Annotated in this window: 43 protein-coding genes and 1 pseudogene (2 of these 44 cut by a window edge); 24 read left to right on the top strand and 20 right to left on the bottom strand. The window is 71.2% G+C overall.

Going from position 1 to position 57,671, the window contains the following annotated elements; genetic code table 11:
- The 6 genes in view from J3486_RS06665 to J3486_RS06640 are tightly spaced (at most 36 nt apart) and all read right to left on the bottom strand, a layout consistent with a single transcriptional unit that may run on beyond the window.
- Positions 1 to 1,410, bottom strand: partial view of a beta-galactosidase gene (locus tag J3486_RS06665; RefSeq protein ID WP_207819105.1) — the 5' portion only. 603 nt of this gene lie to the left of the window's left edge; the window shows 1,410 of its 2,013 coding nt (coding positions 1-1,410); the start codon lies at positions 1,408 to 1,410; the stop codon falls past the left edge of the window.
- Entirely contained in the window at positions 1,407 to 2,087 is a 681-nt protein-coding gene (locus tag J3486_RS06660) for a hypothetical protein (RefSeq protein WP_207819104.1), read from the bottom strand. The genes J3486_RS06665 and J3486_RS06660 overlap by 4 nt, the downstream gene beginning before the upstream one ends.
- Positions 2,084 to 3,556 (bottom strand): glycosyl hydrolase, encoded by a 1,473-nt coding sequence (locus J3486_RS06655; RefSeq protein ID WP_207819103.1) that lies wholly within the window; start codon positions 3,554 to 3,556, stop codon positions 2,084 to 2,086. Before J3486_RS06655 ends, J3486_RS06660 begins: the two co-directional genes overlap by 4 nt.
- The gene (locus J3486_RS06650; RefSeq protein WP_207819102.1) at positions 3,553 to 5,211 is read right to left on the bottom strand and encodes an extracellular solute-binding protein; all 1,659 of its coding nucleotides are present in this window, start codon (positions 5,209 to 5,211) and stop codon (positions 3,553 to 3,555) included. Before J3486_RS06650 ends, J3486_RS06655 begins: the two co-directional genes overlap by 4 nt.
- Before the next feature lie 36 nt (positions 5,212 to 5,247).
- On the bottom strand, positions 5,248 to 6,129 hold the full coding sequence (locus J3486_RS06645) for a carbohydrate ABC transporter permease (RefSeq protein ID WP_207819101.1): 882 nt from the start codon (positions 6,127 to 6,129) through the stop codon (positions 5,248 to 5,250).
- Positions 6,123 to 7,118 carry a sugar ABC transporter permease gene (locus tag J3486_RS06640; RefSeq protein ID WP_229377666.1) on the bottom strand — a complete coding sequence of 332 codons (996 nt, stop codon included), beginning with the start codon at positions 7,116 to 7,118 and terminating at the stop codon, positions 6,123 to 6,125. The genes J3486_RS06645 and J3486_RS06640 overlap by 7 nt, the downstream gene beginning before the upstream one ends.
- Positions 7,119 to 7,305: 187 nt before the next feature.
- Between J3486_RS06640 and J3486_RS06635 the strand changes: the two genes are divergently transcribed.
- The 8 genes from J3486_RS06635 (at position 7,306) to J3486_RS06600 (ending at position 17,260) form a co-directional block, all read left to right on the top strand.
- The gene (locus J3486_RS06635) at positions 7,306 to 8,331 is read left to right on the top strand and encodes an acetylxylan esterase (RefSeq protein ID WP_207819100.1); all 1,026 of its coding nucleotides are present in this window, start codon (positions 7,306 to 7,308) and stop codon (positions 8,329 to 8,331) included.
- A gap of 80 nt (positions 8,332 to 8,411) precedes the next feature.
- Entirely contained in the window at positions 8,412 to 9,470 is a 1,059-nt protein-coding gene (locus J3486_RS06630; RefSeq protein WP_307804713.1) for a LacI family DNA-binding transcriptional regulator, read from the top strand.
- Positions 9,471 to 9,596: 126 nt separating this feature from the next.
- The gene (locus tag J3486_RS06625) at positions 9,597 to 10,895 is read left to right on the top strand and encodes an extracellular solute-binding protein (protein ID WP_207819098.1); all 1,299 of its coding nucleotides are present in this window, start codon (positions 9,597 to 9,599) and stop codon (positions 10,893 to 10,895) included.
- Between the two features lie 6 nt (positions 10,896 to 10,901).
- Positions 10,902 to 11,891: a carbohydrate ABC transporter permease gene (locus J3486_RS06620; RefSeq protein WP_207819097.1), complete on the top strand. Its 990-nt coding sequence runs from the start codon at positions 10,902 to 10,904 to the stop codon at positions 11,889 to 11,891.
- The gene (locus J3486_RS06615; RefSeq protein ID WP_207819096.1) at positions 11,888 to 12,733 is read left to right on the top strand and encodes a carbohydrate ABC transporter permease; all 846 of its coding nucleotides are present in this window, start codon (positions 11,888 to 11,890) and stop codon (positions 12,731 to 12,733) included. Before J3486_RS06620 ends, J3486_RS06615 begins: the two co-directional genes overlap by 4 nt.
- Before the next feature lie 52 nt (positions 12,734 to 12,785).
- Positions 12,786 to 15,008 carry a glycoside hydrolase family 3 N-terminal domain-containing protein gene (locus J3486_RS06610; RefSeq protein WP_207819095.1) on the top strand — a complete coding sequence of 741 codons (2,223 nt, stop codon included), beginning with the start codon at positions 12,786 to 12,788 and terminating at the stop codon, positions 15,006 to 15,008.
- Positions 15,009 to 15,117: 109 nt separating this feature from the next.
- Positions 15,118 to 16,209, top strand: a complete 1,092-nt coding sequence (locus J3486_RS06605) for an endo-1,4-beta-xylanase (RefSeq protein ID WP_207819094.1) — start codon at positions 15,118 to 15,120, stop codon at positions 16,207 to 16,209.
- A 4-nt stretch (positions 16,210 to 16,213) separates the two neighbouring features.
- The gene (locus tag J3486_RS06600) at positions 16,214 to 17,260 is read left to right on the top strand and encodes a non-reducing end alpha-L-arabinofuranosidase family hydrolase (RefSeq protein ID WP_307804712.1); all 1,047 of its coding nucleotides are present in this window, start codon (positions 16,214 to 16,216) and stop codon (positions 17,258 to 17,260) included.
- Positions 17,261 to 17,301: 41 nt separating this feature from the next.
- On the opposite strand, the gene J3486_RS06595 is transcribed toward J3486_RS06600, so the two are convergent.
- Entirely contained in the window at positions 17,302 to 18,090 is a 789-nt protein-coding gene (locus J3486_RS06595; protein WP_207819092.1) for a helix-turn-helix transcriptional regulator, read from the bottom strand.
- A gap of 374 nt (positions 18,091 to 18,464) precedes the next feature.
- Here J3486_RS06595 and J3486_RS06590 point away from each other — a divergent pair, with 374 nt between their 5' ends.
- Positions 18,465 to 19,001, top strand: coding sequence for a hypothetical protein (locus tag J3486_RS06590; RefSeq protein ID WP_207819091.1), 537 nt, complete (start codon positions 18,465 to 18,467; stop codon positions 18,999 to 19,001).
- A 37-nt stretch (positions 19,002 to 19,038) separates the two neighbouring features.
- On the opposite strand, the gene J3486_RS06585 is transcribed toward J3486_RS06590, so the two are convergent.
- Complete coding sequence (locus J3486_RS06585; protein ID WP_207819090.1) at positions 19,039 to 21,204, bottom strand: DEAD/DEAH box helicase; 2,166 nt, start codon at positions 21,202 to 21,204, stop codon at positions 19,039 to 19,041.
- Between the two features lie 381 nt (positions 21,205 to 21,585).
- Between J3486_RS06585 and J3486_RS06580 the strand changes: the two genes are divergently transcribed.
- Entirely contained in the window at positions 21,586 to 24,447 is a 2,862-nt protein-coding gene (locus J3486_RS06580) for a beta-L-arabinofuranosidase domain-containing protein (protein WP_207819089.1), read from the top strand.
- 77 nt (positions 24,448 to 24,524) lie between these two features.
- Positions 24,525 to 24,965: an SRPBCC family protein gene (locus J3486_RS06575; protein WP_207819088.1), complete on the top strand. Its 441-nt coding sequence runs from the start codon at positions 24,525 to 24,527 to the stop codon at positions 24,963 to 24,965.
- 37 nt (positions 24,966 to 25,002) lie between these two features.
- Here the strand turns inward: J3486_RS06575 and J3486_RS06570 are convergent, their stop codons facing one another.
- The 4 genes from J3486_RS06570 to J3486_RS06555 form a co-directional block, all read right to left on the bottom strand.
- Positions 25,003 to 25,923 carry a carbohydrate ABC transporter permease gene (locus J3486_RS06570; protein WP_207819087.1) on the bottom strand — a complete coding sequence of 307 codons (921 nt, stop codon included), beginning with the start codon at positions 25,921 to 25,923 and terminating at the stop codon, positions 25,003 to 25,005.
- Positions 25,923 to 26,810, bottom strand: coding sequence for a carbohydrate ABC transporter permease (locus J3486_RS06565; RefSeq protein WP_207819086.1), 888 nt, complete (start codon positions 26,808 to 26,810; stop codon positions 25,923 to 25,925). Before J3486_RS06565 ends, J3486_RS06570 begins: the two co-directional genes overlap by 1 nt.
- Positions 26,811 to 26,821: 11 nt before the next feature.
- Positions 26,822 to 28,177: an ABC transporter substrate-binding protein gene (locus J3486_RS06560; protein ID WP_207819085.1), complete on the bottom strand. Its 1,356-nt coding sequence runs from the start codon at positions 28,175 to 28,177 to the stop codon at positions 26,822 to 26,824.
- Positions 28,178 to 28,520: 343 nt separating this feature from the next.
- Positions 28,521 to 29,615, bottom strand: coding sequence for a LacI family DNA-binding transcriptional regulator (locus J3486_RS06555; protein WP_207819084.1), 1,095 nt, complete (start codon positions 29,613 to 29,615; stop codon positions 28,521 to 28,523).
- Between the two features lie 1,097 nt (positions 29,616 to 30,712).
- On the opposite strand from J3486_RS06555, the pseudogene J3486_RS06550 reads away from it, so the two are divergent.
- From J3486_RS06550 to J3486_RS06535, 4 genes and pseudogenes are all read left to right on the top strand, one after another.
- A pseudogene (locus tag J3486_RS06550) lies at positions 30,713 to 30,829 on the top strand (carbohydrate ABC transporter permease); the annotation flags it as partial.
- A 26-nt stretch (positions 30,830 to 30,855) separates the two neighbouring features.
- Positions 30,856 to 32,406, top strand: coding sequence for a glycosyl hydrolase family 28 protein (locus J3486_RS06545; RefSeq protein ID WP_207819083.1), 1,551 nt, complete (start codon positions 30,856 to 30,858; stop codon positions 32,404 to 32,406).
- Positions 32,403 to 35,726 (top strand): alginate lyase family protein, encoded by a 3,324-nt coding sequence (locus J3486_RS06540; RefSeq protein WP_207819082.1) that lies wholly within the window; start codon positions 32,403 to 32,405, stop codon positions 35,724 to 35,726. The genes J3486_RS06545 and J3486_RS06540 overlap by 4 nt, the downstream gene beginning before the upstream one ends.
- Positions 35,727 to 35,754: 28 nt before the next feature.
- Complete coding sequence (locus J3486_RS06535) at positions 35,755 to 37,005, top strand: alginate lyase family protein (RefSeq protein WP_207819081.1); 1,251 nt, start codon at positions 35,755 to 35,757, stop codon at positions 37,003 to 37,005.
- Between the two features lie 12 nt (positions 37,006 to 37,017).
- Here the strand turns inward: J3486_RS06535 and J3486_RS06530 are convergent, their stop codons facing one another.
- Positions 37,018 to 38,076, bottom strand: a complete 1,059-nt coding sequence (locus tag J3486_RS06530) for a LacI family DNA-binding transcriptional regulator (RefSeq protein WP_207819080.1) — start codon at positions 38,074 to 38,076, stop codon at positions 37,018 to 37,020.
- A gap of 146 nt (positions 38,077 to 38,222) precedes the next feature.
- A complete protein-coding gene (locus tag J3486_RS06525) occupies positions 38,223 to 40,031 on the bottom strand; it encodes an ABC transporter ATP-binding protein (protein ID WP_207819079.1) in 1,809 nt (602 codons plus the stop codon).
- 298 nt (positions 40,032 to 40,329) lie between these two features.
- On the opposite strand from J3486_RS06525, the gene J3486_RS06520 reads away from it, so the two are divergent.
- On the top strand, positions 40,330 to 41,316 hold the full coding sequence (locus tag J3486_RS06520) for a hydroxyacid dehydrogenase (RefSeq protein ID WP_207819695.1): 987 nt from the start codon (positions 40,330 to 40,332) through the stop codon (positions 41,314 to 41,316).
- A 130-nt stretch (positions 41,317 to 41,446) separates the two neighbouring features.
- Here J3486_RS06520 and J3486_RS06515 read toward each other — a convergent pair whose 3' ends face one another.
- Positions 41,447 to 41,857, bottom strand: a complete 411-nt coding sequence (locus J3486_RS06515) for a DUF6221 family protein (protein ID WP_207819078.1) — start codon at positions 41,855 to 41,857, stop codon at positions 41,447 to 41,449.
- Between the two features lie 303 nt (positions 41,858 to 42,160).
- Here J3486_RS06515 and J3486_RS06510 point away from each other — a divergent pair, with 303 nt between their 5' ends.
- Entirely contained in the window at positions 42,161 to 42,652 is a 492-nt protein-coding gene (locus J3486_RS06510) for a GNAT family N-acetyltransferase (protein WP_207819077.1), read from the top strand.
- Positions 42,653 to 42,898: 246 nt separating this feature from the next.
- Here the strand turns inward: J3486_RS06510 and J3486_RS06505 are convergent, their stop codons facing one another.
- The 3 genes from J3486_RS06505 to prcB form a co-directional block, all read right to left on the bottom strand.
- Complete coding sequence (locus J3486_RS06505) at positions 42,899 to 43,075, bottom strand: hypothetical protein (protein WP_207819076.1); 177 nt, start codon at positions 43,073 to 43,075, stop codon at positions 42,899 to 42,901.
- 521 nt (positions 43,076 to 43,596) lie between these two features.
- The gene (locus J3486_RS06500) at positions 43,597 to 44,031 is read right to left on the bottom strand and encodes a VOC family protein (protein WP_207819075.1); all 435 of its coding nucleotides are present in this window, start codon (positions 44,029 to 44,031) and stop codon (positions 43,597 to 43,599) included.
- 113 nt (positions 44,032 to 44,144) lie between these two features.
- Complete coding sequence (prcB, locus tag J3486_RS06495; protein ID WP_207819074.1) at positions 44,145 to 44,972, bottom strand: proteasome subunit beta; 828 nt, start codon at positions 44,970 to 44,972, stop codon at positions 44,145 to 44,147.
- A 141-nt stretch (positions 44,973 to 45,113) separates the two neighbouring features.
- On the opposite strand from prcB, the gene J3486_RS06490 reads away from it, so the two are divergent.
- Positions 45,114 to 45,845, top strand: a complete 732-nt coding sequence (locus tag J3486_RS06490; RefSeq protein WP_207819073.1) for a Mut7-C RNAse domain-containing protein — start codon at positions 45,114 to 45,116, stop codon at positions 45,843 to 45,845.
- 36 nt (positions 45,846 to 45,881) lie between these two features.
- Here J3486_RS06490 and J3486_RS06485 read toward each other — a convergent pair whose 3' ends face one another.
- Positions 45,882 to 46,649, bottom strand: a complete 768-nt coding sequence (locus J3486_RS06485; RefSeq protein ID WP_307804710.1) for a hypothetical protein — start codon at positions 46,647 to 46,649, stop codon at positions 45,882 to 45,884.
- Between the two features lie 373 nt (positions 46,650 to 47,022).
- On the opposite strand from J3486_RS06485, the gene J3486_RS06480 reads away from it, so the two are divergent.
- The 6 genes from J3486_RS06480 to J3486_RS06455 all read left to right on the top strand — a co-directional run bounded on the left by J3486_RS06480 (position 47,023) and on the right by J3486_RS06455 (position 56,442).
- The gene (locus J3486_RS06480) at positions 47,023 to 48,585 is read left to right on the top strand and encodes a polysaccharide lyase family 1 protein (protein ID WP_207819072.1); all 1,563 of its coding nucleotides are present in this window, start codon (positions 47,023 to 47,025) and stop codon (positions 48,583 to 48,585) included.
- A gap of 230 nt (positions 48,586 to 48,815) precedes the next feature.
- Positions 48,816 to 49,367 (top strand): hypothetical protein, encoded by a 552-nt coding sequence (locus tag J3486_RS06475; protein WP_307804709.1) that lies wholly within the window; start codon positions 48,816 to 48,818, stop codon positions 49,365 to 49,367.
- A 95-nt stretch (positions 49,368 to 49,462) separates the two neighbouring features.
- Positions 49,463 to 49,861 (top strand): CU044_2847 family protein, encoded by a 399-nt coding sequence (locus J3486_RS06470; RefSeq protein WP_207819071.1) that lies wholly within the window; start codon positions 49,463 to 49,465, stop codon positions 49,859 to 49,861.
- Positions 49,862 to 49,864: 3 nt separating this feature from the next.
- Complete coding sequence (locus J3486_RS06465; protein ID WP_207819070.1) at positions 49,865 to 52,015, top strand: trypsin-like peptidase domain-containing protein; 2,151 nt, start codon at positions 49,865 to 49,867, stop codon at positions 52,013 to 52,015.
- A gap of 88 nt (positions 52,016 to 52,103) precedes the next feature.
- Positions 52,104 to 53,063, top strand: coding sequence for a MoxR family ATPase (locus tag J3486_RS06460; protein ID WP_207819069.1), 960 nt, complete (start codon positions 52,104 to 52,106; stop codon positions 53,061 to 53,063).
- A gap of 10 nt (positions 53,064 to 53,073) precedes the next feature.
- A complete protein-coding gene (locus J3486_RS06455; RefSeq protein ID WP_207819068.1) occupies positions 53,074 to 56,442 on the top strand; it encodes an SAV_2336 N-terminal domain-related protein in 3,369 nt (1,122 codons plus the stop codon).
- Positions 56,443 to 56,449: 7 nt separating this feature from the next.
- Here the strand turns inward: J3486_RS06455 and J3486_RS06450 are convergent, their stop codons facing one another.
- Positions 56,450 to 57,671, bottom strand: the 3' portion of a protein-coding gene (locus tag J3486_RS06450) for an MFS transporter (RefSeq protein ID WP_207819067.1). Its footprint extends 245 nt past the window's final position; 1,222 of the gene's 1,467 nt are visible here — the last part of the coding sequence; its start codon lies beyond the right edge, outside the window; its stop codon occupies positions 56,450 to 56,452.

Raw genomic sequence — 57,671 nt, 5'->3', positions numbered from 1 at the left:
TTCCAGGCGCTCGGCCAGATCACCCTTCACCAGGTGCAGCACGGGCGCGAGGACCACGTCGTACGCGGACAGGTCCGCCGTCACCGGGACGACGTCCACGTCGGCGCCCGCCACCCGAGCCGCCCGGTAGTAGCGGTGCAGCACGTCCGGGTACTTCACGAGCCGGGACGGGCCGTCGGAGATCTCCAGGGCCCACCAGCTGTCCCAGTCGACGAGCAGGGCCACGCGCGCGGGCGTGCGTGCGCCGAGCGTCAGCGGGCCCAGCTCCGCCAACTCCCTTCCGATGTCCGCCACTTCGCGGAACACGCGCGTGTCGTCGCGGCCCGCGTGCCCGATGACGGCCCCGATGTACTTCTCGCACGCGCCGCGTGACGCCCGCATCTGGAAGTAGAGCGCCGCGTCCGCGCCGTGCGCGATCGCCTGCCAGGTCGCGATCCGCAGCTCGCCCGGCCTGCGCAGCGGATTGATGTCACGGCACGCCGTCGTCGACGGCGTCTGCTCCATCAGCCAGAACGGCGCGCCGTCCTTCAGGCCGCGCATCAGATCGTGCGCCAGCGCGGGGACCGTGGGCGGCGCGTCCAGCGGCGGATAGCTGTCCCAGGACGCGAAGTCGAGGTGCGGTGCCCACCGGTGGTAGTCCAACGGCCGGTACAGACCCATGAAGTTGGTGGTCACGGGCGTGTCCGGAGCGTGGGCGCGGACCGCCTCCTTCTCGGCGACGAAGCAGCCGAGCAGCGCGTCCGTCATGAACCGCCGGTAGTCGAGCGTGATGCCCTGGAAGGCGGTGTGGTCGGGGCCGCGCCAGTGCTCGGTCAGCGCGCTCGGCGGCTCGATCTGCGACCAGTCCGTGTAGCGGTGCGACCAGAACGTCGTCCACCACGCGTGGTTGAGCGCGTCGAGCGTGCCGTGCCGCGCGCGCAGCCAGCCGCGGAACGCCTCGGCGCACAGCTCGCAGTAACAGGCGCCGCCGTACTCGTTGTTGATGTGCCAGGCGAGCAGCGCCGGGCTGTCCGCGTACCGCTCGGCGATGCGTGAGGCCAGGGCCACCGAAAGACGGCGGTACACGGGAGAGCTCGGGCAGAAGTTGTGGCGCTGCCCGTAGCGGTGCCGGCGGCCCTCGAAGTCGGTGCGGTTCACCTCCGGGTACTTCAGGGCGAGCCAGGGCGGGACGGCCGCCGTACCGGTGGCGAGGACCACGCGCCGGCCCTCCGCCGCGGCGCGCTCCACGATGCGGTCCAGGACCGTGAAGTCGTAGATGTCTTCAGCGGGTTGGAGCACCGACCAGGCGAACACGCCGACCGTCAGGGTGTCGATCCCGGCGGTCGTGAACAGCCGATGGTCCTCGTCCCAGATCTCCTCCGGCCACTGTTCGGGGTTGTAGTCGCCGCCGTAGGGGATCTTGCGGCTCATGCCGTGTACTCCTCATGGGTGCGGGTGATCATGGGGCGGCTGGAGTGCAGCAGTGAGAAGAGCAGGAGCGAGGTCAGCAGCAGCGGCAGCGCCTCGGTGAGCCAGAGGGTCCCCGCGACCACGAGCACCAGCGCGCTCGCCGCCGCGGGGGAGGCCCCGCCGCGGCGCAGCAGGAAGTGCCCGGCCAGGCGCACCGTGTCCCGCGTGCGGAACGTGAACAGGGCGCCGATCACCAGGGCGTTGGCACCCCACAGCAGGGCCCCCACCCCCACCACGGCGAGCAGCGCCGCCCACCAGCCGGGCAGCCCGGTCAGGGAGAAGTGCGTCAGCGTGTAGGCGATCACGGTGAGCCAGGCGAGCAACGGCGTCCACAGCGCAAGCGCGGTCCGGGTGTTGAGCCGCAGACCGCGCAGATACGTGCGCGCCGGGTGCAGCTCGGTCAGATCGCCGCTGCGGTGGTGCAGGGCGTACAGCGCGGCCGCACAGCCGGGGCCGGCCGGTACCAGGCAGACCGCGGCGAGCGGCAGGTTCGACGGGGCCCCGCCCAGGAACAGCAGCCCGGCGAGGCCCGGCGCGACCGTCGCGAGGAACATGCCCTCGACGACGAGCAGCGTGTGGACCAGCGCGGCCGCACGGGAGAGCGGGCCCTGCCCGAATCCCGTCGCGGCCGCGCTCACGCGCCCCCTCCGAGCAGCCGCGACGCGTCCCACCACGGCGGCGTCTCGTCCTCGACCGGGCACACCTCGACCAGGGTGACCTCGTGCCGCTCCAGGGTGAGATCGAGCGACACCGCAGCGTCCCGCACGGGGACCTGGACATGGGAGCGGGCCGGCTCCGCCGCCTCGTGCAGCAGATCGAGCTGCGCCGGGCGTGGTGAGCGCGGCGCACCCATCCGCCGCCACGCCGTGTACGCGTTGCCCCGCTCCTCGTCCACGCTGGATCGGTGCACATAGGCCGTGGCCCCGCGCATCGGGACAAAGACCCGCACGGTGTGCCCCTCGGGCCCCGGCGTCGCACCGCTCGGGTCGACCGGCGCCCACGCGAGCACCGTGACCCGCCCGTCCGGGTGCCGCGTGACGAGATGGTCCTCGCCCCGGGCCAGGACCTCCTCGCCCGTGCGCGCCATGAACGCGTACAGATGGAAGGTGGGCTTCTTCACCTGGCGGTGCGTCAGCAGCCCGAAGCCGCCGTGGAACAGCGCCGTCGGCACCCCCACCTCCTCGAACATGTCGCTGAACGTCCAGTACGAGAAGGAGTCCACGTGCTCCCCGCCGTGCGCGATCACCGGCGCGAGATACGCGGCGTTGAAGGCCGTGTCGTGGATCGCGTTGTCGGGACGGTACGACGAGTTGAACTCCGTGATGTGGACCGGGAGTTCACCGAGCGGCGTGCCCTTCAGCGCCTCGCGCGGCTGCGCGAACTGGTCGAGGAGCCGGCCTGCGGGCTCCAGCGTCTGGTACCGGCCGAACGGCACCGGCTGGACCGGGCCCGACGTGTAGGCGTGCCGCGACACGAAGTCCACCGGCACGTCCCGCGCCGTGCAGAAGTCCGCGAACCGGGCCATCCAGTCGTCCGAACCCGGCGAGATCGCCGGGCCCCCGACCTGCAGCGACGCGTCGACCTCCTTCACCGTGCGCGCGGTCACCTCGTACAGATGGTGGTACGCGGCCTCGTCGGCGTTCTCCCAGAAGACGTCGAGGTTCGGCTCGTTCCACACCTCGATCGGCCAGGTGCGGACCTCCTCGATCCCGTACCGGTCGATCAGATGCGTCAGCGTCGCCCGCACCAGGTCCGCCCACTCCCGGTGCGAGGACGGCGGCGTCACGTTCCCCGCCCACCAGAAGACGGTCTGCTCGCCCGAGGCCAACTCGCGCGGCATGAAGCCGAGTTCGAGGAACGGCTTGATGCCGATCTCCAGATACGCGTCCACGATCTGGTCGACGTACGTGAACGAGTGGTGCACCCGGCGCTCGCCCTCCCACTCGTAGGGCCGGTACACCCCCATCCCGTCGCTGAACAGGCCGTGCCCGCGGATGTGCCGGAAGCCGATCTCTCGCTGCACCAGGGCGAGGGACTCCTGGTAGTCGCGGCGCAGCGCCAATTCGATCCGGCCGGTTCCGACGCAGGCGCGCCAGGGGGCCGTCATCCGTTCTGCTCCTTGAAGCGATCGGCCGCCTTGTTGTGCAGGTCGACCAGCTGCTGCATGTTCTTGCCCTTCAACTCGCCCATGAACGCGTCCCATTCGGACATCGGCCGCTTGCCGAGCACGAACTTCAGCGTGTTCTGGATGGTGAGGTCCTTGAGCGGGGTGTCCCACAGCGTCGCCTGCTCCTGCTCGGCGGACTTCAGCGGGTGCGCCGGGTCGATCGGCATCTGCTGCCGCTTCGCCATCTCGTCCTGGAACTTCTTCTCGTCCGGGCTGAACGACGACGACACCAGCTCCCAGCTGCCGCCGTACGTGAACACGCCGTCGAAGAAGCCGAAGTCCTTCTGCAGGTCCTTGGGCGCGTCCGGGTCCGAGCCCATCAGGCTGATCCCGTCCTTCAGCTTGTACGTGCCGCCGGACTTCGTGTAGGTGACGCCCTCGACGCCCCACTTGCAGAACTCTTTGCCCGCGTCCGAGTAGAACAGCCAGTCCACGAACTGCAGCGTCGCGGTGAAGGTGTCCGCCTTGAGCGCCTTGCTGGAGACCATCACGCCGTTCTCCAGCCGGCCTCCGCCGAGCACCACCGGCCCCGCCGGTCCGAGCGGCACCGGAATCATCTCGATCTTCGAGCCCTTGACCTGCTTGGTCAGGTTGTAGCGGTAGTTCTGCACCAGCTCCTGCGGATTGGCGCTGATCACGAACGACTTCTCGGCGAGCAGCTTCTGCACCGCCTGGTCGTCCTGCTGGGTGAAGGATTCCGGGTCGAGCAACTTCTCCGCGACGAGCTTTCTCAGGAACTCCACCATCTCGCGGTAGCGGTCCTGCGTCGGCGTGAAGACGAACTTCTCCGCCTTGGCGTCATAGCTGATGTTGTCGTACGACCAGCCGGCCTTCACTCCGTACGCCTGCCCGAGGTACTGGAACAACGCCCCGGCCGGGAAAGGGGTGTTGGTGCTCCAGCGGTCCGTCATCGGGTACTTGCCGGGGTACTCCTCCTTGAGCGCCTTCAGGACGTCGTACACCTCGTCCCACGTGGTGGGCAGCGACAGCTTCAGCTTGTCGAGGATGTCCGTGCGCAGGGCGAGGGAGTAGCCGGACTTCACCTTCTCGTGCAGGCCCGGCAGCAGGTAGTACTTGCCGTCGGACTGCCGGATCGAGTCGAGTTCCGGCTCCAGCTTCCACTTCTTCACCTGGGCCTGGTAGTTCGGCATCAGGTGGACGTACTCGCTGACCGGGACGATCGCTCCCGAGGAGACGAAGGCGACCTCGGAGGGGTGGTAGGTCTTGGGGACCAGGAAAGGGGCGTCGCCCGAGCCGATGAGGACGCCGCGCTTCTTCTCGTAGTCGGCGAGCGGCACGTCGACGATGTCCAGGGTGACGCCGGTGCGCTTGGTGATCTCCTCCCACAGCAGCCAGCTCTTCTTGGTCGGGTAGACCGGGTTGTTGTTGTGCAGCGTCGAGAGGGTCAGGGCCTTGGTGGCCTTGAACTGCTCGCCGACCTTGTAGTCCTTCATCGCCCCGTTCTGCTTCTTGGACAGGTCCTTGCTGTCCGTGCTGCCGTCCTCGCCACTGCCGCAGGCGGTGAGTGTGGCGAGACCGATGAATCCGGCGGCGGCGAGTATCTGGCGCCGCGAGAGATGCCCGGCGTTGTTCACTGGAACTCCTCAGGAGAAAAAGAGATAGGGGGAAAGTCAGCCCTTGACCGCGCCGAGCATCACGCCCTTGACGAAATAGCGCTGGACGAACGGGTACACGCACAGGATCGGCAGCGCCGTGAGCAGGATCGCGACCGCCTGGATATTGGCGCCGACCTGACTGAGCTGGTCCGTGTTGGCGCCCGCGTTCGCGCCGCCGGTCGAGCCCAGGATGAGATTGCGCAGATAGACGGTGACCGGCATCTTCTCCGCGTCGTCGAGATAGAGGAACGCGCTGAACCACGAGTTCCAGAACGACACCGAGTAGAAGAGCACCATCGTCGCCACGACCGCCTTCGACAGCGGCAGCACGACCTTGAGCAGAATGCCGTACGTGCTCAGGCCGTCGATCTGCGCGGCCTCCTCCAGATCGGAGGGCATGCTCTCGAAGAAGGCCTTCATCACCAGCAGGTTGAAGACGCTGATCGCGTTGGGCAGCGCGATCGCCCAGATGCTGTTCTTCAGGCCGAGGCTCGTGATCAGGACGTAGTTCGGGATCAGACCGCCGGTGAAGAACATGGTGAACACGGCGACGCCGATGAGACCGGTGCGGCCCCGCAGGTGCTTCTTCGACAGGACGTAGGCGTAGCAGGTCGTGAGGACCATCGCGACGGCCGTCGACACCACCGTGTAGAGCACGGTGTTGCCGTAGTTCCGCCAGAACATGTCGTCCTTGAACACGATCTTGTACGTGGTGAGGTTGAAGCCCTCGGGCCAGAGCGTCACCTGCCCGGCACGGATCTGGCGCTCCCCGCTGAACGACCTCGCGATGATGTTGACGAAGGGGTAGAGGGTGACGGCCACGACGAGCGTGAGCACGATCCCGTTGACACCCTGGAAGGCGCGGTATCCGCGGGAGGGGCGGTTGACGGTCACCACAGGCTCGTCCCCACTGTGCGGCGCGAGAGGAAGTTGGAGGACGTGATCAGGACGAGGCCGATGATCGCCTCGAACAGGCCGATGGCGGCCGCGTAGCTGAAGCTGCTGGACTCGACACCGGTGCGGTACACGTACGTGGAGATCACGTCGGAGGTCTGGTACGTCAGCGGGTTGTAGAGCAGCAGGACCTTCTCGAAGCCGACCGCCATGAAGGTGCCGACGTTCAGGATCAGCAACGTGATCATGGTCGGGCGGATGCCGGGCAGCGTCACGTGCCAGGTCTGCTGCCAGCGGTTCGCGCCGTCGATCCGGGCCGCCTCGTACAGGTCCTCGTCGATCGTGGTGAGCGCGGCGAGATAGAGGATCGTGCCCCAGCCGGCCGTCTGCCAGATCTCCGAGCCGACGTACATCGTGCGGAACCACTCGGGTTCCTGGATGAACCGGATCGGGTCGTGGCCGAACCAGCCGATGACGTGGTTGACCGGGCCGTCCGTGGCGAGCATCTGCATCGTGATGCCCGCGACGATCACGATCGACAGGAAGTGCGGCAGGTACGAGATCGACTGTACGAAACGTTTCAACGCGCTGCGCCGCACCTCGTTGAGGAGCAGTGCGAGGACGATCGGGATCGGGAAGCAGAAGACGAGCGTGAGCCCGCCCAGCCAGAGCGTGTTCCGGAAGACCTGCCAGAAGGTCGGGTCGCTCAGGAACATCTGGACGTAGCGCAGCCCCACCCACTCCTCGCCGAAGACCGAACCGCCCGGCTCGAAGCGGCGGAACGCGATCACGTTGCCGAGCATCGGGAGGTAGCGGAAGACGAGGAAGAAGGCGATGGGCAGCACTGCGAGGGAGTACAGCTGCCAGTCGCGGCGCAGTGCCTGGCGCCAGGTCCGGCGGGATTTCGGGGTGCCGCGCTGCTTCGGCGGCGGTGACTCGGCTGGGGCGGTGGTGGCGTCGGGCGCCTCGCCCGTCACGGTCGGAGACGTCATGCAGGGCCTTCCGTCACATGGGCATCGCGTGGGTATCGCGGGGGGCATCGCACGGGCAGGGAAAGGCGTGACCGAGAACTTTCGAGAATCTTCCGGTAACGTCGCCGCAACCTAAAGCCGCTCCCGACCCCTGTCAATGGGTGCCGCGCACACGGGAGTTGGCCCCCCAGACCCCTGTGAGGTGTCCGTGCCCGCCTTTGATCTCCCCCTCGACCAGCTGAAACGCCACCGACCGCCGCTCGCGGAACCGGCCGACTTCGACGCGTTCTGGCAGACCACCCTGAAGGCCGCCGCGCATCCGCGACCGGTCGTGAGCGCCGAACGGGCCGACAGCGGCCTGCGGCTCGTCGAGACGTGGGACGTGACGTTCCGCGGCTTCGCCGGCGACCCGGTCCGCGCCTGGTACACCCGGCCCGCGGGCACGGACGGTGAACTGCTGCCCGGCGTCGTCGAGTTCGCCGGGTACGGCCGTGGCCGCGGCCTGCCGCACGAGCGGCTCACCTGGGCCAACGCCGGATACGCGCATCTGCTCATGGACAACCGCGGCCAGGGCGACCAGTACGGCAGCGGCGGCGCCACCCCCGACCCGCACGCGAGCGCCCCCGGGGGGCCCGGCGCCATCGTGCGCGGCATCCTCGACCCGCACGACCACCACTACCGGCGGCTGATCACCGACGCCGTGTGCGCGGTCGCCGCACTGCGCGCCCTGCCCGGCGTCGCCCCGGACCGGGTGGCAGCCGTCGGCAACAGCCAGGGCGGGGGAGTGGCCCTCGCCGTCGCCGGACTCGTCCCGGACCTGGCCGCCGTGCTGGTCAGCGCCCCGCTGCTGTGCGGCATCCGGCGCGCCCTCGACCTCACCGACGACGGCCCCTACGGCGAGGTCGCCGCCTATCTCGCCGTGCACCGGGGCGCCGAGACGGCCGCGTACCGCACGCTCTCGTACGTCGAGGGGATCTCCTTCGCCCGGCGCGCGCACGCCCCGGCCCACTTCGGCGTCGGGCTGCGCGACACGGTGTGCCCGCCGAGCGGGGCGTACGCCGCGTTCAACCGCTACGGCGAGCTGGCGGACCCCGGACCCGATCGCGAGATCCACGCATACCCCTTCAATCACCATGAAGGGGGCGACGCCGTGCACGTGCGCCGCCAACTCGACTGGTTGCACGGTACGTTCGACCGGCCGGACGTGCGGCCGGGTCGCCGGTCGGATGGTTGACGGCATGTTCTACGGTTTCCGGAAGGTGTCCGGAGATCTTTCGGGCGCACGTGAAGCGCATGGTGACGGAGGTGGGGAACGTGGCCCGGGATGGCGGCAAGGCCAAGACAGCCACGCAGAGCCCGGACGGGCCGGCCAAGGTGACGATCACCGAGATCGCGCGGGAGGCCGGGGTGTCCGTCCCCACCGTCTCGCGGGTCGTCAACGGACGCTCGGACGTCTCGCCCGCGACCCGGGCGCGGGTGGAGGATCTGCTGCACCGGCACGGTTACCGACGCCGCCAGACCTCGCCGGGGGACCGGGCGGCCCTGCTCGACCTGGTCTTCAACGATCTCGACAGCCCCTGGGCGGTCGAGATCATCCGGGGCGTGGAGGAGATCGCCCACGAACAGGGCGTGGGTACGGTCGTCTCCGCGATCCACGACCGGGCCGGTGACGCACATCAATGGATGACGAATCTGCGGGCCCGCGCCTCGGACGGCGTGATCCTGGTGACCTCCGTTCTCGAACAGGGGCTCCATGACGAACTGCGACGCCTCGGTGTGCCGCTGGTGGTCATCGACCCGGCGGGTGGCCCCGCCCTGATGGCGCCCACCGTGGGTGCCACCAACTGGGCGGGCGGGATGGCCGCGACCGAGCACCTGCTGGGCCTCGGCCACCGGCGGATCGGGTTCATCGAGGGCCCGCCCCGACTGCTGTGCTCGCGGGCCAGGCTCGACGGCTACCGGGCCGCGCTCGACGCCGCGGGGGTCGCGGTGGACGACACCCTGATCGTGCCCGGGGACTTCTATCACGAGTCCGGGTTCACGGGCGCCAACCACCTGCTCGATCTGGACGAAGCGCCGACCGCGATCTTCGCCTCCAGCGACCAGATGGCGCTCGGCGCGATCGAGGCGCTGCGCCGGCGCGGGCTCCGGGTGCCCGAGGACATGAGCGTCGTCGGCTTCGACGACCTTCCGGAGGTCCGCTGGTCGTCCCCGCCGCTCACCACGGTCAGACAGCCTCTCGCCGACATGGGCAAGTTGGCGGCCCGTTCCGTGCTGGACCTCGCGCGCTCCGTCGAGCCGGCCTCGCCGCGCGTCGAGCTGGCGACGGAACTCGTGGTCAGGGCCAGTACGGCGGTGCCGCGCACGGTCTGACCGGGACATTCCGCTTCGGGGGTGTCAACGTCTCTTTTTGTTAAGGGCGTTGACACCCCCGTCGCATGCCCGTAACTTCCGTGGCCGTTCCCCGATAATTTTCGGATCACTTCCGGAAGGTGCGCCATGTCAGCCTCCGAGTTCTCCCGCCGTCGGTTCCTGAGCGCCGCCTCAGCGGCCGGTATCGGTGCCGTTGCCCTCACCGCCTGTGGCGGGTCCGATTCCGGTGGTGGAACGGACAGTTCGGGCCGGACGGTCATCGAGTGGTGGCACATCCAGACCACCGCGCCGTCCAAGACCATCTGGCCCGAGCGGGCGAAGGCGTACGAGGCCGCGCACCCCAAGGTGCGGATCAAGCTCGTGGCGCTGGAGAACGAGGCGTTCAAGTCGAAGATGACGGCGGTCACCAGCTCGGGGAAGCTGCCGGACATCTACCACACCTGGGGCGGCGGCGTCCTCAAGCAGCAGATCGACGCGGGCCTCGTGGAGGACCTCACCGAGTCCATCAAGCCGGTGACCGACGCGATGGTGCCCGCCTCGCTGGAGGCGTACAAGTTCGACGACAAGATGTACGCGGTGCCGATCGACATCGGCGCCGTCGGCTTCTGGTACAACAAGGCGCTCTTCAAGAAGGCGGGCATCTCCACCCCGCCCGCCACCTGGGCCGACTACCTCGACGCGATCAAGAAGCTGAAGTCCGCCGGGATCACCCCCATCGCCCTCGCCGGCAAGGAGAAGTGGCCCGGCATGTACTACTGGGCGTACCTCGCGACCCGCATCGCCGGTGTCGAGGGCATGCAGAAGGCCGCCGACGCCAAGGACTTCACCGGAGACGCCTTCATCAAGGCCGGTGAGCACCTCAAGGAGCTGGTCGCCCTGGAGCCCTTCCAGAAGGGCTTCCTCGGAGCCGCGTACTCCAGCCCGACCGGTGAGGCCGCCACCATGGGCAACGGCAAGGCCGCGATGGAGCTCATGGGCCAGTGGGCGCCGGTCACCCAGGCCGACGCGGGCAAGGGCATCGGCAAGGACCTCGGCTTCTTCGCCTTCCCCGAGGTGGCGGGCGGCAAGGGCTCCGGCACCGACGCGTTCGGCGGAGGCGGCGGCTACGCGGTGCGCAAGGGCGCGCCGAAGGAGGCCGTGGACTTCCTCAAGTGGTTCATGTCCGCCGAGAACGACCGCCTCCTCGTGGAGAAGGCGCAGATGATGCCCGTCGTGAAGGACGCCACCAGCGCGCTCACCGACCCCAACCTCAAGATGGTCTCCGACATGCTCGGCAAGGCGACCGGCTTCCAGCTCTACCTGGACCAGGCCTACCCGCCCGCCGTCGGCCAGGAGATCAACGACTCCGTCGCCGCCCTCATCGCCGGTGCCAAGTCGCCCGAGCAGGTCGCGCGCTCCATCACCCAGGTCGCCAAGAGCGCGTAGATCACCATGACCACGACCCAGATCCACGACTCCGGCACCGCGCTCGCCAAGGTGCCGGAAGCTCCGCAGCCCATCGGGCGCCCGCTGGCACGCCGTGTGCGCGAATGGTTCACCGCCTTCGCGTTCACGGTGCCCGCACTCGTCCTGTTCGGCCTCCTCGTGCTCGCGCCGATGCTCTACGCGCTGTACGTCAGCTTCTTCAACTGGGGTGGCTTCGGCTCCCCTTCGGACTTCGCCGGCGTCGACAACTACACCAAGCTGCTGGACGACCCGGTCTTCCTCGGCGACCTGTGGCGCGGACTGCTCCTGGTGCTGGCCTCCGTCGGGCTGCAGCTTCCGTTCGCGCTCGCCATGGCCGTGCTGCTCAACCAGAAACTGCGCGGCCGGGCCTTCTACCGGATGCTGTTCTTCGCCCCGTACGTGCTGTCCGAGGTCATCACCGGCGTCCTGTTCTCCATGATCTTCGCGCCGGACGACGGGCTCGCCGACCGGGTGCTCGGCGCCGTCGGTCTCGACAGCCTCGGCGGTCTCTGGTTCGCCGACCAGAAGTGGGTGCTGCCCACCCTGTTCCTGGTCATGATGTGGAAGTACTTCGGCTTCCACATGATGCTCTACCTGGCCGGACTGCAGGGCATCCCCGTGGAGTTGCACGAGGCGGCCCGGATCGACGGCGCGAGCGCCTGGGAGCGCTTCCGCCACGTGACGCTGCCGCTGCTCGGCCCCACCATCCGGATGAGCGTCTTCCTCTCCGTGATCGGCGCCATCCAGCTCTTCGACCTGGTGTGGGTCACCACCGCGGGCGGCCCCGACCACCACTCCGAGACCATGGCCGTCACGATGATCCAGTACGGCTTCAAGCGCTACCAGATCGGCTATGCCAGCGCGATCAGCATCGCGATGTTCCTCATCAGCCTGGTCTTCGCCCTCGCCTACCAGCGGTTCGTGCTGCGCCGCGACACCGAAGGCGCCCTCACGAACATGCGAGGTAACCGATGAGCGGCCTCAGTCACACCGCCCGCCGCCGGCTGCGTTCCACACCGCTGTACGTCATCGTGTGGGTGGTCGGCGTGGTCATGGTCACCCCGCTCCTGTACGCGCTGATCTCCGGCTTCAAGTCCACCGCCCAGATGTCCCAGAACCCCTTCGGGCTGCCCTCGCCGTGGAACGTGTCGAACTACACGGACATCCTTCGGTCCGGTTCCTTCTGGCGCATGCTCGGCTCGTCGACGCTGATCGCCGTCGCCACCACGGTGCTCACCGTCGGCACGGCCGCGCTCGCGGCCTTCGCGCTCGCCCGGTTCGCCTTCCGGGGCCGGGAGTTGCTCTTCACGGTCTTCACCGTCGGCCTGATGTTCCCGTTCGCCGTGGCGATCCTGCCGCTGTTCATCCTGCTGCGCACCTTCGGGCTGCTCGACAACCCGTGGGGCGTGATCCTGCCGCAGGCCGCGTTCGGCCTGCCCATGACCATCGTCATCCTGCGCGGCTTCTTCCGGGAGATACCGGGCGAGCTGGAGGAGGCGGCCACCCTCGACGGCTGCTCCCCGTTCGGCTTCTTCTGGCGGATCCTGCTGCCGATGGCGCGCCCCGCCCTCGGCACCGTCTCCGTCCTCGCCGTGGTCGCCAGCTGGAACAACTTCCTGCTGCCGCTGCTCGTGTTCAGCGAACCCACCTGGTGGACGATCCCCGTCGGTGTCCAGCAGTTCCAGGGGCAGTACGCCACCGACATCGCCCGGGTCTTCGCCTACCTGGTGCTCGCCATGGTCCCCGCACTCGGTTTCTACGCGGTCGCGGAACGGCAGCTGATCGGCGGCATCACGATGGGCGCGACCAAGGGCTGACAGCGCCGTCGCCCGCCACCCACCCCCGTTCTTCCCGCACTTGAGGAGTTCCATGGTCCAGCCTTGGCAGGACACCACTCTCCCCGCCCCTCTCCGGGCGGCCGACCTGCTCGCCCGGATGACCACCGAGGAGAAGACCGCCCAGCTGTCCAGCGTCTGGCTCGGCACCGAGGGCGAGAGCGCCGAGGTCGCGCCCGGCCAGCATGTCTACGCCAACCGCAGTGCGCACCTGGAGGGGCTGCTGCCGCACGGGATCGGACAGCTGACCCGTCCCTTCGGCACCGTCCCCGTCGACCCCGCCGAGGGCGCCGCCCGCCTGGCCGAACTGCAGCGCACCGTCCGCGCGGGCAACCGGTTCGAGCTGCCCGCGCTCGCCCACGAGGAGTGCCTGACCGGGTTCACCGCCTGGCAGGCCACCGTCTTCCCGACCCCGCTCGCCTGGGGCGCCACCTTCGACCCCGAGCTGGTCACGGAGATGGCGGAGGCGATCGGTACGTCGATGCGCACCGTCGGCATCCACCAGGGCCTCGCCCCCGTCCTCGACGTCGTACGGGACCCGCGCTGGGGCCGCACCGAGGAGGCCATCGGCGAGGACCCGTACCTGGTCGGCACCATCGGCACCGCCTACGTGCGCGGCCTGGAGGCCGCCGGGATCGTCGCCACCCTCAAGCACTTCGCCGCGTACTCCGCCTCCCGCGCCGCCCGTAACCACGCGCCCGCCTCGATCGGCCCGCGGGAACTGGCCGACGTGATCCTGCCGCCGTTCGAGATGGCGATCCGCGACGGCGGCGCCCGCTCCGTGATGCCGTCCTACAACGACATCGACGGTGTCCCGGGCCACGCCCACACCGAGCTGCTCACCCGGCTGCTGCGCGAGGAATGGGGGTTCGGCGGCACCGTCGTCTCCGACTACTTCGCCTTCTCGTTCCTGGAGTCCAACCACCGGGTCGCCGCGTCGCCGGCGGACGCCGCGCGGATCGGGCTCGCGGCCGGCGTCGACGTGGAGCTCCCCGCCGCCCGTTGCATCGACATCGCCGACCGGCTGCCCGAGGAACTCCTCGACCGGGCCGCACTACGCGTCCTCACGCAGAAGTGCGAACTGGGGCTGCTCGACCCGGACTGGGAGCCGACGGCCGGTGACACCCCCGTCGACCTCGACCCGCCGCACATGCGGGAGCTGGCCCGGCAGGTCGCCGAGGAGTCGGTCGTGGTGCTCGCCAACGACTCCGGCGTGCTGCCGCTGACCGATGTCACGCGCGTCGCTCTCGTCGGGCCGCTCGCCGACGAGCAGGCCGCGATGCTCGGCTGCTACACGTTCCCCCGGCACGTCGGCGTCCACCACCCCGAACTCCCCGCGGGGGTCGAGGTGCCGACCCTCGCCGAGGCGCTGCGCGCCGAGCTGCCCGGCGCCGAGTTCATCGACGACCCCGCGGAGGCGGACCTCTGTCTCGCCGTCGTCGGTGACCGCTCCGGCCTGTTCGGACGCGGCTCGTCGGGTGAGGGCTGCGACGCCGAGGACCTCGAACTGCCCTATGGCCAGGGCGACTTGCTCGACGCCGTGTTCGACACCGGCACGCCGACCGTCGTCGTCGTGCTCAGCGGCCGCCCCTACGCGCTCGGCCGCTGGGCGGACCGGGCCGCCGCCGTCGTGCAGGCCTTCTTCCCCGGCCAGGAGGGCGGCGGCGCCGTCGCCGGTGTGCTGACCGGCCGCGTCGAGCCGTCCGGGCGGCTTCCCGTCGGCGTACCGCGCGAGCGCGGCGGCCTGCCCGCGCCGTACCTCGCCCCACCGCTCGGCCGCCACAACGGCGCCAGCACCGTCGACCCGACGCCCCTCTACCCGTTCGGGCACGGCCTCTCCTACACATCCTTCGAGTGGGGCGCGCCGCAGTGCGAGAGCCCCGAGTTCCCGACCGACGGCGAGACCGCGCTGCGGCTCACCGTCCGCAACACCGGCGACCGGGCCGGCACCGAGGTCGTCCAGCTCTACCTCCACGACCCGGTCGGCACCGTCGCCCTGCCCGACGTCCGTCTCGTCGGGTACGCCCGGGTGCCGCTCGACGCCGGGGCCTCGGCCGAGGTGCACCTCACCTTCCCGGCCGACCTCGCCGCGTACACCGGCGCCGACGGCCGCCGGGCCGTCGAACCCGGCGCCCTCGAACTGCGCATCGCCGCTTCCGCCGAACGCGTCCACCACACCGTGCCGCTCACCCTCACGGGTCCGGTGCGCCAGGTCGGGCACGAGCGCCGGATGCGGTGCGAGATGCGCGTGAAGTAGCACGACGGCACGGGCCGGTCCTGTCCCGAGCCGGCCCGTGCCGAGCAGCACCCACAGCACAGCGCAAGGTCAACCGCTCATCCCCGCACACCTGTTGAGGAGACGCACCATGCGCACGACCGTACTCCGCCCCCGTGTCAGAACCGCGGCACTCGCCGCCTCGGTGGCGCTCATGCTCGGCCTGGCCGCCGCCCCCGCCGCGGACGCGGCCTCCGCCCACCGGCCCGAGACGGCCACGCTCGACCAGCTGGCACACAAGACCGGCCGCTACTTCGGCGCGGCGGTCGACAACCCGGAGCTCGCCGACACCGACTTCGCCAAGATCCTCGGCAGCGAGTTCGGCCAGACCACGCCGGGCAACGGCATGAAGTGGTACGCCACCGAACCGCAGCGCGGCGTCTTCGACTTCACCGCGGGCGACGAGATCGTCAAGTTCGCGCAGTCGAACGGTATGAAGGTCCGCGGCCACACCCTGCTGTGGCACAACCAGCTGCCCAGCTGGCTGACCTCCGGCACCTGGACCGCCGACGAACTGCGCTCGATCCTCAAGAACCACATCACGCACGTGGTCAAGCACTACAAGGGCAAGGTCTTCGCCTGGGACGTCGCCAACGAGATCATGAACGAGGACGGCACGTACCGGGAGAACATCTTCTACAAGACGATCGGCCCGTCCTACATCGCCGACGCCCTGCGCTGGGCCCGCGCCGCCGACCCCCGGGTCAAGCTGTACCTGAACGACTACAACGTCGAGGCCATCGGCCCGAAGTCCGACGCCTACTACAAGCTGATCAAGCAGCTGAAGGCCGAGGGCGCCCCGATCGACGGCTTCGGCATGCAGGCGCACCTGGCGCTCCAGTACGGGTTCCCCGACCGGCTCCAGGAGAACATCCAGCGCTTCGCCGACCTCGGTGTCGATGTCGCCATCACCGAGCTCGACATCCGGATGCTGCTGCCGTCGGACGCCGCCAAGCTGGCCGAGCAGGCCGACTGGTACGGGCGGGTCACCGACGCCTGTCTCACCGTGAAGCGGTGCGTCGGCATCACGGTGTGGGGCTACACCGACCGGCACTCGTGGATTCCGTCGGTCTTCCCCGGTGAGGGCGCCGCACTGCCGTGGGACGAGAACCTCGCCCACAAGCCGGCCTACGACGCGATCCACGACGCGCTCGCCAAGGCCGCCGCCGCGAAGAAGGACTGAGCCGGTGCGCAGTCGCAGAGTCCTGCTCGCGGTCGTCGCTGCGGTGCTGCTCGCGCTCGGCGCCACCGCCACCGCCTCCGCGGGCGGCAGCGCCCTGCCGGCCACGCTCCAGTGGTCGTCCAGCGGCCCGCTGATCGCCCCGCAGCCCGACGCCACCCACCCCGTCGTCTCCGTCAAGGACCCGTCGGTCGTCCGGTACAAGGGCAAGTGGTACGTCTTCGCCACCACCGCCGACACCTCGGGCGGCTGGAGCCTGGTGCAGATGAGCTTCACCGACTGGTCGCAGGCGGGCAGCGCGCACCAGACGCCGCTGGACACCACGGCCATCGGCAAGGGGTACCGGGCGGCGCCGCAGATCTTCTACTTCGCGCCGGAGAAGACCTGGTACCTCGTCTACCAGACGGGCGTGCCGTCGTACTCGACGACGAAGAACATCGACGACCCGACGTCCTGGAGCGCCCCGAAGAACTTCCAGGACGCCATGCCGCAGATCATCAAGGACAACATCGGCAACGGCTACTGGGTCGACTTCTGGACGGTCTGCGACGAGGAGAAGTGCTACCTGTTCTCCTCCGACGACAACGGTCACCTGTATCGGTCGGAGACCACCGTCAAGCAGTTCCCCGAGGGCTTCGGCAACACGAAGATCGTGCTGCAGGACAGCAAGTTCTCGCTCTTCGAGGCGAGCAACGTCTACAAGCTCAAGGGATCGGACCGCTACCTGCTCCTGAACGAGGCCATCGGCAGCGACGGCCGCCGCTACTTCCGGTCCTGGACCTCGGAGGGTCTGGACGGGTCGTGGACGGCGTACGCCGACACCGAGGACAACCCGTTCGCCCGGTCGACCAATGTGACCTTCGCGGACGGCACGGCCTGGACCAAGGACATCAGCCACGGTGAACTGGTCCGCGACGGCATCGACCAGACCATGCAGCTCGATCCGTGCCGGATCCGCTTCCTCTACCAGGGACTCGATCCGGCGGCCTCCGGCGACTACTCCCAACTGCCGTACCGTCTGGGCCTGTTGACGCAGACCAACGCGGCCTGCTGAACCGGCGGGACCTGAGGCGCGACGTCCACCGGCGTCGCGCCTCAGCGCTGCGCGGTGCTCTGGATCAGATGCGCCGCGTGGTGCACGACCAGGTGCAGCCCGCCGGGCAGCCGCGACGTCGTCACCAGCACCGACGCCTCGCCGTACAGCGGATGCCGCAGCCGGCGCGCGTACGCCTGCGAGGGCAGCCGGGGCGAGCGGGCGCGCCACAGCCGGGCGCCCAGCGGATCCGCGGTGATCCGCCCCGCCAGCGCCTGCAGCCGGTCGTCGGCCGGGATGTGGGCGAGGGCCGAGCGGACCCGGGCGACGGCGTCGGCACGCACCTCGCCGATGTCGGCGAAGCGCCGCTCGGCGTCCTCGGTGAGCAGCCACAGCACCAGGTTGCGGTCGCGGCGGGGGGTTCTGGCGGGGTCGGCGAAGAGCCGGGCCACCGACGCGTTCGCCGCCAGCACGTTCCACGCGTGGTCCGTGATCAGTGCCGAGTTCGGGTCCATCAGGTCGATGTGCGCGAGCTCCTCGACGGTGGGCCTGCGCCGTTCGACGAGGTCGTACGGGGAGACGCCCGGCTCCGCCGCGAGCAGCAGGAAGGTTTCACGCAGCCGTCCGGTCAGGCCCAGACCGCCCGCGACGGCCCTGAGCCCGTCCAGGCCGATGTCGTGTCCCGCGCCGCGCTCCAGGGCGGCGTACCGGTGCTCCGGCAGTCCGGTGGCGCGGGCCGCCTGCTCAGCGGTCAGGCCGAGCGCCTGTCTCCGTGCTGTCAACAGGCCGCTCAGCTGAGTGCTGCGGACGTCGTCACTGTGCGTGGTGCCGAGACCCAGGTCGCATGCCATGGGTTCCCCCTTGTCTGCGGTGCCGATCGGGCAGGTGGTGCGGATGCGGACATGGGTGATGATGCGGACCCGTGCGGGGGAGGTTCACGATCACCTGCGGTTATCACCCGTAAGAGGCTCCGACAGTACGGCCGTTCGGGGAGCGGGGTGTGAACTGGGCCGTTGGCGGTGGCCGTTCACGCGCCGGAGTGCGCGGTGGTGGCGTACGGCGACGGAGGGTGAACGGGACGGCTCCGCACGTCGGGCCGCCGCCCGAACGGGTGATCGATGACGCGCGGGGGCATCGTCGCAGCCCCGCCCAGTGACACATCAACGCAGCGAACCGTCACGAGTCCCTGGGGGCCACACACCCCCGGATCCACGGAAAGGCCCCCATGTCCCTGCTGCGTCGTGCCCTCGTCCCGTCCCTCGCCGCCGCCCTGCTCGCTTCCCCTGCCGCCGCAGCCGCCGGTCCCGGCCGGGCCCCGGACGCCGCCCCGGCATACCGCTGCGCCACCAGCAGCAGATCCATCGACACACCCTCCTACTCCGGCCCCTGGGCCGACAACTGGGACGTCACGGTCACCCTGTGCGCCGCACGCTCGGGAGCGAAGGTGCACGCCTACGCCAAGGTGTCCTGGGACGGTCCGGCCGCCGGGTTCAAGGAGGACTTCTTCAACGACGCCTACTTCACGGTGCGCGTCCAGCGCGGCCGCAGTGTCCTCAGGTCGGCCTCCTTCCATGGCATCAAGGGCCGCCTGGAGAACGGCGACAACTTCTGGGGCAACCACAACGGCTCCTACCGCACCCCGGTGGTCACCGCCCATGTGGGCCGCGGCCGCGCCGCCGCGCACGGCAGCCTGGCCCTGGACTGGCGCCATCACGGCAACGGCTACCAGCGCCACGCCTTCTCGGCGTCCCCCGCGCGCTGAGCGGGTCGGGGGGAAGGGGGGCCTTCCCGCGACCCGCTCAGGTGGCGTCGGCCACCCCGAGGCGGGCCCGTTCCTCCTCGACGATCCGGCGGGCCAGTTCCGTGTCGGAGACGTCGTACGCGTCCGGGCTCGCCTCCGCCGCGACGCTGCGCCGGGCGTACGCGTCGAAGAGCCGGTCCTTGTCCGTGAGGATCCGCACCAGCCGCTCGTCCACCCCGCCCGGCGCGAGCAGCCGGTGCACCCGCACCGTCCTGACCTGCCCGATCCGGTGGGCCCGCGCCACGGCCTGATGCTCCAGCGTCGGCTTGATCTGCGGCTCGCACAGGATCACCACCGACGCGGCCTGGATGTTGAGGCCGATGCCCGCGGCCTGGATCTGCGCCACCAGGACGGCGGGCCCGGACGCGGCAGTGAACGCGTCGACGAGGCCCTGTCTGCGCACCGGTGGCACGGCCCCGGTGAGCGGCCCGAACACCGGGCCGCCCGCGCGGGGTTCGGCGTCGAGCCCCGTGTGCACCGCCTCCAGGACGTCGCGGAAGTACGAGAAGACCATCACCTTCATCCCGTTCTCGCCCGCCTCCGCGACGAGGTCGCGCAGCCGCCGCAGCTTGGCGGACCGCTCGGGGCGCGCGTAGGCGGCGCGGCGCATCGCCATGAAGTTCCCCGCGGCCACCGCGTCGTGATACGCCCGCAGGTCCGCCGGGCTCAACTCCTCCCATTCGTCGGTGTGCTGAAGGCTGGGAAGCTCGGTCAGCACGTCGTCCTGGTTGCGGCGCAGATAGACGGGAGCCACCGCCGTGCGGAAGGCCACGGACCCGGCGAGCCCCGGCTCCGTGTCCAGCCGGTCCGCGAGGTCCCCGTCCAGCATCCGCACCAGGCTGCGGAACTCCGTCACCCGGTTCTCCATCGGGGTCCCGGTCATCAGGAGCACCCGCTCGCAGCGCTCCGCCCACGCGGCGACCGCCCGCGCGCGCAGGGTCCGCGGGTTCTTCACCGCGTGCGCCTCGTCGACGACGAACAGGCCAAGCTCGCCGCCACCCGGCAGGGGAAAACCGCGCAACGCGTCGAAGGTGGTGACGGCGACACCGCCGCGCCCCTTCCAGTCGGCGAACGCGTCGTGGCGGCCCGGCCCGTGCAGCGGCACGACCCGCAGCGTGCTGCGGGTCTCTACCTCCCGCGTCCAGTTGACGAGCACCCCGGCCGGGCACACGACCAGGAAGTGGCTGTGCCCCTCGGCGGCCAGATGGGTCAGCACGGCGATGGCCTGCACGGTCTTGCCGAGCCCCATCTCGTCGCCGAGCATCGCCCGGCGCCGGGCGAGCACGAAGCGGGCGCCGAACGCCTGATAGCCGCGCAGCGACACCCGCAGGCCCGCGTCGGTCAGCTGCTGCGCCCGTACCCCGTCGGCGATCTCCGCGGGCAGGAACCCCTCGGCGGCCGCCGTGTCGGGCGCCTGCCCCGACAGCTCGCTGAGCACCCCGTAGTACTCGGCGGCGCGCAGCTCGAAGTCCACCCAGGCCGCGGCGTCGGACGCGGGCCCGCGCAGCAGGTCCACGGACGCCTGGGCGAGCAGTTCCCCGGTGCCGGCCCGCGCCGCCTCGTCCACGACGGAGCGCACCTGTGCCACCGCCTCCAGGGCCCGCGCTCGTCCGTCCCGCCCCGCGACCAGCATCCGCAGCCGTCCGGTGGCGGGCCCGGCCGCCGCCAGGAGCGGGCCGAGCCGCCGGTCGAGGGTGCCCGCCGTCGCCACCGCCCGCCGGGCGTCGGGGCCCGCCGCCACCAGTACGTGCAGCGCGGCGACGAGCGCCGTCGTGCGCGGCTCGGGGCGGTCCACGTCGATGTGCACGGGCGCGCTGTCCCGCACCGCGTCCGCCAGCCTCCGCGCCGCGCCGAGCAGCTGGGCCGACGTCACCCGCCCCACGCCGGGAATCTGCTGGAGCCGCCCGGGACCCGCGTCCAGCACCTGCCGCACCGTGCGCAGCCCGCTGCCCTCCACCGGGTCGAGCCGCAGCCGCCCCTCGGTCGCCTCCTGGAGCCGGGCCACGGGCATGGCGTCGAGCGTCTGCGCCACCTCGGCGTCGAGCAGCGGCGCCAGCGCCTCCCGCGCGGCCCGCACCGCCCGCTCGTGATCCTCGACCAGCGACCGCGCCGCCGCGTGCAGCCGCGCACCGCCCGCGACCGCCTCCCGCTCACCGCGCCCCATCCGGTCCTGCCCCTTCCTCCGGCTCCGGTCACCGCATTCTCGCCTGCCCGCACGCCCTCGACAGGCTCTTTCTGACGCCGGGGGCGCGGCGAGGCGTATCCCGCACGAGGGCGGGCCCCCGCCCGGCTCGGCCTGCGCCCCGGGCCGGCCCGGGGGAGGGCGACGACGGAACCCTGATCAACCGCTCCACGACGATCGGGGCGACGCCACCGACGGCAGCTTCTCTCTGGGCCGTACCGGGCACGCGCGCGGCAACGCGGCGCTCGACCCGCTGATCCGCGAACGAGCCCGGTGACGGGCATTGACGGCCGGGTGCCGGACGTCTAGCTTCTGCTCGACTTACCGAACCTATGTCGATATGTCGAACGGGAGAGGTCGTACATGGCACCCGGCCCCACCAGACGCACCCTGTTGAGCGCCGCCGCCCTCGGAGCGGCGGAGCTCTCCGTCGACCCGGACCCCGCGAGCGCCGCACCGACCGCACCGACCGCACCGACCGCGAGGACCGCGAGGACCGAGAAGGCGACGACGGCGACGACGGCGACGAGCACGGCAGCGGTGGCGACCTCCGCCCTTCCCTTCGCCCTCGACGAAGTCGCCCTGGGGAAGGGGGTGTTCGCGGAGAAGAGCAAGCTCATGCTCGACTTCGGGCGCGGCTACGACGAGATGCGGCTCATCCAGGTCTTCCGCGCCAATGCCGGCCTGCCCACACCGGGCGCCGTCGCCCCCGGCGGCTGGGAGGGCCTGGACGGCGAGGCCAACGGCAACCTCCGCGGCCACACCACGGGCCACTTCCTCACCATGCTGGCGCAGGCGTACGCGAGCACCGGCGACGAGGTGTACGCGGACAAGATCCGCACGATGGTCGGTGAACTGCACGACGTGCGCGCCGCCCTGCGCGCCGACCCCGTGGTGCTGAGCGTCGACGGCCGCTCCGGCGGCGGCGCCGTCTCGAACATCCGCGGTTCGTACCAGTACGTGGAGCTGCCCGGCGGGGTCCTGGACGGCGCGTCCGACGCGCTCACCCTGGCCGCCTGGGTCAGGCCCGAGCACGCCGACACCTGGGCCCGCGTCGCCGACTTCGGCGACGACACCACGAGGTACCTGTATCTCGCGGCCCGCAACGGCAGCGGCCACCCCCGTTTCGCGGTGACCACGTCGGGTGTCGGCGGCGAACAGGCCGTCGACGGCCCGGCGCCGCTGCCCGTCGGCGCGTGGAGCCACCTCGCCGTCACGCTCGGCGGCGGCTCGGCGGTCCTGTACGTGGACGGGGCCGAGGCCGCACGGAACGACTCGGTCAGCCTCACCCCGGCCGCGCTCGGCACCCTCAAGGACCACTGGCTGGGCCGCTCCCACTACGCGGGCGACCCCGTCTTCGCGGGCGCACTCGACGAAGTCCACCTGTGGTCGAGGGTGTTGAGCGCCGACGAGATCGCCGCACTGCACGCGGGGGAGAGCGGGAGCGCCGGCGACCTCGCCGCGTACGGCTTCGACGAGACGAGCGGCTCGACGTTCGCCGACGCCTCGGGCAACGCCAACACGGCGACACTGAGGCGTACGTGGGGCGGTCCGAGCCACCCCGGATTCCTCGCCGCCTACCCCGAGACCCAGTTCATCCTCCTGGAGTCGATGACGAGCGGCGACTACACCAAGGTGTGGGCGCCCTACTACACCGCCCACAAGATCCTGCGCGGCCTCGTCGACGCCCATCTCGCCACCGGCGACACCAAGGCGCTCGACCTCGCCGCGGGCATGTGCGACTGGATGTACGCACGGCTCTCCAAGCTGCCCGCGACCACGCTCCAGCGCATGTGGGGCATCTTCTCCAGCGGCGAGTTCGGCGGCATCGTCGAGGCGATCGTCGACCTGTACGCGCTCAGCGGCGACCCTCAACACCTCGCGCTGGCCCGGCTGTTCCACCTCGACAGGCTCATCGACGCCTGCGCGGCGGGCACGGACACCCTCAGCGGCATCCACGCCAACCAGCACATCCCCATCTTCACCGGCCTGCTCCGGCTCTACGACGAGACCGGCGAGGGCCGCTGTCTCGCCGCGGCCCGCAACTTCTGGGACATGGTCGTGCCGCCCCGCATGTACGCCATCGGCGGGACCAGCGACCGGGAGTTCTGGGGCGATCGCGGCGTGATCGCATCGACCCTGAGCGACGTCAACGCCGAGACCTGCTGCGCGTACAACATGCTCAAGCTCAGCCGCCTGCTCTTCCTGCACGACCAGGACCCCAAGTACATGGAGTACTACGAGCGGGCCCTGCTCAACCAGGTGCTCGGCTCCAAGCAGGACAAGGCCGACGCGGAGAAGCCGCTCGTCACGTACTTCATCGGGCTGCGGCCGGGCCACGTGCGCGACTACACGCCCAAGGCCGGCACCACGTGCTGCGAGGGCACCGGCCTGGAGAGCGCCACCAAGTACCAGGACACCGTGTACGTCCGCGCCGCCGACGACAGCGCCCTGTTCGTGAACCTCTACACGGCCTCGACCCTGAAGTGGTCCGGCAAGGGCGTCACCGTCACCCAGACCACCGACTTCCCGCGCGAGCAGGGCAGCACCCTCACCGTGCGAGGGCGCGCCGCCGCGTTCGCGTTGCGGCTGCGGGTGCCCGCCTGGGCGGTCGACGGGTTCCGGGTCACCGTCAACGGGCAGCACGTGGAGGGGAGTGCGAAGCCGGGAACGTATCTCACCGTGCAGCGCGTCTGGCGCGACGGTGACGTGGTGCGGATCGCGATGCCGTTCCGGGTGCGCGTCGAGCGGACCCCGGACGACCCGCACACCACGCAGGCGCTCTTCTACGGGCCGGTGAACCTGGTCGCCCGCGACGCCCGTACCAGCGCTCTCGAACTCGGCCTGTACCGCAACGCCGCGCTCTCCGGCGATCTGCGGCCCAGCCTTCGGGCCGTCGACGGGAAACCGCTGCACTTCACCCTCGACGGCACCGCACTCGCCCCCTTCCTGGAGGGCACCGAGGACCCGACGCACGCCTACTTCCACCGTGCCGAACCCGCGGTCGTGTTCGGGGGAACGGACTCGGGCGTCGCCAACCCGGTGAAAGAGGACGGGAGTTCGTTCCTGGACGCGGTCTGGGCGGCCGCGCCGTTCGGCGGGAAGGGCGCCCTCGTCGCCCATGTCCGGGAGACCGCCGACGTGTGGACCGCCGACGGGCTGCTCACCGCCGCCGAGGCGACGAAGGTCGTCGACACCGCACGCAGGGCTTCCTACCGGCCCTGACGCGGGCCCTGTCACATCCGCCCTCCGCCGTCCGTCCCCCAGGAAGGACACACAAGACGGACGAAGGAGGGCGGACCATGGCGCCCCTCGTATCGACCATCGAGATCGCACGGCCCCCGGGCGAGGTCTTCGCCTGCCTCACCGACCCGGACCGGTTCCGTGACTGGCAGCCGGACGTCGTCGCCGTGCGGACACAGGAGAGCGGCCCGCTGACGGCGGGCCGCCGGTTCACCACCACGCGGCGCGTCGGGCGCGCCCGACGGACCATGACGCAGGAGGTGACGGCGTACCGGCCGGGTGAGCGGTGGGCCGCACGCGGCGTCGACGGCCCGCTGCGGCCGAGCATGGACGTCACCCTGACGCCCGTCGGCACCGGCCGCACCCGCGTCACCTTCGCGCTGGACTTCGCCGCGCGCGGGCCGGGCGTCGTGCTCGTCCCCCTCGTACGGCGCAGGGCGGCCAAGAACACGCCGAAGAGCTACCGCAGGTTCAAGGAGCCGCTGGAGACCAAGAGTTGAGCAGGCGCGGGTGGGCCCTGCGCGGGCCCACCCCTTCCTACTTCAGGGCCCCCAGTGTGACCCCCGTGCGCCAGTACCGGCGCATCGCCGTCATCATCACGGCCATCGGCACGATCGACAGGAGCGCGCCGGTCAGCACCAGGCTCGTCAGGTCGACGCCGGACTCCAGGCGTTTGCCGGTCCAGTTGTAGAGGCCGATGTTGAGCGTCCAGTTCTCCTCGCCGCGCAGCACCGTCAGCGGGAGGAAGAACGCGTTCCAGGTGTTCACGAAGGCCAGCAGGAACACCGTCGCGCCGCCCGTCGTCATCATCCGCAGCACGATGCTGAAGAAGATCCGCAGCTCACCCGCGCCGTCGATACGAGCGGCCTCCAACAGCTCGTACGGGATCGTCGCCTCCGTGTACACCTTCGCGAGGTACACGCTGAACGGGTTGATCAGACACGGGACGAGCATCGCCCACGGGGTGTCGACCATGCCGATCGCCGAGAAGAGCAGATACAGGGGGAGCGTGAGCAGGGCGATCGGGATCAGGAACGAGCCCACCACGCAGGCGAACACCGCCTGCCGGCCGGGGAAGTCGAAGCGCGCCAGACCGTAGCCCGTCGCCAGCGCGATCAGCGTGCCGCCGAGCGAGCCGACGCCCGCGTACAGGAACGAGTTCGCCGTCCAGCGCAGGAAGATGCCGTCCTCGTAGGTGAACAGCTGGTGGATGTTCTCCCAGAGGTGCATGCCCGAGAACCAGAGGCCGTTGCTCTGGTACAGGCCGACGCGGTCCTTCGTCGCGGCGGTGATCAGCCACCACACCGGGAACAGGCTGTACACGCTCGCCAGCACCAGGCCGACCAGCACGAACCGCTGGCCGCCGCGTGACCGGGAGCGGGGGTCCGGGCGGGACAGACGGCGGACTGGGCCCTTCACCTCAGGGCGCTCGGGGCGCTGCTTCGTCGGCGTCGCCATCAGTCGACCTCCTTCGAGGTGAGCCGGTAGAAGAGGAAGGAGGCGAGACCGAGGATGAGCGCGAGCAGCACCGAGAGGGCCGCCGCGTAGTGGTAGTTGCTCGCGTTGAACGCCTGGTTGTAGATGATCATGATCGGGGTGAAGGCGTCGTCGACCGTCTGCGGGGTCACGTTCCGGAACAGGGCCGGCTCGTTGAACAGCTGCAGCATCTGGATGATCGAGAGCAGCCCGGTGAGCACGAGTGCGCCGCGGACGTGCGGGATCTTGATGCTGCGCGCGATGCGCAGCTCGCTCGCACCGTCGAGCCGGGCCGCCTCGAAGAGCTCGCGCGGCACGGCCTGCAGAGCGGTGTAGATGATCACCATGTTGTAGCCGATGCCGTGCCAGGTCAGCAGGTTGCCGATGGACGGCCAGACCATCGACGGCGCGAAGAAGTCCCACGAGAGGCCGAGGAACCTGCCCAGGGAGGTGAGCGGGCCGACCTCCGGGCTGTAGAGGTTGATCCACACGATGGCCGCGACCACACCCGGGATCATGTACGGGATCAGGAGCAGAATGCGGAACCGGTTGGCTGCGCGGGCCGTCGCCGCGTCCAGGAGCAGGGCGAAGAGCAGGCTGAGGGCGAGCATCACCGGGATCTGCACGCACGCGAACAGGAACACCCGGAGCACCGAGCCCATGAACGCGCCGTCGGACAGGCCCTGCTGGTAGTTCTCCAGGCCGACGAACTTCTCCGTCGCGGCGCCGCCGAGGCCGAGCCCCGACTGCTGCTCCTTGAAGAGCGACTGGTAGGCCGCGTAGCCGATCGGCACCAGATAGAGGAAGGCGAAGCCGAGCTGGAAGGGCACCGTGAAAGCGGCACCCTTCCAGCACTGGGAGCGAATCATCGTCGAACGCCTCAGCCCTTCACGCTGATGCCGCGGGACTTCAGGTCCTTGACCGTCCACTCCTGCATGTGCGCGAGCAGATCGGTGACCTTCTGCTCCTTGTTCACGACCTTCGCCCAACCGGTTGCCAGCTCGGTGAACATAGCCGTCCAGTTGGGGCCGAACGTCCAGTCCGTGGTGACGGTGGACAGGCTGTCCGTCACGGTCTTCTTCGTCGCGTCGTAGTGCGGGCCGAGGAGCTTCTTCGAGATGGCCTTGTCGACGTAGGCGCTGCTGTCGGCGAGCGCGGGCAGCACGCCGTTGCCCGTCTCCGGGTCGGCCATCGTGCCCACCGCCCCGGTGTTCGTGGACATCCACAGTGCGGCCTCGGCCGCCTGCTGCTGGTTCTTGCAGTCCTTGGTGACCAGCGTGACGCCGCCGCTCTGGTTGGTGCCTGCCGGGGTCCTCGCCGCCTCACCGGTGAACGTCGGCCACGGTGAAGTCGCCCATTTTCCATTGGACTTGGTGAAGTTCTGCACCATGCCCGCCATCTGCCAGGTGGAGATCTGGCGGGTGACCGTGCCGCCCTTGTCGTAGTTGCGCTGCACGGCCGCGTAGTCGGCGAAGGAGAGCTTCGAGTCGAGGTCGTTGTCGATGATCTCCTGGATCACCTTCGCGGCCTTCAGCGTGCCCGCGTCCTGGAAGTCCACCTTCCAGGAGTCGCCGTCGATGGCGTACCAGTGGGCGCCCGCCTGCATGGCGAGCACTTCGAGGGTGCTCGGGTCCTCGCCCGCGTAGTTGGTGAGGTAAATGCCGTGCTTCTTCAGGGTCTTGCCCGCGGCGATGAAGTCGTCCCAGGTCCGCGGGGCCTTGATGCCGAACTTCTTGAAGACGTCCGCGCGGTAGATCGTGAAGTTCGGCGCCGAACTCGTCGGCACGCCGTATGTCTTGCCCTGCACCTGGCCGCTCGCCCAGGCGCCGGCGTTGAACTTGTCCTTCGCAGGGTCCACGTACCGGCCGATCTCGGCGAGCGCGTTCTGCGAGACCCAACTGGTCACGTACTCCGCGGTGTTCTGCACCAGGCACGGCGCGTTCTTCGCCTTGAGGGCGTTCGCCAGCTGCTTCTGCATCGTCAACTGGTCCGTGACCTTGGTGTACTTGAGCTTGACGTCCTTGTGGGAGTCGTTGAACGCCTTGACCACGGCCGGCTGGCCGTTGGCCCAGCCCCAGAACTGGAGGGTGACCGGGCCGGAGGAGGACGCGGCGTCCTTGGAGTCGGAGCCGGAACCGCCGCAGGCGGTGAGCAGGCCCGACAGGGCGAGGGCCGCGGCGGCGGCGCGGACGAAGCTTCTCCTGGTGCTGCGTGCCGTGACGCTGGTGGAGTTCATCTGACCGTGATCCTTCGGCGAGTAGTCGTGCGCAAGGGGACGGGCCGGAACGGAGGGCGGCGGCTCTCGGCTCGCCGGAGGGTGGCGGCCGACGCGGACGGCCTGGCGGAGTTCGTCCGGCAGTGCGTCATAGAAAGCGGTTGTCGTGGACGGTAGGCCAGGGAATCGGTACGGAGCAAGAGGCGGGCGGAAACTTATTTCGGCGCGAGGGCGGAACAGTGAGTTCCCGGTGACGCCGACGGACGCGAAAGGCGGCACGGGACAGAGAATCGCCCCAGCTCAGAGAAGCAGCTGAGGCGAGCCGTGCCGGAAAACGGCACGGAAAACGGCGAGTAACAGGGAATCAGCGCGCCGGTGCGGGCGGCAGCACCGACTGCCGTACGACGACATGGGTGCCGAGCACCTGATGGCCGCCGTCACCGCCCGAGCGCCGCACGTCGCCGCCCCTGCGCCAGTCGGCCACCGCGCGCAGGGCGACATGGCCCATCTCCTCGTACGGCACGTGCACGGTGGTCAGTTGAGGGGTGAGCTGGGAGGCGAGCGGGATGTCGTCGTAGCCGACGACCGACACGTCCTCCGGGACCCGCAGGCCCGCCTCGCGCAGCGCCTGCATCGCGCCCGCCGCCACCACGTCGGTGCCCGCGAGCACGGCGGTGAACCGCACCCGCCCGGCCAGACAGGCGCGCACCGCCTCGAAACCGTGCCCGTAGTCGTACGGACCGTGCCGCACCATGTCCGGGTCGAACGGTGTGCCGTACGTCGCGAACGCGCGCCGCGCCGCGCTCAACCGGGCCTGCGCCGTGGTGAGTTCGGCGGGCCCCGGCAGGACGAGGATGTGCCGGTGGCCGGCGGAGAGCAGATGGCCCGCCATGGCGTAGGCCCCGCCGTCGTTGTCGTAGTTCACCGTCGTCACCGGCACGTCCCGGTCGAGCGGCGGGCGGCCCACCAGGACGAGATGGGAGCCCGCCGCGTCCAGGGAACGGGCGAAGCGGTCCATGCGCTCGCGGTACTCGTGCATGTCGTACGCGCCGCCGAGCAGGATCACCGCGGCGACCCCCTGCCGGCGCATCAGCTCGACCAGGGCCAGCTCGCGCTCGGCGTCGCCGCCCGTGGTGCCGACCAGCGAGAGCCAGCCGCGCAGCGACGCCGCGTCCTCGACCCCCTTGGCCACATGGGCGAAGGCCGACCCCGTGACGTCGTCGAGCAGGATCGCGACCGTGGGGGTGGCGGTGGTGCCGCCCGCGAGGGAGCGGGCGTGCGCGTTCGTCACGTAGTCCAGGTCCTGCACCACCTTGAGCACGCGGCGGCGCAGGTCGTCCGAGACCGGATAGTTCCCGGACAGGACCCGCGAGACGCTGGCGACCGAGACGCCCGCCCGCTCGGCCACGTCCCGGATCGTGGCGCGTGCGGGGGCCGCCGGGGGCTTGCGCTGGCTCACTGGTGGGGCTCCTTACGTCCGTACGTCCACGTGCTGGGCACCGGGTTCCCCGGGCGGGGGAGCCGCTCGGATGCGCGTCGGGGCGGGCCGCGGCCACCGTACGGCCGGGACGAAGCGAAAAATGTTTCCGGGTTTCTGAAAGCGTATTCCACCGTAGATCCGCCGGGGAACGACGGTCAACCGGGCCGATGCGTACGGAGGTTGGGGCGCGTCCCGCGCGTCAGGCGGCGGTCCCGCCGCGGTGGGCCGGGGCGCCGGACACCGACAGTGGGCCGATGGATCCGGCGCAGTCGCAGGTCGGATCGTTGTCGCGGACCGTGAGCCGGGCCGCGCGCACGACGGAGCGACGGCCGCCCGGATCAGCCGTGAGCCGTCGCGCTCGTCCCCGAACCACATCCGCCGGCCCCGCCCCTCCGGCGGCGGATGCACCGCCGCGTCGATCACCTGCTCGCTGCCGAGGTCGAGCCGTGAGCGGAACTCCCAGGTACGACCGTCGTCCTCGCTGACATCGACTCGGGTTCTTTGTGGGGCGGTTGGGGGACCTGGGGAGCGGCAACCGGTGACTGGTCGCCGACGACGCCCGACGGTGCACAGGTTTCACGAAAGCCGGTTCAGACTCTTGACGTCGCTGCTCCGGCGGAAGAGGCTCTGCCCCACGCCAGGCAACCGGTTTCTACTGCGATGCCGGATGCCTGGCATATCGATCCATGACCGAAATCCAGAACGAACAGTTCCCGACCAGGAGGTGGTGCGCCGATGCCCCCACGCACTGATGCCTCTTTGAGTCGTCGACGGGTTCTCCCGCTGTCGGCGGGTGGCGCCGCGGCGGGCGCGGGCGCGCTCAGCGGCTGCGCCCTACAGGTGTCGTCCGGGGTGAGCGGCCCCGGCGAGACCGAGCCGGTCACGTACGAGGAGTGGTTCGACACCGCGAAGAAGCTTGTGGTTCCCAAGAACGGGCAGACCACCGTCTTCGGCGGCAGCTACTCGGGTTGGTACCGCTCCACACGGCTCGCGATCATGACGGCGTCCGCCGGCGGCAGCCTCTTCAACGACGACTTCTCCGCGGTCGACTTCACCACCCCCGACGCCCCCGCGCGCCCGTGCCCGAACTCCAGGCCGCGGCCTCCGTCATGTACGTCGTCCCGATCCTCCTCGTCTTCCTGGTCGCCCAGCGCGGCTTCGTCTCCGGCATGTCCACCTCCGGTCTCACATAGCCCATGTCCTCTAGGAGCTCCCGCACATGAGCAGTGATCTCACCCGCCGTAGAACCCTGCAGGCCGGCGGCGCCGCGGCCCTCGCCGCCGGACTCACCGGCCTGACCGCCCGCACCGCGTCCGCCGACGACACTGCGACCGCCTCCGCCTCGTCGTCGGAGCACGGCGCCCCGCTCCTGGTCACCTACCCGCGGCCGGCCGAGATGCCGACGAACACCAGCTACAGGGTCCGGGTGCGCACCGCCCCCGACGGGCCGTGGCAGACCCTCGACATCTGGCGCCCGCAGCTGGAGGAGATCAACCCGACCACCGGGTCCGGCAAGGTCTACAACACCTCGATGGTGTACTTCGACTTCCGCGGCTCGGTCGAGCTGGAGATCACGTACGTACCCGGGGGCACGTCCACGGCCCGGGTGCGCCCCGACGCGCTCGGCATCAAGCCCGAACTCCTCGGCGACACGCTGCGGTTCACCCTCGACGAGCCCCGCGACGTCGTCGTCCAGGTCAACGACCTCACCTTCGACGCCCTGCACGTCATCACCAACAGGATCGACCCGCGACCGCCGTCCGCCGACGACCCGGACGTGATCTACTTCGGCCCCGGCGTGCACACCGTCACGAACAACGTGCTGACCGTGCCCAGCGGCAAGACCGTGTACCTCGCGGGCGGCGCCGTCCTCAAGGCGCAGGTGTACTTCAAGAACGTCGAGAAGGCCGCGGTCACCGGGCGCGGCATGCTGCACGCCGGTCCCGGCGCCGTCCTGTGCGAGGGCAGCAGGAACATCCGCGTCGAGGACATCATCATCATGAACCCGAACGGATACGCGGGCACCTTCGCCATGAGCGAGAACGTCCACATCTCGAAGGCCCGCGCGTTCAGCTCCAAGGGCAACGGCGACGGCTTCGACGTGTTCTCGTCGACCGGGATCGTCTTCGACGGCTGCTTCATGCGCAACTCCGACGACTGCTTCGCCCTCTACGCCCACCGCTGGGACTACTACGGCGACACCCGCGACATCACCATCCAGAACTGCACCATGTGGGCCGACGTCGCCCACCCGGTGAACGTCGGCACGCACGGCAACACCGACAACCCCGAGACGATCGAGAACCTCGTCATCAAGAACTGCGACATCCTCGACCACCGCGAGCCGCAGATGAACTACCAGGGCTGCATCGCCCTGAACGTCGGCGACTCCAACCTCCTGAAGAACGTACGGATCGAGGACATCCGCATCGAGGACTTCCGCTGGGGCCAGGTCATCTGCATGAAGGTGATGTACAACCCGAAGTACAACACCTCGGTGGGCCGCGGCATCCAGGACGTGTACGTCAAGAACCTGACCTACACGGGCACCCGCGCCGAGCCGTCGCTTCTCCTCGGCTACGACGCCGACCACGCCGTCGACAACGTGACGTTCGAGAACCTCGTCATCAACGGCACCGTCATCGCCGACTCGATGAAGAAACCGACCTGGTACTACACCACCGACGCGATCCAGTGGTACTACAACGAGCACGTCACGAACCTGAAGTTCCTCACGACCGCCGAGGCCGAGGCGGCCGCCGCGTCATGACCTCCACCACTCCCAGCCGCCGGGGCTTCCTCAGCGGCACGGCGGCCCTGCTCCTCGCGTCGGGCGTGGGCACCACCCTGTTCACGCCCGGCCCGGCTCAAGCGGCCCAGAACCAGACCGAGTTCGCGCACCCCGGCCTGCTGCACAGCGCCGCCGACCTGGCCCGGATGAAGGCCGCCGTCGCCGCCAAGACGTCGCCGGTGTACGACGGCTACCTCGCGCTGGCCGCGCACGCCCGCTCGCAGGCGACGTACGCCGTCCAGAACACCGGGCAGATCACGTCCTGGGGCCGTGGCCCCGCCAACTACCAGAACCAGGCCGTCGCCGACTCGGCCGCCGCCTACCAGAACGCGCTGCTGTGGTGCGTGACAGGGGTGCGCGCCCACGCGGACAAGGCGCGCGACATCCTCAACGCCTGGTCCGCCTCGCTCACGGCGGTCACCGGCGCCGACGGCCCGCTCGGCGCGGGCCTTCAGGCCTTCAAGTTCGTCAACGCCGCCGAGCTGCTGCGGCACAGCGACTACGACGGCTGGGCCGCCGCCGACATCGCCCGCTGCGAGCGCTCCTTCCTCGACGTCTGGTACCCGGCCGTCTCCGGCTACATGCTCTACGCCAACGGCAACTGGGACCTGACATCCGTCCAGACCATCCTGGCCATCGGGGTGTTCTGCGAGAACCGCACCCTCTTCGAGGACGCGCTGCGCTTCGCCGCCGCGGGCGCAGGCAACGGCAGCGTCCGCCACCGCGTCGTCACCGACGCCGGGCAGGGCCAGGAGGCCGGCCGCGACCAGGGCCACGAGCAGCTCGCCGTCGGCCTGCTCGCCGACGCCGCGCAGGTCGCCTGGAACCAGGGCGTCGACCTGTGGGGCTTCGACGACCACCGCATCCTCGCCAACGTCGAGTACACCGCCCGCTACAACCTCGGCGGCGACGTCCCCTTCACCCCGGACCTCGACCGGACCGGCAAGTACATCAAGACGGCCGTCTCCGACAAGGGCCGCGGCTCCCTGCCGCCGATCTACGAGATGGCGTACGCGCACTACGCGGGCGTACGCGGCCTGGACACGCCGTACACGAAGGCCGCGGTCTTCAGGGGCACGGGCGGGACGCGGGCCGTCGAGGGCAGCAACGACGATCTGCCCAGCTGGGGCACGTTCGCGTACGCGGGTGCCGCGGCCCCCGACGAGCCGGGCGCGCCGGCCGCGCCCGCCGGCGTCACGGCGGCCGGTGACGGCGCGGCGGTCACCGTCTCCTGGCTCCCCGCCTCCTGGGCGCGGTCGTACACCGTGCTCCGCGCCGAGGGCGACGGCGCGTACGAGCCGATCGCCGACGCGGTGGAGAAGACCACCTGGCGGGACGGCTCGGTACGGGCCGGACGGATCTACCGCTATGTGGTGCAGGCCCTGAACTCGGCCGCCCGCAGCGGAAGTTCGGCGCAGGCCGTCGCCTGCGCCGGGCTTCCGGGGCCGTGGCAGACCCGCGACATCGGCGACACCGGCCGCGCCGGAGCCGCCGCCTTCGACGGGGAGCGGTTCGTCCTCGAAGCGGGTGGCACCGCCGACACGTACCGCATGGCGTATCTGCCGCTGCGCGGCGACGGCAGCGTCACAGCCCGCGTCGTGTGGCCGCTCAGCTCCCAGTACGCCAAGACCGGCGTCACCCTGCGGGCCTCGCTCGACCCGGACGCCGCGCACGCCGCCATGCTCGTCCAGGGGCTGCCGCTGCACACCTGGAGCGGCGTGTGGAGCGTGCGGGCAGCGGCCGGCGCCGACATCCGCGGCACCGGCAGCACCCCCGTGCCGCCCACGCAGCAGCGGGCCATCACCACCGACGCCTCCTTCCCGATCTCCGACCTCGGCACCCTGCCCGAGTCGGCGACACCGCTCGAAGCGCCGTACGTGGAAGGGGCCGGGGACGGCTACCGGCTGCGGACCCCGTACTGGGTGCGGATCACCCGCGCCGGCCGCCACTGCACCGGTGCCATCTCGCCCGACGGAACGCACTGGACCGACGTCGGCACCACCGAGGTCGAGTTGGGGCACACCGCCTACGCCGGACTCGTGCTCTCCTCCTGCCTCGGCGTCGCCCAGGAGTACGCGGAGACCGGCACCGGCGCCTTCGACGACGTCCGCGTCGAGTCCGCGACCGGCAGCGTGGTGTGGGCGGTGCCCGCACCCACCCGTACCGCGGCCGACCTGACGGCCGTCGCGGGCCCCGACGCCGTCGAACTCGCCTGGACCGACCCCGACCTGAGCGCCCGCTACACCGTCCTGCGCTCCGACGGCGGTCCCTTCAGGACAGTGGCCCGCGACATCGGGCCGGTCGGCTTCGGCGCCCGCATCCGCCACGTCGACGTCACCGGCACGCCCGGGACCTCGTACCGCTATGCCGTCGCCAAGAAGAACGGCAGCGGACGCGGCCCCCTCTCGTCGCCCGTCGCCGCGACCATGCCCACCCCGGCCGCGCCTCAACTGGCGGCACTGAGACCGGTGTTCGCGAACAGGGGCAGGGAGTTCCGCTGTCTGCTGCGCGCCGACCACGGGCCCGTGCGCTTCGGCGCCGAAGGGCTGCCCAAGGGACTGCGCCTCGACGCACGAAGCGGACTCATCACCGGAAAGCCCGCGCAGACGGGGGAGTTCACCCTCGCCACCACGGCCGCGAACGCCGCCGGAAAGACGACCGGCACCCTCACCCTCACCGTCGGCACACCGCCGCCCGACCCGTGGACGTACGGCGATCTGGGCGATGTCGTCGTCGACGAGCGGGAGTTCGGCACCCTCGGCGTCGTCGCCGTACGCACCTCCGGCAGCACCTCGTACGCCGACGGGGCCTTCACCGTGCGCGGCGCGGGCAGCGATCTCAACGTCAACGGCCAAGGCATGACCGGGCAGTTCGTGCACCGGGTGGTGAGCGGGGACTGCACCGTGACCGCCCGGCTGCGCGCCCGCTCCGGCGCCTCGGGCGACCGGGTCGGCATCCTCATGACCAAGTCGCTGTCCCCGTTCGACCTGGCCGCCGGAGCCGTCGTCACCGGCGGCACCACCGCCCAGCTGATGCTGCGCACCAAGGTCGCGGGCGGCTCCGCCTTCACCGGGAACGGCACCGTCGCCGCACCCTGCCTGCTGCGGCTGACCCGGACCGGCACCACCTTCACCGCCGCCGCCTCCACCGACGACGGCACCACCTGGACCACCCTCGCCACCGGCGAGGTCACCGCTTTCGGCGACGCCCCCTACTACGCGGGCCTCGTGGTCTGCTCCCGCGACCAACAGGCCCTGGCCGCCGCCGAGTTCGACGAGGTGATCGTCACCTCCGACTGAATGCCCCCCACCGATTGGAGAGCGTCCGATGAGCCGCACGTCTCCGCACCACCCCCACACCCCGGTCACCGGGCCGAGCCGCCGACGTCTGCTGCAGACCGTCGGCGGCCTGGCCGCCGGACTCGGAGTCACCGGGATCCTGGGCGGCGCCGCCAGTGCCGCCCCCGCCACCTGGACCCACCCCGGCATGCTGCACAACGCCGGAGACATCAACCGGGCCCGCGTCAGAGTCGCCGCCGGCACCGACCCCTGGCTGTCCGGCTGGAACAAGCTGATCGCCAGCGCGCACTCCCAGTCCACCTGGACCAACCGCGCCACCGCCGAGATCGTCCGCGGCGGCGACGGCACCCAGAACTACCCGCAGCTCTACAACGACATCGCCGCCGCCTACCAGAACGCCCTGCGCTGGCACATCGCCGGCACCGAGGCCAACGCCGCCTGCGCGGCCGCGATCCTCAACGCCTGGTCGACGACGCTCACCACGATCAGCGGCAGCTCCGACCGGTTCCTCGCCGCCGGGATCTACGGCTGGCAGTTCGCCAACGTCTGCGAACTCATGCGGGACTACGACGGCTTCGACCTGGCCGCCGCCCAGGAACTCCTCGGATCCGTCTTCTACCCGATGAACAACGACTTCCTGACCCACCACAACGGCGCCTGCATCACCCACTACTGGGCCAACTGGGACCTGTGCAACATGGCGTCGGTCCTCGCCATCGGCATCCTCAACGAGGACTCGGCCAAGTACGACCAGGCCGTCACCTATTTCAAGTCCGGCGCGGGCAACGGCTCGATCGCGCACGCCGTGCCGTTCCTGTACACGGACTCCGACGGGTACGGGCTCGGCCAGTGGCAGGAGTCGGGCCGCGACCAGGGCCACACCATGATGGGCATGGGGCAGATGGGCGCGATCTGCGAGATGGCCTGGAACCAGGGCGACGACCTCTACGCGTACGACAGCCGCCGCTTCATGAAGGCCGCCCAGTACGTCGCCAAGTACAACCTCGGCAACGACGTCCCCTACACGACGTACAGCTGGGGCGCCGGCCAGTCCTGCGCCTACAGCGAGCAGACGGTGATCTCCGACGTCTCGCGCGGACAGGTCAGGCCGGTCTGGGCACAGCTGCACTTCCACTACAACCGGCGGCTCTACCTCGACGACAAGTACATCTCCGCCCTGTACTACTCCGTCGCCCCCGAGGGCGGGGGAGGGGACTACGGCACCACCAGCGGCGGCTTCGACCAGCTCGGGTTCGGGACGCTGATGTACGCCAAGTGACCCGTCGGACGGTCAACTCCCCGGATGGGCCGTCGAGTTGCGCACCACGACGTGGGTGCCGAGCAGCAGATGCTCGTCCGGGGCGTCCGGCTCGCGGGACAGCGCCGTGCGCACCGCGAGCCGGCCCAGCTCCTCGTACGGCACGTGCACCGTCGTCAGCGCGGGGAACAGGTCGCGGGCGACGGGCACGTCGTCGTACCCGACGAGCGAGACGTCCCCGGGGACGCTCAGGCCCGCCTCGTGCAACGCGGTCAGCGCGCCCGCCGCGACCATGTCCGTCGCCGCGAACACCGCACTGAAGTCGAGCTTGTCGGCCAGCGCCCGGCGCATCAGACGGTGCCCGCTGTCCCGCGTGAAGTCGCCGGGCAGCCGCAGCGCCGGATCGGGTTCCAGGCCGAACGCGCGGTGCGCCGCGACATAGCCACGCTCGCGGCCCTGGAGCGTCGTGTTCTCCGGGGCGCCACCGAGGAACAGCACCCGGCGGTGGCCCCGGCCCAGCAGATGCGCGACGAGGGCGTGGGCGCCGCCCTCGTTGTCGTACTCGATGACGGTGGCCCGCGCCTCACCGGCCAGCGGCGGACGCCCGCACAGCACGAGCCGGGAACCCGCCGCGTGCAGGGCCTGCGCCATCCGGGCCGTACGCGCCTCGTACTCCGCGGAGCCGTGCGCGCCGCCCACCAGGATCACCGCCGCGGCCCGCTGCGCCCGCATCGTCTCCACGAACGCCAGCTGCTGGTCCGCGTCGCCGCCCGTGCTGTGCACCAGACACAGATGCCCGAGCCTCGTCGCCTCGCGCTCCACCCCGTGCGCCATCTGCGCGAACGACGGGCCCGTGATGTCGTCGAGCACGAACGCCAGCGTCGGGGTGCCGGTGCCCGCGATGGCCTTGGCCCGGGCGTCGGGGACGTAGTCGAGCGCGGCCACCGCCCGCATGACGCGGTTGCGGGTGTCCGCGCTCACCGGATAGTCCCCGCCGAGCACACGGGACACCGTCGAAGCGGACACCCCCGCCGCGGCCGCCACGTCGCGGATCGTGTGCCGGCCCTGCGCCTCGGCGCTCTTCCTCGTCATGCGGAACGTCCCCTCCCGGTGCCACCGTTGCCACTCAGGGCGGCAACCGGTTCCCGGAGGCTAGCAGTGTGCGCGTCCCCGGGGAATGGCCGGACAGGTCACGGATCGGGCAGGCCGGCCACGGGCCGGCGGGGCGGCCCGGGAGGTCAGGCGTGCGCCGGCTGGAGCCCGGCGTACACCCCGCCCCTGGCCAGGAGTTCGGCGTGCGTGCCCTGCTCCGCGATCCGGCCGCCCTCCATCACCACGATCCGGTCGGCGCCCTGGATCGTGGAGAGCCGGTGTGCGACGACGAACACGGTGCGGCCGTGCACCAGACGGGCCAGCGCCTCCTGGACCAGCGCCTCGGAGCGGTTGTCCAGCGCAGACGTCGCCTCGTCCAGGACCAGCACCCGCGGGTCGCGGATCAGGGCGCGGGCGATGGCGAGCCGCTGCCGCTGCCCGCCGGACAGGCGCGCCCCGCGCTCCCCGACCACCGTGTCCAGACCGCGCGGCAGCCGCTCCACGAACTCCAGGGCGTTGGCGTCGCGCAACGCCGCGAGCAGCGTCTCCTCGTCGGTGTCGCCGAGCCCGTACGTGACGTTGTCGCGGATGCTGCCCTCGAACAGGATCGACTCCTGCGGCACGACCGACAGGAACCGGCGGTAGCTGCGCAGGTCGAGGCCCGCCATGTCGGTGCCGTCGAGCAGGATCCGGCCCGACGTCGGACGGATGAAGCCGATGAGCAGGTTCAGGACCGTCGACTTGCCCGCGCCCGACGCGCCGACCAGCGCGATCGTCTCACCGGGCCGCGCGCTCAGCGTGAACCCGGTGACGGCGGGCTCGTCGGGCTTGTCGTCATAGGCGAATCCCACGTCCTGGAAGTCGATGCGGCCGCTCACCCGTGCCACGGCCGCCTTGCCCGCGTTGCGCTCCAGGTCGGGGGCCTGCAGCACCTCGCCCGCCGAGCGGACCGATTCGAGCCCCTTGCTGATCACGGGGGCGAGGCCGAGCAGGGTCGTCACCGAGCCCGTCAGGATCGTGAAGAACGCGCTCAGCATCACCACGTCGCCCGGGGTCACCGGCAGCCAGCCGTGGTAGGCCACCAGCGCGGAACCCGTCAGACAGGCGACGCCGAGGATGTTGAGCATGACCCAGGCGGCCGAGTTGAAGCGGGCGTTGACGGTGTCCAGGCGCAGCCCCGCCGCGAACACCTGGCGCAGCGAGCCGTCGACCCGGCCCAGCGCCGTGCGCTCCAGGCCGTGCGCGCGGGTGATGGGGATGAGGGTCGTCATCTCGCCGACCTTGGACGACAGGTGCTCGACCTCGCGGCGGAAGTCCTCGTTGTGGCTGCGCATCCGCATGCGCAAACGCATCACGAGCCAGCCCGCCGCCGGGACGACCAGCAGGAACACCGGCAGGAACGCGGGCACCCGGATGCCGATGACGACGAGCCCGCCGACGAGCGTGACGACGGCGCCCAGGCCCATGTCGGCGCTCTGCTGCACCATCTGCTCGACCGACTCGACGTCCCTGACCACCTTGGCCTGCAGTACGCTGGAGCTGACCCGTGAGTGGTAGCCGATGTCGAGCTGCTGCATCCGGCGGCACAGCGCCGAGCGCAGCGTCGTGCCCATGCGGCGGATGCTGCCGGCCAGCAGGCGCACGTACCACTGGTGCAGCGGATAGTTGATCACCAGGATGAACAGGAGCACCCCCGTGGCCTGCCACAACCGGGCCTCGGAGCCGTGCTGCACCACCACGTCGAGGACCACCGCGGTGATCATCGGGAGCAGCCAGATCGGACTGTGCTTGATGACGAACAGGGCGGCCGCGCCCGCGAGTTTGCCCCGGTCGGGGCGGAAGAGGTGGCCGAGCGTGCGGATGGGGTTCTCGCCCCGGTAGCGGTGGTCGAGGTGGTCGAAGTCGGTGGCGGGGTGTGAGGCGCCTGGCGGGAACGAGGAAACCGGTCGCTGCATGGAACGATCTCATCGCGCCGGGTCGCTGCTTTCAACCCCCCAAATTCCGTGGCCCTTTGGCGACGGTTCGCGTACTTCACGTGCGGCTGATCCATTGACCGTGCCGAGCGCTGCGGCCTAGGTTGGGAACCGGTTTCTATCGGGAACCGGTTTCTGGTCCCCGACGTCCGGTCACCGGTCTCCGATCACGGACGTCCGGTCCCCGCTCTCCGGGCCCTGAACTCTGTCCGGCCGTGCAGGAAGGTCTCCTCCGTTGCCCGAACCCCTCTTCGGCGCTCGCCCCAGGGCGCTGTTCGCCATGAGCGCCGCGACGCTGCCGCACGCCTTCCCGCCGCCGGTCCTCGCCCGGCTGCGGGAGCTCGCCGACATCACCCCGGACCTGGTCGTCGAGGACTTCGCCGATCCGCGCGCGCGGGCGGCGCTCGCCGAGGCCGAGGTCCTGGTCACCGGGTGGGGCTGCCCGCCGATCGACGCCGCCGTGCTCGCCGCCGCGCCCCGCCTGAGGGCTGTGCTGCACGCCGCGGGCTCGGTCAAGTCGCTTGTCACAGAGGCCTGTTGGCGGCGTGGCCTGCTGATCTCCTCAGCCGCTCAGGCGAACGCGCTGCCCGTCGCCGAGTACACCCTCGCCATGATCCTGCTGGCGGGCAAGGGACTGTTCGCGCTGCGCGACTCCTACCGCGCCACCCGCACCTTCGAGATCGGCGCCATCGTCGAGGGCGTCGGCAACCACGGCCTGCGCGTCGGAGTGATCGGCGCCTCCCGGATCGGCCGCCGCCTCATCGAGCTGCTGCGCCCCTTCGACTTCGAGGTGTCCCTCGCCGACCCGTACGTGACCGAGGAGGAGGCCGCCGCCCTCGGCGTGCGACCGCGTCAACTGCACGGCCCCGACGGGCTCTTCGCCACCAGCGACATCGTCACCGTGCACGCGCCGCAGACCCCGGAGACCCGGCACCTCGTGGGGCGTCGCGAGCTAGCCCTGATGCGCGACGGCGCCGTGCTCGTCAACACCGCGCGCGGCAGCCTCGTGGACACCCAGGCCCTCGTCGGCGAGGCCCGTACCGGCCGGATCGGCGCGATCCTCGACGTCACGCACCCCGAGCCGCTGCCCGCCGACTCCCCGCTCTACGACCTGCCGAACGTCTACCTCACCCCGCACGTCGCCGGCTCGCAGGGCAACGAGATCGCCCGGCTCGGCCTCGCCGTCGTGGAGGAGATGGAGCGCCTGTGCGCGGGCCTGCCGCTCGGGCACCCCGTCGACCACGCCGGTCTCGAACGGGCGGCCTGAACCCGCCGCCGAGGCGAGCGCCGAAAAACTGTCGAAGCCGGGGGCGCCGTGAGTCGGGGCCGGCTCCCGGACCGGCGGTCGCGGTGCCTCGGCGGAGAACACGGGACCGGGGTCGGGGTCTCGGCGTCGGTCACGGCCGCCACTCCGCCTGGTGACCGGGCCGGTGCCGGTACGTCTCGGCGATGAGGCGGAGGATCTTCCGGGTGGTGTCGGCCGGCTGCTTGAGGGCCCAGGCGATCAGCTTGGTCTTGGCGGTGACCTCTTCCAGTACCCGCATCGGGTCGTGCTCGGCGATGTGGATGCTGACACTCGTGCCCTGATCGTTATCGGCGGGGACGATGACGCGTCCCGCCTCGTCCGCGACCACCGTGGCTCCGTAGTCGCCTCGCCGGTGGACCCATCGGCCCTGAGGGAGGAGCCACCGGCCCCCGGGATCGCGCGGAACGAGATGTTCCTCCCGCCCGGGGAACTCCATGGCCGCCTTCGCGATCCGCTCATCGTCGTGCAGTTGGTCCTCGAGCCAGCGGACCAGGTCATCCATCGGTGCGCTTCTCCCAGGCGGCGATCATGAGCCGCATGTTCTCACGCTGTCGCCCTTCGTGAGATTCGTGGGCCGCCGGTGCATCCGCGTGCGCCCCCGGGAGCGTAGAAGACGGTGTGGCAGCGGGCACTACCCCGCCCGCTGCTCCCCTTCGCCGCTGGCGTCGGACGCCTGCAAGCCCGGCGTCAGCGGCTCATACGCATCGGCGGCGCTCGGCCATCCGGACCGCCGGAACCCGAGGCTTGTCCCGCCATCGAGGGAGCAGGGTGGACGGCCATGAGTTGCTCGGGGACCATGAGCCGCATGCCAACGTGGACTATCAAGGCGGAGCCGGTCCTCGGCCCGGGCGTCGACGAGGTGATGCGGGAGTACTTCACCGAGATGGGGCTGCGGGTACTGGGGCGTCCGGGTACAGAGGCCGAGCTGCAAGCGGTGCTCGTCGAGGATCCTCATCATGCGCTCAGCCCGCCCGACGGCGAGTTTCTCGTTGCGCGCGGGGACGGCGGTGAGTTCCTGGGCTGCGCAGGACTGCGACTGCTCGCCGGTGCGCCTGAGACCGCAGAGCTCAAGCGGATGTTCGTGCGCCCCGCTGGGCGGGGAGCAGGCTTGGGCCGGGGTCTCCTCCTCGCCGTCGAGCAGTCAGCCAGGAGGCTGGGCGCTACGCGGATCGTGTGCGAGACCAACACCCAACTCACGGCAGCGCGGGCTCTGTACACCAGGCACGGCTACGAGGAGACCGGGCCTTACGAAGGGCATGGCAAGGCGGATCACTGGTACGCCAAGGCCCTCGACTGAAGCACGGGACGAGCGAGGTCGAACCGCCATCGCTTGAAAATCCCCCGCTGGTGGCGGTCACTGACTGAAGCACGGGACGAGCGAGGCGAACCGCCATCGCTTGAGGATCGCCAGCTGGTGGGGGTCACTTGCCGGCGTATGCACCGCACTGCGACAAGCCAACCGGCCCGGTTGTTCGGGGGCGTCGAAGTCGTCCGCCGGGCGGGACACCGCCGGCCTCGGCCCGAAACGCCTACGGGGCAAGCTTCAGGCGGCCTTCACGATCTCCCCACGCACGGCGGCGGCCCACTCGACGACCAGCACTTCGTACTCCCGGCGCTGCGAATCGCTCAACCGCCCGCCGGTGCGCGCCATGAGGCCGCGGATCTGCTCGTTCAACAGCTCGGCAGACCGCTCGGATTCGGAGGTCTCGGCGGGGATCATGTGAAGAGCCTATGTGGTGCCACTGACAACGGGCCAGCGGGTTACGTGCGACGGCATATACCGATCCGCCCGGCGACTGTGAGGTGTGCCACAGCGGCAGCGCACGCCCCGGACAGGTACCCCTCCCACACTGGAGAGCCCCACGGACCGCTCGGGACCCGGCTTCAACCCCCAGGCCCGCGCCCGAGCCCTCACGGCTCCGCCGCCCTTCCCCCGGGTGGCGGGGCCGCCCTGTGCCCCTGGCCGCCGACGGGACCACCCAGGGGCCGCGCGGTCGTGCCGGGAGGCGGGGCGGACGGACCTGACGACACGGGTCGTGGAGCGGCGGCTCGGCGAGGATGTCGGCCTGCTCATGGGCGGGGGCACGGGACGTCACGGCGATGCAAGCTGATGCCGGCCGGCGCCGCCGGTTGAGGCCGGTCCCGACGCCCGGCCGTCCCACCCCCGCGCGTCGGCGCGCCGCCCCCTCATGGTGACGAGTGCGGGCGGCGCGCGGAGTCGGTCGAGGGGCGGTCGAGGGCTCAGTCGAGGCAGAACTCGTTGCCCTCGATGTCCTGCAGGGTGATGCAGGACTCGTTCTCCTCGTCGGCGTGCTGCGTCAGCACGTGCGTCGCCCCGAGGGCGATCAGACGCTTGGCCTCCGCCTCGAGCACGGCCAGCCGCTCGTCGCCGACGAGACCGGTACCGGCGCGTACGTCGAGGTGCACGCGGTTCTTGACGACCTTGCCCTCGGGAACGCGCTGGAAGTACAGGCGCGGGCCCGCACCGGTGGGGTCGCTGCACGCGAACCAGGCGCCCCGGGCCTCGGGCTCCTGCGTGTCCCAGAAGGCCGCCCACGTGGCGAAACCCTCGGGCGGCTCCGGTGCGACGTACCCCAGCACCTCGCACCAGAAGCGGGCGACGCGCTCGGGGTCCGCGCAGTCGAAGGTGACCTGGATCTTCTTGATCGATGACATCGGCGCACCATAGCAAGAGGGCGGTGAGCGGTGGCTACCGGATTTACGGGCGTCCGGTCGGCCGGGCGTCCGGTCGGCCCGGCGTCCGGTCGGTGGTGCGACGGTCCGCCTCGTCACAGAAGCGGCGCCGTGGGTCCCTCCGGTGCCGACCGGCGCGCCGCGACGACCGACTCGGCCACAGCCCGCACCTCGGCCTCCGGCACCTGCCGGTAGCCGTCCTCCGTGACCAGCGCGACCGACGGATAGATGTGGCGGCTCAGATCGGGGCCGCCCGTCGCCGAGTCGTCGTCCGCCGCGTCGTACAGCGCCTGCACCGCCACCGTCGTCGCGTCCGCCGCCGACATCCCCGGGCGGTAGAGCTTCTTCAGCGCCCCGCGCGCGTACGGCGAGCCGGAACCGTCGGAGTGGTAACCGACCGCCTCGTACGGCCCGCCGGTGACGTCGAAGGAGAAGACCCTGCCGGTGCCGCGCGCCGTGTCGTACCCGGCGAGCAGCGGGATGACGGCCAGCCCCTGCATGGCCTGGGCGAGATGGTCGCGGATCATCGCGGCGAGGCGCTGCGCCTTGCCGTTGAGGGTAAGGGAGCGTCGCTCCAGCTTTTCGTAGTGGGCCAGTTCGAGCTGGTAGAGGCGGACCAGCTCCTTCGCCAGGCCCACCGTTCCCGCGAACGCCACCGCCGTGTGCTCGTCGGCGTAGTTGACCTTCTCCAGGTCGCGCTGCGCGATCACATTGCCCATCGTCGCGCGCCGGTCGCCGGCCATCAGCACGCCGCCGTCGAAGGTCAGGGCGAGCACCGTGGTGCCGTGCGGCACGTCGTGCACCGGCCCGGTCTCCCGGTTCCACGGCAGACTGTGCGGGGCGACGCGTTCGACAAGACGCGTGAAGGACGACGTGCTGCTGTCCAGGAACACGGGCGGCAGCCCGCGCTGGTGCTCGGTCATATGGGCTCGCTTTCGGTCGGCGTCCTCGGTCGGTGCGGCACGGCACCTTCGTTGGTGCTCCGTACGGCTATCTGTCCCGTACCGGGCCCCGCAGAACCTGCGTTCGTGTCCTCGTTCGACGCGGCATGGCATTCTGGGCCGATGAACGGTCCCGAGATCATCGTCGAAGTCGCCCCCGAACTGGGCATGTTCGTGCCCCGCGCGTTCCGGGACGGCACGGCGGCCCCGCTCGCCGTCGACGGTGTCTCGACGCTCGGCCACGTCGTCGAGTCCCTCGGGGTGCCTCTGACGGAGGTCGGCACGCTCGTCGTGGACGGCGCCGAGGTGCCGGTCGCGCACATCCCGGGCGCGGGCGAGCGGGTCGGCGTACGTCCCGTGGCCCGTCCGCAACAGGTCCCGGGCGCCCCGCTCCGCTTCCTCCTCGACGTCCACCTCGGCACCCTCGCCCGCCGGATGCGACTGCTCGGTGTGGACGCCGCCTACGAGTCCACGGACATCGGCGACCCGGCCCTCGCCGCGCTCTCGGCCGCCGAGCGCAGGGTCATGCTCAGCCGCGACCGCGGCCTGCTGCGCCGCCGCGAACTGTGGGCCGGCGCCTACGTCTACAGCGACCGCCCCGACGACCAACTCCGCGACATACTCGGCCGGTTCGCCCCCGTGCTGCGTCCCTGGACCCGCTGCACCGCCTGCAACGGCACCCTCACCGAAGCCCGCAAGGAGGACATGGCCGAGCGCCTGGAGGGCGGCACCCGCGCCACGTACGACGTGTTCGCCCAGTGCGAGGCCTGCGCCCGCGTGTACTGGCGCGGCGCGCACCACGACCGTCTGGAGGCGATGGTGGGGGAGGCGGTGGCAGAGTTCGGCCGGAGCTGACGGGCCGGGCCCGGTCGGCCCTGCGCGACCTCCGCCTCAGGGGGCCAACGCCGCTGAGACCAGGGCGAGTCGGTCCGGCGGGAGAGCGAAGCGGTTCGCCGGGTTGCGGTACGAGTACGGGCCGTCGTTGCGGCGCACCCCGTCGGGGCCCGTGGTCCACTGCGGTGCGCCGCACGGGCCCTGGTGCTCGGTGATCAGTGTCGCCAGTCGCTGCGGATCCTCCACCGCCGTCAGGGCGTCGAGCGCCGCCGCGACCCGGTCCGCGGCGTCGTCGGGCACGTCCGCGTCGCCGAACGCGGGCAGCAGGAGCAGCAGCCGGGCATCGGCGTCCGTGGTGGAGCCGCCCGGCAGACGGTTGTCCGCGGCGGCCGTCAGCTCGGACCAGGACAGGGCGGGGCCCATGAAATGGCCGTCGTCCGAGGCGAGAAGCTCGGCGCGGTCGGCGGCGCCGGGGTGCAGGAGATGGTCGATGCCCCGGTCGTCCGTGAGATTGCGGTACACGACGTGCAGTCGCCCGCCCCGGACCGGCACCGTGAACACGGGCCACCGCGCCTGCCCCGTCAACTCCCGGTGGAAGGCCTCGGCGGCGTCGAGGTCCGCGCCCCACAGCAGCTCCTGGGCCTCCTCGTTCACCAGTACGCACGGGGTGAGATGCCCGAGCCAGAACAGTGGCTCGTCCAGCAGTTCGGAGCGGTGCGCCAGGGGACCGCTCTCGTAGCCGGGGATCCGGTCCCGCCGGGCCTCTCCGGTCCGGGACGTGCCTACGCCCATGTCGGTGTCGGTGTCGGTGCTGTCTGTCGTCACGGGGCCAATGATGCCGGTGCCGCCGACCGGTCCACCGCCCGAGGCGGGACGCCGTGAACGTCTCGGACGAAGGAACGGAACCCCGGTCCGTGGCCGGTCGTCGTCGCACGCCGTCCCGTGAAGTCGGCCCATGCATGGGTGAGTTGGTGCCCACTTCTCCTCGCGCGGCCTTGCCGACGGAACCGTGAGGCCTCTATCCTCGCCGCCGGAAAGCGCTTTCTCCGCGCTTTCGCCTCTGTGGCGATCCGTCCCGTGGAAGCGGCAGTCCGCTTCCGGATCCGGCACAGCTGCTCCATCCCGCGCTGCCCACAGCGGCACGCAGGAGCACCACCCGGAATCCGAGGACGAACGACGAACAGGGACGGACCTCCACATGAGACGACGAGCCGCACGCGGCATCTACGCGGCGGTGGCCGCCATGGGCATGGCCGCGGCCACCGGAGCCATCCTCACGATGCCCTCCGCATCGGCCGCCGCGATCGGCGGAGCCACCGGCTACGCCACCCAGAACGGCGGCACCACGGGCGGCGCCGGCGGAACCACCGTCAAGGCGACCACAGGCACCCAGATCCACCAGGCCCTGTGCGGCCGGGCCGCAGGCGACACCCCGATCACCATCGAGGTCGAGGGCACCATCAACCACGCCAACACCAGCAAGGTGTCGGGCGAGAGCTGCAACACCGCCGACGGCGTGATCGAGCTCAAGCAGATCAGCAACGTCACGATCGTCGGCGTCGGCAGCGGCGCCGTCTTCGACCAACTGGGCATCCACATAAGGGAGTCCAGCAACATCATCATCCAGAACGTGACGGTCCAGAACGTCAAGAAGTCCGGTACGCCCACTTCCAACGGCGGCGACGCCATCGGCATGGAGACCGACGTCCACAACGTCTGGGTCGACCACGTGAACCTCATCGCCTCGGGCGGCGAGTCCGACGGCTACGACGGGCTCTTCGACCTGAAGGACAACACCCGGTACGTCACGCTCTCGTACAGCACGCTGCGCAACTCGGGCCGCGGCGGCCTCGTCAACTCCAGCGACAGCAACATCGAGAGCAGCTACATCACGTTCCACCACAACCTCTACGAGAACATCGACTCCCGTACACCCCTGCTGCGCGGCGGCACGGCCCACATGTACAACAACTACTACGTGAGCCTGAACGAGTCGGGCATCAACTCCCGCGTCGGCGCCAAGGCCAAGGTCGACAACAACTACTTCAAGGACTCCAAGGACGTCCTCGGCACCTTCTACACCGATCTGGCCGGGTACTGGGACGTCAGCGGCAACATCTTCGACAACGTGACCTGGTCCGACCCCGGGGACGAGAACAACCCGGCAGGGCCCGATCCGGTCTCCAACACCACGGTCTCCGTCCCGTACGCGTACACCTTGGACGACGCGAGCTGCGTACCGGACGTGGTGACCGCGACCGCGGGCGCCGGCAACGGCATGAAGGTGTCGGACGGCAGCTGCTCCGCGCAGAGCCCCGACCCGAGCACCACCCCCACGGACACGGCGACGCCGACCCCGACGCCGACGGACACCGCGACCGCGCCCAGCGGCACCAACCTCAGCCTGAGCTCGACAGCGGGCGCCGACGGCACGAGCAAGGCGTCCGGCACCAGTTACGGCAACGTGCGCGACGGGGACATGAGCACCTACTGGTCGCCGTCCGGCACGACCGGCTCGGTCTCCGTCAAGTGGGGCTCCGCCACCACGGTCTCCTCCGTCCGGATCCGTGAGGCGGCGGACGCCACGGGTGCCATCGGCGCCTGGCGGCTGCTGAACGCCGACACCGGCGCCGTGCTCAAGACGGGCAGCGGCGCGGGCACGATCTCCTTCGACGCCACCTCGCTGAAGAAGATCACCTTCGAGATCACCGGCGCCTCCGCGACCCCGAAGGTCGCCGAGTTCGAGACGTACGCGAGCTAGGGCACCGCGCGATCCGGGCCGACCGTCGAAGGCGACCGCGCCGCTGCCGCCGTCGGCACGGCCGAGGGCGGCGGTCCGTCCGTCGGAGCCGAGGGAGGCGCCGCCTGTGACGGTGGCGGCGCCTTCACGGCTTCCCCACCGGTCGGTCGGATCCGGAGGTCCGCCGCCCGTTCAAGATCGGTTACGCTTCCGCTTCCTGATGGCATGTACAAGTAAGGGGATGGGTGCGCGTGAAGCGGCGTCCGGCGCTCGCCGGAGTGACGATGGTGCTCGTGGCCGCGCTCGCGGCCTGCGGCGGCGGTTCGGACGGGAGCGGTTCCGTGCACGGCGGCGGCAGGGCCGGCGGGTCGTACGCCGCCCGGCAGGACGAGCGGCCGACGAAGGTCACCGGCCTGCGGGACACCGAGCGGCACATCACCCGCAGGACCACCCGCGCCAGCCGGCCGCACTACGTCAAGAAGTGCGAGACCGACACCCGCAAGGTGAAGCACACCAAGCGCAGCAAGGGCCGCACCCGCACCTGGTACACCACGACAACCGAGCGGGACTGCCACAAGGTGCGCAGCGGCACCGAGACGTACACCCGCGTCCTGCGGCGCGAGCGGTGGTGCGTACGCCTCGACGACGTGCACCGCAAGCCGGCCAAGTCCCCGGAGAACTCGGCGAAGAGCACCGGGAAGGACAACGTCTGGTTCCGGGTGCCGGCCGCCGAGTACAGCAAGGTGCACGGAGCCGACGCGCGGGCGAAGGTGACCATCGAGCCCACGGGCAAAGGGTGTTGAGCCGGCGTCGCCGACCCGCGGCCAACGCCACGATCTTGTAACCGTGCCGCCCGGTACGGCTTCCGCCGCCGTGCCCTGTCGGCACAATGAGACACATGGCTCCCTCAACGGAATTGCCGCCCCTCGCACTTGAGGACGGCACACCGGTCCGCTTCCTGCTCACCGAGCCCGTCGTGGCCGTCCCAGGCCCCGCGCCGGACACGGACGCCCCCGACCTGCCCGACGGCATGGGCGTGGCGGTGCCGGTCTCGCGGGGCGGCCAGGCCGTGGCCGCGCTGGCCACCGGCGCCCTCCAGCAGACCCTGCGCCCGCTCGGCACCCTCATCGAAGAGGTGCACAGCGTGGTCAGTGGTACCCCGGCGCCGCCGTCGGAGATCAGCGTGAGCTTCGGCATCCAGGTCGGCAGCGACCTCAAGCTGGGCATCGTCGGAGCGACGGGGCAGGCGCATCTCAACGTGACGGCCACCTGGGCCCCCGGAACGCCATCGGCCTGACCCATGAGCTGGTTTCTGCGGGACGACACGGTGGCGGGCGCGCCCGACGCCAAGGTGGCGGTCAGGGCGGCACAGGGCGACAAAGCCGTGGGGGCCGGCGTCCTGCTCGCCCCCGGCCTGGTCCTCACCTGCGCCCACGTCGTCAACGACGCACTGCAACGGTCCCCGTTCGACATGTCGCTGCCCGGCCACCACCCGGTACGGGTCGGCTTCCGCACCCATGCCTGGCAGGTCCACGAGGCCCATGTCGCGTACTGGATCCCACCGCGCCGCACCGACGACGGCGGCCCCGTGCGGGCCGGCGTCGACTCCAACTGGCTGGGCGATCTCGCCGTGCTGCGCCTCGTCGCCGACGCGCGGCAGCTGCCGAGCCCGCCGCGCCGCGTCGGCATGGCCCGGCGCCAGGCCGTGCGGGCCTGGCACGGCGGCGCGCACGAGAGCACCTTCGCCGACGGGCGCGTGACCTCCTTCGACGGACGGTTCGGGTACGTCGACGGCTTCGCGACCGGCATGGCCATCGGCCCCGCCTACAGCGGCGGACCGCTGTGGGCGCACGACCAGGAGGCCTGGACCGGCCTGGTGGCCGCCGCCCATCCGCCCCGGACCGACCCGCACACCGGCCGTCCCGCGACGTACCACCCGCAGGACCTGTCCCGGCGCAGCTGGGCCATCCCCTGGCAGCGGATCGAGGCCGAACTGCGCGCCGTGGGCGCCCTGGACTCCCTGCCCGACGAGGAACCCGACCCGCACCACCCCGCGTTCGTGCTCCTCGCCGACGCCCTCACCAGTACGTTCCCCTCGCCCGAGACCCGGCTGACCGCCGCCCTCGACCTCGCGCGCACCTGCGACGCGGCGCCGAGCAGCACGGTCACGGCGCCCACCGTGGACGAGTTCGTGCAGTTCCTGCTCACCGAGCCGCGGGCCCTGGCCGACTTCAGCGGCACCCTGCGCCTGCGCGACCCGTCGGCCGCCGACACCGCCCTCGAAGCCGCCCGCATCGCCACCCGTCCCCGGCTGCTGTCCCGGCGCGAGCTCGCCCAGCTCCACCGCTACCTCTCGGTGCTGGGCCCGCAGGTGACGGGCCGGCTCGCCGAAGCGGCGCGCGCCGCGCTGCCCAAGGCCGCGGGACGGCTCGACGGCGCCACCCTCGACGCCCTCCTCGACCAGGTCGAACCGCTCGACGGCGACAGCAGATCGCCGGAGGGCGAACCCCGCGTGCCCGGACTCCTGCGCGTCATCGAATACCTGGCCGCCACCTACAGCCCCTCCGAGCAGATCAGCCTGCGGATGTGGGTCTCGAACGTGGCGGCCCGCCTCGGCATCCCGCGTGCCGCCCTGTTCGAACGAAGGACCGACGCAGAGGAATGGGCCAAGGAACGGCGGGGCCGCTCCGACCGGGCCCGCCTCCTCGTGGAGATCACTCGCGCCGGGCGCGAGCGGTTCCGGCTGCGCACCTGGTGCGACGAGGGCGAGGGGCCGCGCCGGCTCTCCACCGACTCCACGACCACGTACTCCGGGGCCGAGGCGGCACGCGAACTGCTGCGGATCCTGGCGTCGTTGACCCTCTCCGGACCCGCCGGGCGACGTCCCATGGTGGAGGCGCTCGTGGACATGGACGGCCTCAATCTTCCCGTCGACGAATGGGAGGGCAGCGGCCCCGACGACCTCGTGCCCGGCATCCTCGGTGCCGAGTTCCCGCTCGTCGTGCACTGCCCCGAACTGCTGCGCAAGCACGAGCGGTTCGTGCCCGAGTGGCGCCGCCGCTGGCAGCGCCTCGACTCCGGCACCACCCTCAGGTTCAGCGGCACCGGCGTCGACAAGCTCAGCGCGTACGGCCGGCTGATGGACGAGACCGACGCCGTGCGCGTCCGTGTGGACGTCCCCGCCGCGGTCCGCGACGACATCGTGCGGATGTGTCTCGCCGTCGGCGTCCCCGTCGTGGTGTGGGACCGCCGGCCCGAGCACGGCTCGCACGCCCTGGAGCACACCGACGACGTCGAGACCCGCGATCTGCCCGAAGGGGTGCGCGCCTACCGCGCCAAGTCCGTCAGCACCCCGGCCGACCACCCCGGCCGCCCCGTGCTCGCCTGGGCCGACGCGGACCGTGCCGTGCCGCGGTTGCATCTGGCCGAACCGAGGGAAGGACCCGGATGAACCCGGCCCCGCCCGGCTGGATGAACCCCACCCCGCCCGCCCGCGTCTGTGTCCGTGTGCCGCCACCGCGAGAGGACCCCAGCATCCGATGAGCAACCGACCCGACGCCGACTGGCGGCTGTTCCGCGGCGACGGCTCGCGGCGCACCGTGGCGCTGCCGCCCGCACCGCCATGGCGGCGCTTCACCCCCGAGGGCCAGGAGCCCACGGGCGCCGCCCCGCTGCCGTATCTGATCAGCCAGGAGCACGCGGACGTGGTGAACGCGGCCCTGCACCTGCGCAGGCCGCTGCTCGTCACCGGCCCCGCGGGCACCGGCAAGTCGTCCCTCGCCTACGCCGTCGCCACCGAACTGGGCCTCGGCGAACTGCTGCGCTGGCCCGTCAACAGCCGCTCGTCCGTGCAGGACGCGCTCTACCAGTACGACGCCATCGGCCGGCTGCGCGAGACGACGCTCAGCCGGGACCGCGGCGATGCGGAACCCTCCATCGGTACGTTCATCAGGCTCGGCCCGCTGGGCACCGCTCTGGTGCCGGGGCAGGGGCCGCGGGTGCTGCTCATCGACGAGATGGACAAGGGCGACGTCGACCTCCCCAACGACCTGCTGACCGTCTTCGAGGACGGCGTCTTCGAGATCCCCGAACTGGTGCGGCTGCCCGAGGACATCGAGCACGTCGAGGTGCACACGGCCGACCACCGCGCGACCGTGACGGTCCGTCACGGCCGGGTCCAGTGCGCCGAGTTCCCCGTCGTCGTCATCACCAGCAACGGCGAACGCGACTTCCCGCCCGCCTTCCTGCGCCGCTGCATCCGCCTCGACCTGCCGGTGCCCGACGAGGACCGGCTGCGCGCCATCGTCGAGGCGCACCTCGGGCCCGGAGCCCTCGACTCGGCCGAGGAGATCCTCAGCCAGTTCCTCGACCGCCGCGCCGCCCACGAACTCGCCACCGACCAGCTCCTCAACGCCGTGTTCCTGCGCGGCGGCGGCGTGGACGTCGACGCCCGCGGCCTGCTCGACGCGGTACTGCACCAGCTCTCGGGAACCGTGTGACGGTGGCGTGATGACCGAGGATCCCGTACCCGGCGAGCGGCTGGCCGCGGCCCTGCGCGTGCTCTCCGCCGCCGGGGTCGACCTCGATGTGCAGCAGGCGCTCGACGTGCTCTGGCTCGCCGGACGCCTGTCGCCCGAGAACGCCCCGCTGCGCCGGTACGCGACCCCCACGTCCCCGGACGCGCCGGACCGGGCCGACGGGCCGCCGGAGCCCGTCAGGGCGAAGCCGCCCGAGAGCTCCCGGGCCGCACCCGCCGCCGCGCCCGCCGAGCGTGAACTGTTCGGCGCCGCACGGCCGTTGCCCACCCCCGACCTGCTTCCGCCGCGCCGCGACACCGTCCCGGCCGGCCGCATCGACGAGCAGCGCAGGGCCCGCCCCGTGGGCGTCCCGGAGAGTGGCGCCTTCCTCGACGAACTCGCCATGGGCCGCGCCCTGCGCCCGCTGCGCCGCCGCCACCCGAGCCGACACCGCATGGAGGTCGACGAGGCCGGCACCGCCGCCGCGCTCGCCGAGACCCTGCTGCCCGACGTCGTGCTGCGGCCCGCGCGCGAACGCTGGCTCAGCCTCGTCCTCGTCGTCGACGACGGCATCTCCATGCTGCTGTGGCACAAGGTCGCCGCCGAACTGAAGACGCTGATGCTGCGGCTGGGTGCCTTCGCCTCCGTGCGCGTACTGGGCCTGGACAGCCGGTCGGCCACCGCGCCCCGGCTGCACACCAAACCGTTCGCCCGGCGCAGCCCCACCGTGTCGCCCGCCTCGCTGCTCGACCTGTCGGGACGCACCCTCGTCCTCGCCGTCAGCGACGGCATGGGCGCCGCCTGGCGCAGCGGCGCCCTGCACCGCACCCTCGCCACCTGGGCGCGGCGCGGCCCCGTCGCGCTGCTGCACACGCTGCCGCCGCCGCTGTGGGAGTCGTCCGGGATCCGCGCCGAACGCTGGCAGGCCACCACCCGGCGGACGGGCGGCGCCAACACCTCCTGGGTCGTCACCGACCAGATCCTGCCCCGCGACCTCGTCACGTTCGACGAGGTGCCGGTGCCCGTCCTCGAACCCACCGCCGAGTCGCTCGCCGACTGGGCCGCGCTCATCGCCTCGCCCGGCACCACCGTCGAGCTGCCGCTGCTCTCGCCGCCCGGCAGCGGTGCGCACCCGGTCCCCGCGCGCGACCGGGAGAGCGTCCAGTACTTCCGCGACTCGGCGACCCCGGAGGCCTACCGGCTCGCCGCCCATCTCGCGGCCGTCGCCCCCGTCTCCGTCCCCGTCATGCACCTCGTCCAGCAGGCGGTGCCGTGGCAGGCCAGGACCTCGCACCTGGCCGAGGTGTTCCTCGGCGGCCTGGTGCGGCCGCACCCCGCACCCGTGCCCGACCCGCTGCCCAAACACCGCGTCTTCGAGTTCACCGACGAGGCGCGCCAGGCCCTGCTCGACTCGGTGCCGCACGCCGAACTCCTCAGGACCGGGCGGCGCATCGGCCGCCAGCTCGAACAACTCGCGGGCCGCAGCGCCGACTTCCCCGCCTGGCTCGCCCAGCCCGACGGCAGCGCCGTGATCCCTTCCGCGCACCGCGCGTTCAGCACCGTGGAACAGCGGCTGCTGCGGCGCTTCGGCGTGGGCGTCCGCCGGTCCGCCGACGGCGGGGGCGGGGCGCCGCTCGCGCCCGCCACCGACCTCACCGACGACTGGTCGGCGCTGACCGGTGACGACCCCGCGCGGCTCGGCCCGTACGAGCTCCTCAGCCGCCGCCGCGGTCGGCGCACCATCGCCTACCTCGCCCGCGACGACGACGGCGGCCACCTCGTCGTGCGCACCCCGCGCCCCGACTCGCCGCCGGACGCCGACCGGCTGCTGTACGTCGAGGCGGAGGCGCTGCGCCGGCTCGCCGGACGGCACGCGCCGCGGCTGATCGGCACCGGGCAGGACGAGGGGCGGCCGTGGCTGGCCATGGAACTGCTGTCCGACGGCGACGCGCCCAACGCCCAACCGCCGCGCCTGAGCGAGGTGTTCACCCGCTCCCTGGACGACGGGCACCCGGCCTTCGACGTGTTGCAGGGGCTCGCGGTAAGCCACGGGCTGGCCAGCGCGCTCAGCATCTGCCACCTCAACGGCCTGGTCCCCGAGCGGCTGACCGCGGAGAGCGTGCTGGTGCGCCGCCGCTCGGTGGTCCTGTGCGACCTGTCGGACTGCGTCATCGACGGCGACCACCACGGTCCCGGCCGGCCGCCGCGGCCCGCCGACAACATCCGCGCACTCGGTGAACTCCTCCAGCTCATCGGCAGCCGACCGCTGCGCGGCAGGACGGGCCTGTCCAGCGAGATGGAGCTGTGGCGGGGCGGCACCTGGGACCCGCTGCGCCGGGTCATCGAGAGCTGCCTCGACGAGAACCTGGAGGCGCGGCCCAGCGCGGGCGACGTCGCCGATCTGCTGGCCCGCTATCTCACGCTGGGCGACAGCGACTCCGCCGTCCACGCCGACCTGCCCCCGGTGCGGGTCCCGCTGGAGGAACCGGAACCCGCGAGCGTGCCCCGGAGCGGCACCGACGACCGGCCGCGCGGGCCGCGGCTGCGGAACTTCTGGCGCGGGTTCGGCGGCCCCAGGGACGAGCGGCTCGTCGACGCCCTGCGTATCCCGCTCGGCCACGGGCCGCGCATCACCCTCGTCGGAGCGCAGGCGTACAGCGGCCGTTCCACGGCGACCGTCACGCTCGGCTCGCTGATCGCGGCGGTCCGCGGCCGCCCGGTGCTCGCCCTCGACGGCGCCCCGGAGCGGGGCGGCCTCGCCCGATATCTGCCGGGCGGCCGCAACCCCGCGACGTTCCGCGATGTCGCGTCGCTGCCGCAGGGCGCCTCCTACGACGCGGTGAGCGCCCTCACCACCCGGCTGTCCACCGGCCTTGAGGTGGTCGCCCACCGCGTCGGCCACTTCACCGCGAGCACCACGCACACGCAGGAGTACACGCGGCTCGTCGGCGCCGCGGCACCGCACTACTCGGCGGTGCTCACCGACTGGGGCTCCCAGCGCCTGGGGGACCGGGCCGACCCCGTCCTCGACGTGACCGACTCGCTCGTGGTGTGCGCCATGTTCGGCCAGGCGGCCGTGATGCCGGGCGCCGGACCCCTGGCGCAGTTGAGGTCACGCGGGTACGCGGCACTGGCCGATGAGGCGCTCGTGCTGGTCGCCGGGTTCGGGGCCTCGTACTCGGACCTGGACCTGGCGGTCTTCGCCCAGCAACTCGGGGTCCCGGCCCGGCAGTTGATCCCGGTGCCGTTCGACCCGTCCTTCATCGACCCGGGGTTCCCCGGCCTGGGGCGGCTGCGGCCGCGTACCGTACGGGCGTTCGCGGAGGCGGCGGCGCGGCTGCTCGCCCCGGCCGGGGCGTGAGCGGCGGTCAGTCGACCCCGGGTATCCGCTCCTTCACCAGCGCGTACAGCACGACCGACACGGCCATCACGCCGGCGGCCGTGAAGACGCCGGGCGCCCAGCTGCCCGTCGCGTCGCGCAGCACGCCGCTGACCACCGGGCTGGCCACGGCGCCGATCTCGGCGATCAGGTTGAACAGGCCGAAGAGCGAACCGCGGTCCTGTTCGGGCGCCAGGTCGCCGAGGAGGCTGTGCACGATGGGCTGCAGCGCGTTGAAGAACAGGCCCGAGCTGAACAGGATCAGGCCGAGCAGCAACAGCGAGGGATCACCGGCGACCAGGCTCGCGCCGAACGCGACGGCGAGCACCGTGTGCACCGCGGCGCAGATCACCGCGAGCGGCTTGCGGCCCTTGCCCGCGCGCACCCTGCGGTCCGCGATCCAGCCGCCGACGGGGAAGCCGATGATGCCGGCGCCCGCGTTGAACGCCGCCGTCAGGGCCGCGGCGCCCAGGCTGCTGTGCGCGGTCTCGGCGACGATCTGCACCGACCAGAAGGAGAAGAACCAGAGGTTCCACATCACCGCGATGAAGCTGATGTACACCAACCACACGTTGCGGTTGAGGAGTCGGGTCGAGCGTCCGGTGCGCACGATGCCCCGGATGACGATCGTCACCATGATCACGAACAGCACGCCGGAGCCGATCGCCGTCAGCCAGTCCGGCCAGCCGAACTCGTCGGCCAGCACGAACAGCGCGACGATCGCGACGGCCGCCGGGACCGAGTAGCCGATCAGGCGCAGCGCGGGCGGGCCGAGCCGCAGGGGCTGGTCACCGCGGCCCCGGAAGAAGCGCCAGGTGGCCGCCGCCACGAGCAGCGAGACGATACCGAAGACGTACAGCGGCATGGACCAGGCTCGGTCGCCCAGGCCCCAGGAGCCGCCCCAGTCGATGAGGTGCGGGGTGGCGACGATGCCGACCGTCAGACCGATCGAGAGGCCCGACAGGACGACGCCGAGGCCGATCGTGCGGCGGGCCGCCGGGGTGTGATGGATGACCAGGACGCGGTCGTTGGAGTAGAAGACGCCCTCGCCGAGACCGGTGAGCACACGCGCGACGACGAACCCGACCAGGCCGCCCGTCAGACCCGACACCAGGGTCAGCAGGCCCGCCCACAGCAGTGACACGACGAGCATCTCGCGGTGCCCGTACCGGTCGCCGAGCCGCCCGCCCGCGTACTGCGTGAGCATGTAC

The sequence above is a fragment of the Streptomyces sp. VRA16 Mangrove soil genome (assembly GCF_017377775.1).
In the GTDB taxonomy this organism is placed as follows: Bacteria; Actinomycetota; Actinomycetes; order Streptomycetales; family Streptomycetaceae; genus Streptomyces.
The sequence above is the reverse complement of the archived record's forward strand: the minus strand, read 5'-3'. Positions and strand labels throughout refer to the sequence as shown.

Bases quoted from the DNA above. Each gene is read 5' to 3' on its own strand.
- J3486_RS06655 (WP_207819103.1), bottom strand. From the start codon at position 3,556: ATGACGGCCCCCTGGCGCGCCTGCGTCGGAACCGGCCGGATCGAATTG.
- J3486_RS06640 (WP_229377666.1), bottom strand. From the start codon at position 7,118: ATGACGTCTCCGACCGTGACGGGCGAGGCGCCCGACGCCACCACCGCC.
- J3486_RS06625 (WP_207819098.1), top strand. From the start codon at position 9,597: ATGTCAGCCTCCGAGTTCTCCCGCCGTCGGTTCCTGAGCGCCGCCTCA.
- J3486_RS06620 (WP_207819097.1), top strand. From the start codon at position 10,902: ATGACCACGACCCAGATCCACGACTCCGGCACCGCGCTCGCCAAGGTG.
- J3486_RS06615 (WP_207819096.1), top strand. From the start codon at position 11,888: ATGAGCGGCCTCAGTCACACCGCCCGCCGCCGGCTGCGTTCCACACCG.
- J3486_RS06610 (WP_207819095.1), top strand. From the start codon at position 12,786: ATGGTCCAGCCTTGGCAGGACACCACTCTCCCCGCCCCTCTCCGGGCG.
- J3486_RS06605 (WP_207819094.1), top strand. From the start codon at position 15,118: ATGCGCACGACCGTACTCCGCCCCCGTGTCAGAACCGCGGCACTCGCC.
- J3486_RS06595 (WP_207819092.1), bottom strand. From the start codon at position 18,090: ATGGCATGCGACCTGGGTCTCGGCACCACGCACAGTGACGACGTCCGC.
- J3486_RS06590 (WP_207819091.1), top strand. From the start codon at position 18,465: ATGTCCCTGCTGCGTCGTGCCCTCGTCCCGTCCCTCGCCGCCGCCCTG.
- J3486_RS06585 (WP_207819090.1), bottom strand. From the start codon at position 21,204: ATGGGGCGCGGTGAGCGGGAGGCGGTCGCGGGCGGTGCGCGGCTGCAC.
- J3486_RS06580 (WP_207819089.1), top strand. From the start codon at position 21,586: ATGGCACCCGGCCCCACCAGACGCACCCTGTTGAGCGCCGCCGCCCTC.
- J3486_RS06575 (WP_207819088.1), top strand. From the start codon at position 24,525: ATGGCGCCCCTCGTATCGACCATCGAGATCGCACGGCCCCCGGGCGAG.
- J3486_RS06570 (WP_207819087.1), bottom strand. From the start codon at position 25,923: ATGGCGACGCCGACGAAGCAGCGCCCCGAGCGCCCTGAGGTGAAGGGC.
- J3486_RS06565 (WP_207819086.1), bottom strand. From the start codon at position 26,810: ATGATTCGCTCCCAGTGCTGGAAGGGTGCCGCTTTCACGGTGCCCTTC.
- J3486_RS06560 (WP_207819085.1), bottom strand. From the start codon at position 28,177: ATGAACTCCACCAGCGTCACGGCACGCAGCACCAGGAGAAGCTTCGTC.
- J3486_RS06545 (WP_207819083.1), top strand. From the start codon at position 30,856: ATGAGCAGTGATCTCACCCGCCGTAGAACCCTGCAGGCCGGCGGCGCC.
- J3486_RS06540 (WP_207819082.1), top strand. From the start codon at position 32,403: ATGACCTCCACCACTCCCAGCCGCCGGGGCTTCCTCAGCGGCACGGCG.
- J3486_RS06535 (WP_207819081.1), top strand. From the start codon at position 35,755: ATGAGCCGCACGTCTCCGCACCACCCCCACACCCCGGTCACCGGGCCG.
- J3486_RS06530 (WP_207819080.1), bottom strand. From the start codon at position 38,076: ATGACGAGGAAGAGCGCCGAGGCGCAGGGCCGGCACACGATCCGCGAC.
- J3486_RS06525 (WP_207819079.1), bottom strand. From the start codon at position 40,031: ATGCAGCGACCGGTTTCCTCGTTCCCGCCAGGCGCCTCACACCCCGCC.
- J3486_RS06520 (WP_207819695.1), top strand. From the start codon at position 40,330: ATGAGCGCCGCGACGCTGCCGCACGCCTTCCCGCCGCCGGTCCTCGCC.
- J3486_RS06515 (WP_207819078.1), bottom strand. From the start codon at position 41,857: ATGGATGACCTGGTCCGCTGGCTCGAGGACCAACTGCACGACGATGAG.
- J3486_RS06510 (WP_207819077.1), top strand. From the start codon at position 42,161: ATGCCAACGTGGACTATCAAGGCGGAGCCGGTCCTCGGCCCGGGCGTC.
- J3486_RS06505 (WP_207819076.1), bottom strand. From the start codon at position 43,075: ATGATCCCCGCCGAGACCTCCGAATCCGAGCGGTCTGCCGAGCTGTTG.
- J3486_RS06500 (WP_207819075.1), bottom strand. From the start codon at position 44,031: ATGTCATCGATCAAGAAGATCCAGGTCACCTTCGACTGCGCGGACCCC.
- prcB (WP_207819074.1), bottom strand. From the start codon at position 44,972: ATGACCGAGCACCAGCGCGGGCTGCCGCCCGTGTTCCTGGACAGCAGC.
- J3486_RS06490 (WP_207819073.1), top strand. From the start codon at position 45,114: ATGAACGGTCCCGAGATCATCGTCGAAGTCGCCCCCGAACTGGGCATG.
- J3486_RS06480 (WP_207819072.1), top strand. From the start codon at position 47,023: ATGAGACGACGAGCCGCACGCGGCATCTACGCGGCGGTGGCCGCCATG.
- J3486_RS06470 (WP_207819071.1), top strand. From the start codon at position 49,463: ATGGCTCCCTCAACGGAATTGCCGCCCCTCGCACTTGAGGACGGCACA.
- J3486_RS06465 (WP_207819070.1), top strand. From the start codon at position 49,865: ATGAGCTGGTTTCTGCGGGACGACACGGTGGCGGGCGCGCCCGACGCC.
- J3486_RS06460 (WP_207819069.1), top strand. From the start codon at position 52,104: ATGAGCAACCGACCCGACGCCGACTGGCGGCTGTTCCGCGGCGACGGC.
- J3486_RS06455 (WP_207819068.1), top strand. From the start codon at position 53,074: ATGACCGAGGATCCCGTACCCGGCGAGCGGCTGGCCGCGGCCCTGCGC.